The organism is Streptomyces cinnabarinus (assembly GCF_027270315.1).
GTDB lineage: Bacteria > Actinomycetota > Actinomycetes > Streptomycetales > Streptomycetaceae > Streptomyces > Streptomyces cinnabarinus.
The window spans coordinates 7,804,119-7,860,261 of the sequence record NZ_CP114413.1 but is presented as its reverse complement, the minus strand read 5'-3'; the positions used below and the strand labels follow the sequence as shown (position 1 = coordinate 7,860,261).

Here is a 56,143-nt window from a genome sequence, read left to right as displayed (position 1 = left end):
GCGCTCGAAGAACAGCGTGCGGTTGGGCAGCCCGGTGAGCGCGTCATGAGTGGCCTCGTAGCGCAGCCGGAGGTTGAGCAGCCGCCGCTCGGTGGTGTCCTCCATGAGGGCCAGCTGGTACTCGGGGTTGCCGTCGGCGTCGCGCAGCAGGGAGACGGTGAGGTTGGTCCACAGGACCGTTCCGTCGGGGCGGTAGAACGCCTTCTCCACGTGGTAGTGCTCGCGCTCGCCGCGCACCAGCTCCTCGTAGAGCTTCCAGACCTGCGGCGCGTCCTCGGGGTGCGTCCACTCCATGACGTTGCGGCCGCGCACCAGTTGCTCCGCGCCGCCGAACATGCGCACCAGGGCGCCGTTGACCTGCAGTATGTTGCCCGCCAGGTCGGCGATGCCGATTCCTATGGCGGCGCCCTCGAACACCGCGCGGAAGCGGGCCTCGCTGGCGTGCAGCGCCTGTGCCACCACGCCCTGGGCCGCCAGGGCCGCCGCGGAGATCGCCTCCTGCTCGGCCAGCGTCCGTTCGCGCAGCGCCTGGGCGAACCCGGCCGCCATGGCGTGCTGGAGCCGGCCGCTGCGGGCCCGCAGGTCCTCCTGGGCGCTGCCGTCGCCGCAGTACAGCACCAAGTAGGCGTCGACGCAGTCCAGGCTGCGGCTGAGTGCCTCCGGGTCGGTGCAGTGCGCGCCCACCAGGGCGGCGCCCACCGCGCGCGCCTCCTCCGCGTCGAAGGCCCTGGCCAGCAGGCCCTGGCTCAACCGGCGGGCGAGCGGCAGCAGTTGTTGCTCGAACTCCGGCCGGGTCGACGAGGTGGAGGTCACCGGGAACACGGCCCGGCTCCAGATCGTCGCGAACCGGCGCAGTCTGTCCTCCGGCCCGTCCGGCTCCGCGCTCACGCCGTACGCCCCACGCCCGCGAACCCGGAGAAGGCCCATGGATCCTCCTCCTCCGGTGCGGTGTCCGGCCGCCACCGCGGCATCGACACCAGTCCGGGTTCCACCATGTCGTACCCCTCGAAGAACCGCGCGATCTCCTCGCGCGAGCGCATGATCAGCGGGTTGCGAATGTCCTTGTATACGCCCACCGTGCCCTCGGCCCGCTCCGCGGGAAGCGGGATTCCCTCGTACGAGGCATGGGTGAGGATCAGCAGGCTGCCGGGCGCGAGCGCGTCGCGCAGCTCGGCCACCGCCGTATACGGGTCGTCCGCGTCTTCCACGAAGTGCAGTATGGCAACGAGCAGCAGGGCCACCGGACGGTTCAGGTCGAGAAGCCGCTCCACCTGGGGGCTCGCCAGGATCTCGTGCGGCTTGCGCAGATCGGCCGCGACGACGCCGGTGCGCTCGTCGCCGTCCAGCACCGCCTCGCTGTGCGCGACGGCGACCGGGTCGTGGTCGACGTAGACCACCCGCGCCTCGGGGCTGGCGGCCCGCGCCACCTCATGGACATTGCCGAAGGTGGGGATGCCCGAGCCGATGTCGAGGAACTGGGTGATGCCCTCGGCGGCGGCGTAGCGCACGGCGCGGCGCATGAACGCCCGGTTCGCCTGCATCACCTTGGGCAGTCCCGGCAGGAACTCCATGGCCCGGCGGGCGGCTTCCCGGTCGACCTCGAAGTTGTGCGAACCGCCCAGGTAGTAGTCGTAGATTCGCGAGACGCTCGGCACCGAGATGTCGATGCTCCGTGGGGCCCACGCGGGACGCTCCATCTACCTCTCCAAGGCTCAGGCGATCCAGTGTTCGAGCTGAGGCTACTGATCGCCCGCCAAAGGGGCGAGCCGAAACGGAAATTGACCATCCGTTCCCGGTCACTGCCTGCGGCACGTGCCGAATTCACGAGACGGGATTCCGGTTACGAAATGCATCCGAAGCATTCCACAGAGTTCCGAATCATGGGAAAGGGGGACGACGGCCGGTCCGGTCCAACACACAGGTCCACCCCCTCCGTTGCGGTGCGGAAGGGGTGGACCTGTGGTTCAGCGCGCTGACCGTTCGCCCTGCACTCGTCGAGCTCTCGCCTCCTACTCCTCTTCCGGCGCGCCGATCGGCTTTCCGTCGGGGGCCACGGCGTACCAGGTGCCGCCGACGCCCTGACCGTTCGTGTCGCCGGGGGCCTTGTCACCGGCGAAGGTGTAGATGGGCCAGCAGTTGACGGTCTGCTGCTTGGCGCCGTCGGAGCGGGTGAAGCTCATCAGGCCCTTCTTCTGCACGCCCTTGGTGTCGTTGTTCGCCACCGGCGCGACCACCGGCCACTTCTCCAGGCAGGCACCGGTGCAGTTGGAGACCGGCTCCGGCCAGGCCTCGTCCTTCATGAAGCGGTAGACCGTCATGCCGTTCTTGTCGACGACGATCTCACCGAGCTTGGGGTCCTTGCGGGTGGACAGGCCGGGCAGATCGGCGGCCGCCTTGGCCTTCTTGCCGTCGGGGGCCAGCGCGTACCAAGTGCCGCCCACACCCTGTCCCTTGGTGTCACCGGCGTTGACGTCCTTGGCATAGCGGTACGCGGGCCAGCCGCCGATGGTCAGCTGCTTGGTGCCGTCGGCGCGGGTGACCTCGCCGAGCTCCGACTCGTCAACTCCGGCGCCGGCGCTGGCGTCGTCCGCGGGAACCGGCGGCCAGGCCGTGGCGCAGTCGCCGTCACAGTTGGTCTTCGGCGGTTCCGCGGTGTCCTTGTCGAAGCGGTAGAGGGTGAGCCCGGCACTGTCGGTCAGCACCTTGCCCAGCTCGGCGTTGGTGGACACGGAAAGTTCGCCGGCCGCGGTCGCCTGGGTCCCGGCCCCGGCCCCGGCCGCACCCGCTCCGGCGGTACCGGATTCGGCGCCCGTGCCCAGGCCCGTACCGGCGGATCCGTAATCCCCGGCCGCGGCCGTCGCACCGACGTTCTGGCTGCTCGCCGGCGGGGTGGTCTCCTGACCGCACGCCGTCGTCAGCGCCAGCACGGCCACGGCGCTCACCACGAGCGAGGCGCTCCGCCACGAGGTCTTCATCTTCAACTCCCCATAATCACAAGGGTGTTGCAGCGCCCTGCTGCGCCGCCGCACAGCATTGGGTACGCAGCCGGACCATGGTCGTGTTCAATCGCGGCGCAAATTTCTTTCCAAAACCTGTGATCACTCCCGCCACTCGCACAGGTGACCGGGGCGGCGGGCGCCCGGTGGGCCGCCCATCAAACCGCCCGCCGCCGCTGTCCCTCATTCGGGGCAATCCACCCGAGCAGAAAGGATTCTGGACCGTCGGCGGACCTCAGGATCCTGAGTCGTGCATGGACCCGAATCGACCCATTCCGCCCTCGCCGCCCGGGTATTGGCACTGCTGGCCCTGAGCTGGCTGCTCGTGGGGGCACCGGCCGCCCCGGCCGCGGCCGACGCCTGCGCGTACGCCTCGACCGGGCCGGGCGGCACCGAGGCGGTGGCGGTCGCCGGGAGCGCCACCTGGCTCACTCCCCCTTCGTGCCCGCCACCGACGCCACCCCCGCCTCCCCCCACGCCCTGCCCGACCCCGACGCCCCCACCCGAACCGCCGAAGCCCACCCCGAAACCGCCCCCGAAGCCCACCCCCGAGCGGCCCAGGCCGACACCACCACCGCCCCCCACCCCGACCCCGAAACCGCCGCCCCCGGCCCCCGCGCCCGCGGCGCCCCGCCCGCAGCAGGCCCCGCCCCCCGCACCCACCCCACCGCCGCCGAGCCCCGAGCCGACCCCGACGCCGTCGGCCGAGCCCGCCCCGCGTCCTTCCGTGGCCCCGGTGCACTACCCGCGCCACCGCCCCGCGCCCAAGCGGCCGCCCAGCCGCGGTGCCACCGCGCCCCTCACCTTCGTCCTGCTCATCGCCGCGCCCGCGATCGTCGCCGTCGCCGCGCTGCGCCCGCGCTGATCCCTGGAGGCATCCCTTGCCGGAATGGCTTGTTCTCACCCTCGCGATGGTGGCCGCCTGCGTCGTGGTGATCATCATCACGTTCGTCCGTCATCGCACGGCGGCGGACGACGAGGACCCCTCCGAGACGCCGGACGTCATCGAGTACATGACGATGTGGATCGGTGTCGTCTACGCCATCGTGCTGGGCCTGGCCATCGCGGGTGTGTGGGAGGGACGCAGCGCGGCCGAGGACCACGTCCAAGCCGAGGCGATCGCCCTGCACGAGGTCTCCGAGCGGGTCCGCGTGTATCCGCCCGAGGTGCGTGACCGTATTCGGGAGGATGTCAACGCCTATGTCGGACACGTCGTCACCGTCGAGTGGAAGACAATGGCCGACCGCAGCGAGGTGACCGACCGGGGCGCCGAGCTGCTCCAGCGCGTCCGGGAGGACGTCACCGACTACGAACCGCGCACCGACTTCGAGGCCCAGGCCTACCAGCCGATCGTCGACCAGGTCGCCGCCGCCGACCAGGCACGCAACGCCCGCGCCGGCGCGACCGGGGAGACCATGCCGGGGGTGGTGTGGTTCGGGCTGATCGCCGGGGCCGTGATCACCATCGGGATGATCCTCGCCCTCCAGATCCGGCGAACACCCCGCGAGCTGATCCTCGCCGGGCTGTTCTCCGCGCTGATCGCCTTCCTGCTCTTCCTCATCTGGGACTTCGATGCGCCCTACAGCCGAGGCGTCACGGCGTCCGCGGAACCGTTCCTGAACCTCTTCCCGGACGCCAAGGGCTGACGGCGGCTCACCCGGGCGGCACGCCGGGGGCGGGGGCGACACACCGTCGCCGTCCCCCGGTCGCGGGAACACCTGTCCCCTGAGCGGCCCACACGCTTGCCCCATTCGTACGACTGCGTTCGCGCAGATGTGCGCACCTTCCTAGCGTTTCGATCATCGAGGTGCATTTCTGGCGCAAGCGGAAAAGGTCCGCAGCTGCTCCTCGGGGACCCGGAGGAACCACCATGCGCGCGATACGCGTCGCTTCGGCCGCACTGCTGGGCCTGACGGCCCTGACCTTCACCGCGCCCGCCGCCCAGGCGAAGGGCGAGGACAACATCACGCCGTTCGGCTTCAGCGTCCTGCCGTCCACCATCGCGGCGGGCGGCCAGGTCACCCTGCGGATCGAACGGGACGGCGGCTGCAAGGGACCCGCCACGGTCAACTCCGCGGTCTTCGACACGGTCACCATCCCGCCGGGCCAGTCGCACGCGACGGCCGTCGTGGACTGGGACGCCAAGCCGGGGGCGATGTACAAGGTCATGTTCACCTGTGACGGCGCCGGCGGATCCACGGATCTGACCATCGCCGGCGGCCGGCCCACCGGCCACCCGATCCCGCAGCCGCTCGTCCCGCCGCGCGGAGTGCACGCCGGTGAGGGCGGCAGCGTCGCCGGGTTCGACCTCAAGGAGATCGGTCTCGGTGCCCTGCTCATCGCGGGCTCGATCGGGGCGGCCTACCGCCTCTCCCGCAAGCGCACCTCGGAGGAGAGCAGCTGACCCCCGCCGCCGCGCGCACAGGCCTTCGCCCCGGTCCCCCCGCGAGGGGGGGCCGGGGCGAAGGCCTTCTTCGTTGACGTGCGATCCCCGAAGAGCGCCGGAATCAGCTCCGGACGGAGCGGCGGATCAGATCCGCTTCTCGGACCGGCGGCGCATCCAGAACAGCCCGCCACCGACGACCGCGGCGGCCACCAGACCGCCGCCGATGGCGATGTCGGTCGGCGTGGCCCCGGAGGTGGAGCTGCCGCCGATACCGCCCTGCACACCGCCGATGACGGTGAAGGCGGCCGGGCGGGTCAGGGTCTTGCCGTCGCAGGTGACGGTGATGTCGTGCGTGCCGGGGCGCGCGTTGGAGTTGATCGTCGCCGTGCCCTTCGAGGTCTCGTTGGCGCCGTGGATGGGCGACAGCGAGGTCGAGGGGAAGGCGTTGGAGGTCGCGGTGCCGCCGTTCCGGCAGCCGTCGACGGTGATGGTCAGCTGGCCGCCGCGGGCGATGACGCTGGGCAGGGCGACGATATTGCTGGGGGTGTCCCACGCGACGGCCGCCGGGGCGGCGAGCCCGAGGGCGGCCACCGCCGCCGCTGACACCGCCAGGGCACGAGAGTTACGCATCTGATCCTCCGCGGAAGACGCCCCGGGAACGGTCCCCGGTCGATCGGCGAGAAAGCGCCTCCCAGAAAAACCCTCAGATGCCCAGCACAGGGCCGCATTTCGAGAATGGTCCGTCCTGGTGAGCGGACACGCCGAAGGAAAACCGCACAATCGGATATTGCCGCAGGTCACGGACCGTCAGAAATTTCCTGGTCACGGCAACTCGGATGGCGCACCAAGGATTGCCGAACGGAGTCCGGGCCACCCGTTCGCAGTCGCACCCGTCGCCGGTTCCGCGCACGGCGCTTAGCGTTCCCGTATGCGCGAATGACGGGGCGACGGCCGCGTCGAGAGGGGAAAAGAATGATTGGGTCCGAGCTGGCCGAAGAGGAGGAGCGGCGGAAGAAGCGCGCTCCTTGGGGCGTGATAGCGCTTGTTCTGCTGACCGGCCTCGCGCTCATTCGGAATGGTTCGGGGGAGTTCGACGTGGGCCCGCCGCAGCCCGCGTCGGCCGCGGCGGCGGACAGCCGGTTGCCGGGCGGCACCTTCGCGAACGCCCCCGACCCGCTGCCGTACGCCGTGCCGGACCGGGTGCGGATCCCGGCGATCCAGGTGGACGCGCCGATGATGCCGGTGAGCCTGGACGCGAACGGCTGGGTCGACGCGCCGCCGCCGGAGGACCCGAACCTGGCGGGCTGGTTCACCGGTGCCGTGTCGCCCGGCGAGAAGGGCACCGCGGTCGTCGTGGGGCATGTGGACAACAGCCAGGGGCCCGCCGTGTTCTACGGGCTCGGCGCCCTGAAGAAGGGAAGTCGCGTCGAGGTGGCGCGCAAGGACGGAAAGACGGCCGTCTTCGAGATCTACGGCATCGAGGTCTTCGAGAAGAACGACTTCCCCGGCGATCGGGTCTACGCCTCCAAGGGCACCGCTGAATTGCGGGTCATCACCTGTGGCGGCGGTTTCTCCAAGCAGAGCGGCTACGCGGGCAATGTGGTCACCTTCGCCCGCCTGGTCGAGGTCCGCTGAGCGTGCCCCGGCCGGGCGGGCGAAGGGCGCCCCTCAGGTGTACTGCCGCCGCGGGACGGTGACGTGGTAGCCGGAGTCCAGCAGCTCGGGGAGATAGTCCCGCAGGGCGCGGACACTCTGGGAACGGTCCCCCCCGGCGTCGTGCGAGAGCACCACGACGCCGGGGGCGGCGCCGTTCCCGACCCGGTCGACGATGGTCCGGGTGCCGGGGGTGGTCCAGTCGAGGGTGTCGACGGTCCAGGCCAGCGGTTCCATGCCGAGTTCGGCGCCGAGCTGGAACGCGGCGCGGTTCCAGGCGCCGTAGGGCGCGCGGAACCACTGGGGGCGTTCGCCGGTGGCCTCCTCGACGACATCGCTGGTGCGTTCCATCTGGGAGCGGATCTGACGGCGGGTCAGCCGGGTGAGAAGCGGGTGGGACCAGGTGTGGTTGCCCACGACATGGCCCTCCTCCGCCATCCGGGCCAGCAGGTCCGGGCGGGCGGCCGCCATCTCCCCGCACACGAAGAACATCGCGCGTACGTCGTACTCGGCGAGGGTGTCCAGGACGGCGGGCGTATAGCGGGGGTCGGGGCCGTCGTCGAAGGTCAGCACCATGGTCCGGCCGCGGCCGGTCATCCGCAGCAGCGGGGTGTGGCGGACCGGGACCCGGCGGGGCGCCGCCCGGGGCGGGCCGTAGCCGGTGAGGGGCTGGAGTCGGTAGGCGGAGGGCTTGAACGCGCGGCGCGCCGGGGGGCCCGCGGCGGGGGCGGCGGTCCTGACCGGCTCGGCGTCGGTGCCCAGCGCGATCAGACCGGCGGTACCAGCGGCGCCGACAGCGGCGACACCGGCGAACAGGGCCCGGCGCCGGGTGAGCAGCCGGGTGAGCAACTGATCCTTCTGCATGACTCATCAGTCGCCCGGCCGGCCACCGACGCACCACGACGACACTGAACCGGCCGCACGATTCCACCCGCCCGGCCCATGACGGACCGTCAGCAAGGCGGCACCCCAGCGCATCGAGGGTGCCGTCGAGCCGCCCCTCGGCGGCGGGACCTGCGGGTTCCGATAGCCTCGGCGGCGTGACGGAACAGCACGCGCACCGGTTCGAGCGGGGTACGGACGGGCCGAAGGTCATCGTGGTCGGGGTCGACGGCTCCGACTCCTCACTGCGGGCCGCGGCCTACGCGGGCGGGCTGGCCCGGCGGCAGCACGCGCTGCTGGCCGTGGTGTACGTCCAGCCGGTGATGGCGGCGGGCGCGGCGCTGGGGGCGCCGGTCGCGGAGGTGACCGACGAGATCGCCGAGGATCTGGTGGCGCAGATCCGGGAGGCGACCGAGCGCACGAAGGGGATATTCGATGTGCGCTGGGAGTTCCACACCTTCCGCGGTGACCCCTACAACGGCCTGGTGAAGGCGGCCGACGATCTGAAGGCGGACGCGGTGGTGGTCGGCGCCTCGGAGCAGGCGGGGCACCGGATCGTGGGGTCGGTCGCGATCCGGCTGGTGAAGGCGGGCCGCTGGCCGGTGACGGTCGTGCCGTAGGACGCCGTCCCGGCACGAGCGCCGGCCGCCCGCAAGGTCCTTTCGGCCCCCATCCTGCCCCCGGGCGACTCTGGCTCGCCGAGTCCGCGCCCGGGACGATCAGGCAGACGTCTCACTGGGCAGGTTCCCTGGGAGACCGGGAGAAAGGACGGACGCCAGGGTGATCGCTGTTGTGGGACATCCCGACCTCAGCGCCTCGACGCTTGAGCTGGTGGAGGAGGAACTGCGCTCCCGGCTGGCAGGTTTCGCCAGGGCGGGCAGGGCCGGGCTGGTCCGTGCGGGGAAGGGACTGCCGGTGGCGTTCGGCCGGGCCGCCCGCAAGGCGGGGCTGGCCCTGGTGACGGTGCTGCCGTCGCACCACGACGTGCCCGCGCCGCTGCCCGAGCCCGACCGGAAGGCGGCCGGTGAGCTGCTCCTGCTGTCGGAGCAGGTCCGGCTGGTGGAGTACGACCCGGACGACCGGGGCGCCTGCGTGGCCACCGACGAGAGCCTGCTGCGCAGTTGCACGCATGTCCTGGTGGTGTGGGACGGTTCGCCGTCGAACGGACGGGACGCCACAGCCCATCTGGTGGCCTACGCCCGCAGCCACGGAATCGACGTCGAGGTGCTCTGGCCCACGGGGCCGGGAACGAACCGACGGTGGGCCCGGTCGTTGCCCGCGTAGGAGGCAGAAAAGACAGCGCTGTGCCCGCGGTTACCGGAAGCGGGCACAGCAGCCTCAGCATGTAGGGAGTTGCTAAATTTGGCAATTCAGCCTTCCCTCATACGGAGCGCAGGAAGTCCAGCAGGATCCGGTTGAACTCCTCGGGCTTCTCCAGGTTGAGGTAGTGACCGACGCCCTCGATGGTCTCGGTGCGGCCGTCGGGGACGGTACGGGCGAGGCGCTCGGCGGCGTCGAGCAGCTCGGCCGGTTCGAGGGTGCCGTTGAGGGCGAGCAGCGGTACGTCGATCTTCGGCAGCCGGGACCAGGAGTCGGTCACCCGTACGTGCCAGTCCGTCTCGCCCGGCGTGTGCTTGGTGATGGTGTGCAGGGCCATCTCCCGGAGCCGCTCCATGATCCGCGGGTCGATGTCCGCGGCGCTCCGGTGCTCGCCGGGCACCACCCGCAGGAAGGCGGCCAGCCAGCCCTCGAGGTCGCCCGCGCCCAGGGTGCGCGCGTACTCGGCCCCGATCTCCTGGGTCCAGGGGTCCTGGTACTGGAAATCGCCGGTCGCCGCACCGCAGGTGACAACGGCTCGGACGAGTTCGGGGTGTTCCAGCGCCGTGTCCGTGACGATCACGCCGCCCATCGACACACCGACGAGGACGGCGGGCCCGGTGTCGAGATGGCGGAGCAGGGCGGCGAGGTCGTCGGGCCAGCGGAACGGCTCGGTCGCGTTGGCCGAGAAGCCGTGGCCGCGTACGTCCGGGGCGATGACCCGGTAGCGGCTCGCGAGCGCCGGTATCTGGTCCGCCCAGAAGCGGTGGTCGACGAACCCGCAGTGCAGCAGGACGACCGGGTCGCCGGAGCCGGTGTCGAGGTAGGCGAGGTCACCGTCGGCGGACGGGAAGAAGCGGAGATCAGCAGCAGCAGTCATGACAACTAAGGTGTCATCTTCTTGGCGCTTTGACAACCCGGTTGTCATGATGGGTCGATGCATGATGTCCCGGTGAACGACAACGACACCCCGCTTCCGCCCGACGAACTCGGCCATCACGTCTCCGAGGTGTTCGACCTGATCGGCGCGCTCTACCGGCGCGGGCTGCGCAAGATCGAGCAGGGCGAACAGGTCGAGGGGGTCTCCGTCGGCGTGCGCTCCGTCCTGGTGCTGCTGCGCCGGTACGGGCCGATGACGGTGCCTCAGATGGGCCGGATCATGGCGCTGTCCCGGCAGTTCGTGCAGCGCATGGTCAACGACGCGGTGGCGGAGGGCTGGGCGGAGGTCACGCCCAACCCCGCCCACCAGCGGTCCTCGCTGATCCGGATCACGGCAGCGGGCGAGGCGCTGATCGACGCGATCCTCGCGCGCGAGCACGCCCTGAACCGGCAGGTCGGCGGCGGTCTGACCGACGCCGAGCTGCGGGCGTGCAAGCGGGTGCTGAAGGAGATGCTGAAGACCTTCGACGAGGAGGACGCGGGCTGACCACCGGGCGGTCCTACTCCCCCATCACCAGGCCGTCCTTCTCCGCGCCGCGGCTGAACACCACGTCCCGGATCCGGTCCCGCACCGCGGTGACGTCGGCCCCCTGCTTCAGCGCCTGGTTGAGGTCGACCACCCGCCCGGCGTCGATGTCGAACAGCTGCGGTACGAATTCGGCCTTGGTCACCTTCCAGCGGGCGCCCGCCCTGTCCGGCGGCGCGAAGGTGAAGCGGCCGATCGTGGACTGGTTGCCGCGCGGGTCGGGGCTGCCGCCGTGGTTGAACATCTGGCCGGCGATCTGGTCGCCCATGCCGTAGATCACCCAGGTGCCGTTGACCTTCTCGTAGGCCTGCGGGACATGGGCGTGGGTGCCGAGGATCAGGTCGATGTCGGGACGCTCGCCGGTGCGCGCGGCGGTGAGGGAGCGGGCCAGGGTCAGCTGCTGCCGGTCGGGCTCGTCCTGCCATTCGGTGCCCCAGTGCAGCGAGACGACGACCACGTCGGCGCCGGCCCGGCGGGCGGTGCGGGCGTCGGCGAGGATCCGGGCCTCGTCGATCAGGTTCACGGCCCAGGGCTGACCGGCCGGGAGCGGATAGCCGTTGGTGCCGTAGGTGTAGGCGAGGTGCGCCACCTGGGCCTCGCCCGCGCGCAGCACGGTGACCGTACGGGCCTCGGCCTCGGTGCGCGCGGATCCGGCGTGCCGTACGCCCGCCCGGTCGAGGGCGTCCAGGGTGCGGCGGATGCCCTCGGCGCCGTCGTCGAGGCTGTGGTTGGAGGCGGTGGAGCAGCCGTCGTAGCCGGTGGCGGCGAGGCCGGCGGCGACCTCGGGCGGGGACTTGAAGGCGGGGTAGCCGGTGTAGTCGCCGTCCGCGCCGTAGACCGTCTCCATGTGGCACAGGGCCAGATCGGCGCGGTCGACCAGGGGTTTCGCCCCGGCCAGCATGGGGCGGAAGTCATAGCCCGAGCCGCCCGCGTCGAAGCGGGCCCGGTCGATGACGGAGCTGTGCGGGAGGACGTCGCCGGAGGCGACGAGGGTGAAGCCACGGGCACCCGCGGCGGAGGGGGCGGGACGCCCCGGTGACTCGTGCCGGTCGGCCTGGCAGGCCGCGCCCGCGGCGAGGAGGGCCGTCAGGGCCAGGGCCACCTGTCGACTGCGTGCGATCATCACTCACCCCGATGTGGTCGTATTTACACATCAATAGGTAAGAATCGCGACGCATCGGTACCTGGTTCCGACACGCCCCTTAGCCCGTCCGGCCCAGCGCGAACGGTGGCCGGGACCGTTCGTCGAACCGTTCGTCGACGCGATCGACCGTCCGTCGCAGACCCGTGTGCGCGATCTGTCCACGGACGGCGCCCTGCGATGCCATACGGCCATGACGGCCGGAACCACTCTCATCAACGGGACGACGACCGCCGAGCACGAGCTCGCCGCACTGCAGCGGGAGCACGGCCGGCCTCTCTTCGCGCTGCTGCTCAGGCTCTGCGACGGGGACCGGCAGCGCGCCGAGGACCTGGTCCAGGAGACGCTCGTGCGCGCCTGGCAGCATCCCGAGGCCCTGCGCGCCGACGACTTCGACTCCGTACGGCCCTGGCTGCTCACCGTCGGCCGGCGGCTCGCGATCGACGCGCGGCGGGCCCGGCAGGCGCGGCCGCCCGAGGTCGGCGACGCGATCCTGGAGAACGCGCGGGTCTGTGCCGATCACGCCGAACGGGCGGCGGCGGCCCTCGATGTGCGCGAGGCTGTGAAGACACTCACTCCGGAGCACCGTGAAGTCCTGGTGCTGGTGTACTTCCAGGGTGCCAGTGTGGCGGAAGCGGCGCAGGCCCTCGGCATCCCGCCCGGTACCGTGAAGTCCCGCGCGTACTACGCGCTGCGCGCCCTGCGCAGGGTGCTTCCGGGATACGCGGCCGACCTGCGGTGAAACCAATGGCTGAGTCAAACCTCCGTAAAGCGCCTTGCTGAGGACCATGGTTGAGTAATCGGCTGTCTTCATCCGTGTTCCGCACTGGGAGCCCGGTGTCGGGCGACGCGTACGCACCGGAGGAAGGCAGGAAGGGATGCTGCACAGAGGCCAAGAGAGCACGGACGGCACCGGTGGCGGTGAACTGACCGTCCCCATGGCGTGGTTGTACGCCGAGTACATCGCCGACGAGCTGCTGCGCACCGGCGATCTGATGCCGCCGACGTCCTTCGAGTTCCGCGCCGGGCGGGACGCGCTGGCGTTGACGATCTTCCTGTCGGACACCGGTGGTGAACTCTCCGGCATCCGGGTCGTCTCCCAGCTCGACACCTGGCTGTCGCTGACGGCGTACGACCAGCCGTGGCAGGACTGGGTGCGCGAGCGGATGGCGAACCTCGCCGCCACGGCGATCGAGTCCGGGGGGCCCACGCCCGACCTGGACCTCGCCGAGGCCGCCTGGCGCTGGCTGGAGGAGACCGAGCTGCTCGCCCCCGACCTCAACGCGGTGCCCGGCGGCGGCGCGCCGGGCACCGAGGACGAGGGCCCGAAGGTGTGGACCCCGGCCTGGCAACTGGGTCTTCCGCTCGGGCACTTGGCGATCCACCTCTTCTAGACGGGGCCGCGCTCGGGGTCCGCGGAGGCCGTTCGGAAAATTTTTCCGCTACGGGACCAATCCGCCGCCCCGGCGGCTCCGAATCCGTTGGTTGCGATTCTGTGTGTGCCTTGAGTGATTCGGCGGTCACGTGCGTACCGGTGGGAGCAAGGAGTAACCCACCCCACACCCAACGGCACCGAGGATTCAGCATGAGGTCCCTGGAGAGGCATCGCGACGTCGCCGCGTACGCGCTCGGCGTGCTGGACGAGGCGGACGCCTTCCGCTTCGAGGATCACCTCATGGAGTGCCCCAGCTGTGCGGCACACGTGACGGAATTCGGGCCCGCCACCCGGCAGTTGATGCTGTACCGCCGGGCCACCCCGCGCGCCGTGCACCCGATGGCCAAGCCCGGCCCCCGGCTGCTGGACCGGCTGCTGGGCGAGATGGCGGGCCGGAGCCGGATGCGCCGCCGACGTCTGCTGTTCGGCCTGGCCGCCTCGGCGGCGGTGGCGCTGGCGTCCCCCGGGGTCGCCATGCTGACGGCGGACAGCGCGTCGGCGGCCCGCAAGGTCGACGCCACCGACGAACGCTCGGGGGTGTGGGCCCAGGTCACCGCCGAGAACGAGCCGTGGGGCACCCAGGTCGAGCTGAAGGTCAAGGACGGCGCCGGGCCCCGCGCCTGCCGGCTGATCGCCATCGGCACGGACGGCTCGGAGCAGATGGTCACCAGCTGGACGACCGCCCGCCACGACGCCCGCGAGAACACCATGATGGGCGCCGCCGCCTTCCACCCCGACGAGATCGCCCGCTACGAGCTGCGCACCTCGGACGGGGAGCATCTGGTGACGCTGGAGAGCAGCTGAGCCGCTACTTCAGCAGCCGCGACATCCTCCGGTCCGCCAGTGGCTTGCCGCCTGTCTGGCAGGTGGGGCAGTACTGGAGGGAGGAGTCGCTGAAGGAGACCTCGCGGATGGTGTCGCCGCAGACCGGGCAGGGTTCGCCGGTGCGGCCGTGGACGCGCAGGCCGCTCTTCTTCTCCGCCTTCAGACGTCCCGCCGCAAGGCCCCGTGAGCGGTCCACCGCTTCCGTCAGGGTCGTGCGCAGGGCCTCGTACAGGGTGCTCGTCTCCTGCGGGGTCAGCTTCGCGGCCAGTTTGAACGGGGACATCTTCGCCGCGTGCAGGATCTCGTCGCTGTAGGCGTTGCCGACGCCGGCGATCAGGGACTGGTCGCGCAGGGCGCCCTTGATCTGGCGGCGCTCGTCCTTGAGGAGGGCGGCGAGGCGGGGCTCGTCGAAGTCGTCCGCCAGCGGGTCCGGGCCCAGGCGGGCGATGCCCGGGACCTGTTGGGGGTCCTGGACCACGTAGACCGCCAGGCGCTTCTGGGTGCCCGCCTCGGTCAGGTCGAAGCCCTCGCCGGTCTCCAGGGCGACCCGCAGGGCCAGCGGGCCCTTTCCGGGTCTGGGCGGGCCGTCGGGGAGGCGGTCCTTCCAGTGGAGCCATCCGGCGCGGGCGAGATGGGTGATCAGGTGGGGGCCGCCCGCCGTCTGAAGGTCCAGGAACTTGCCGTGCCGGCGCACCGCGGTGACCTCACGGCCCTCGACCGCGGTGAGGGGTGGGTCGTACGTCTTGAGGACGCTGATCGCCATCGGCAGCACCCGGACGATCTCATGGCCGACCAGATGCTCGGTGAGGAAGTCCTTCAGCGCTTCGACCTCGGGGAGTTCCGGCATGGGTCCAGGGTGCCACTCGGGTGACGCAGGCTCTCAGTTCCGGCCCGGGACCATGAACTCGCACCACACGCACTTTCCGGTGCCGCGCGCTTCCACGCCCCATACGTCGGTGAGGAGCTCGACCAGGAGGAGGCCGCGGCCGGAGACGCCGTCGGCGCCTGCCTCGCGGCGTCGGGGCAGGGCGCTGGAGGAGTCCTCCACCTCCACCCGCAGGCGTACGTCGGCGCCGGTCAGGACTCGCAGGGTGACGATCGCGGAGCCCTCGGTGTGCATCAGGGCGTTGGTGATCAGCTCGTCGGCGACCAGCTCGATCTCGTCGGCCCGCTCGCCGGAGCCCCAGGCGCGCACGGCGGCGCGGATCATGTGCCGGGCCTGGGTGAGGGCCTCCGGGTCGCCCGGCGCCACATGCTGCTGGAGCCGGCCGCCGGTCTGCGGACTGGCCACACCCCGGCGGCGCAGCAGGAGCAGCGCCACATCGTCGTCGCCGCCGCGCTCCTCGGCCACTTCGATCAGCCGGTCGGCGAGCTTGCGCACATCGTCGGGGCCGTGGGCGACGAGGGCGGTCAGCGCGTGCATGCCCTCGTCGAGGTCGACGCCGGGCAGCTCCACCAGCCCGTCGGTGCACAGCAGCAGCGTGTGGCCGGGGTCCAGCTCCAGGGTCCGCACCGGGTACTCGAGACGCCCGAACTCGGCGGACAGACCGAGCGGCAGCCCGCCCTCCACGACCACCCGACGGCAGATTCCGTCGGGCTCCCGGACCAGGGGGTCGATGTGCCCGGCGCGCACCACCTGCACCACGCCGGTCGCCAGGTCCGCCTCCGCGTACAGGCAGGTCGCGAACCGGTCGGTGTCCAGCTCGTGGAGGAAGACGGAGGCGCGGGCCATCACCGTCGCGGGGGTGTGCCCCTCGGCCGCGTAGGCGCGCAGCACGATCCGGAGCTGGCCCATGACGGCGGCGGCGTGCGTGTCATGGCCCTGGACGTCGCCGATGACCGCGCCGACCCGGCCGCCCGGCAGCGGGATCAGGTCGTACCAGTCACCGCCGATGTCCCGGCCGAGGGTGCCCGCCGCGGTGCCGGCCCGGTAGCGGACGGCGATGTCGGCGCCGGGGACGCTCGGGATGGTGCGCGGCAGCATGGCCTGCTGGAGTCCGGTGGCCAGGTCCTTCTCCTGCTCGTAGAACATCGCCCGTTGCAGGCTCTGCGCGATGCTGCTGCCGAGGGCGACCAGGACGTTGCGCTCCTCGGGCGAGAAGCCGTGCCGGTCGCTGTAGAGCAGGCCCATGGCGCCGATCGGCCGGGCCTGGGCGATCAGCGGCAGATAGGCGGCCGAGGTGATGTCCAGGTCGGTGATGTGCGGCCACAGGACGGGGTAGCCGTCGGCGAACTCCTGCGGTGACTCGATGAACCGCGGGGCGAGGGTCCGGACGACCTCGCTCATCGGATACGGCTCCTCGATGCCGGTGATCCGGGTGCCGGGGACGAAGCTTCCGGCGGGGCCCTCGGCGATCAGCCGGATGCGGCCCGCCTCGACCAGCCCCATGACCAGGCTGGTGGCGCCCAGATGGGTGAGGCCGTGGGTGTCCTTCAGCACGTCGATGACGTCCTGGACGGTGCGGGCGTGCGCGAGCGCGGCCGTGGTCAGCTCGACCACGCTGGTCTGCCGGCGGCGGGCCTCGTCCAGCTGGGCCCGGTCACGGCGCTCCGCGCTCTCGCTCAGCTCCTGGGTGGCGTCCCGGACGATGCCGATGATGCGGCGCGGGCGGCCCGTCGTGTCGCGCCGGATGTAGCCCTGGGTGTGGGTCCAGCGCAGGGAGCCGTCGCGGCGGCGGATGCGGAAGTAGGCGCCGTAGTTCTCACTGCCGTCCTTCATCGCCTGGGCGACCATCGTGTCCAGGCGGTGGCCCTCCGTTATCGGGACCCGGACGGCGAGGCTCTCGGGGCGGCCGTCGTACTCCTCGGGGCGCAGGTCGAAGACCTCGTGGGCCTGGGCGTCCATGTGGAACAGACCGTTGTCCAGGTCCCAGTCGAAGCTGCCCATGCGGTTGAGCGCCAGGATCGGGTCCGGGTGGGCGGGCCAGTCGTCCGGGAGTGACAGGGCGCTCGCTCCCCGATCAACCATGGGCCCACCTTGCCAGGATTTGTCCGATTCTTCGACCGGTCGCCCGGCGACGACGTCCGTTCATCCGGTGAACACGTCCGTCGGGCTGCCGAAAATGCTCCCGGAGGCGGACGGGTCCTCCGGGACGTCGGGGATCAGCCCGCCCCCGTCGGGCAGGTCGGGCGTCTCGGGCACCGACTCGGGACCGATCTCGTCCGGGGAGTCGGGGAAGGTCTCGGGCTCCTCGGGCACGGTGGTGTCGAAGTCGGGCACGGTCGGCACGGTGCCGGTGTCCCCGGTGTCCTCCGGGGTGAGCGTGGGTGCGAGCGGGGTGTCCGTGGAGCCGGTGCGCTCGTCGGAGGGGTCCGTGCTCTCGTCGAAGGGATCAGTGCTCTCGTCGAAGGGCTCGGCACTCTCGTCGCTCGGGGACAGGCTGTGCTCCGGGAGCGGCGACAGGCTGGCCTCCGGCACGGGAGTCGGACTCAGCGGTTCCGGGCGCGGGACGGGCCGGTCGTGATGGACCTCGTGCCAGATCCGCCGTTCGATCCAGGCGTTGGTGACGACGTTGATGATCGTGATGTGGGCGATGATCCGGGGCGCCGGAGTCACCACGACGACCCGTTCGGGCCGGTAGCCGGACCACGCGCCGCCCTTGGCGCCCGGGTTCCCCGGCATCGCCCGCGGCGCCTCCAGCGGGTTGCCGCAGGCGCAGCGCACCCGGGGCAGGCCGTGGTTGTCGACGAGGACGGCGGTGCCGGCCTGGAGGACGGACTGGTAGGTGGAGGCCCCGCCCCCGCGGTACCCGTGATTGGTGACCCGAGTGTCGGCGCGCAGCACGACCGGGGCGAGACCGCGCAGGTAGTCCGGGATCCCGGCGCGGGAGATGCCCGCGGCCCCGGCGAAGGCGCGCCCCCTGCCCGCGTCGGCGGTGAGGTACCCGATCTGGCGGTGCACATCGCAGCTGCCGACGCGCTCCTGGCCGCCGTAGAGCCCCGGGGTGGACCCGGAGTAGGAGCGGACGCCGCCGGAGGCCGGCTGCGGCGTTCGGGTGACCGGCGGCGGGGTGGCCGTCGAGGTGGCGGTGGAGTCCGTGAAGGGGTCCGGCCCCGCGGCCGCGACGGGCTGGAGGAACAGCTCCTCGCTAGCCGCCGAGCCCCTGTCGCCGTCTCCGGCGCAGCCGGTGGCCAGGAGCGCCACGGTGAGCACGCAGGCCGTGACCAGGATTCCGGTGGGGGTTCGCACCTCGTTCTCCCGCCTCTCTTCGGGCAGTTCGTCACTATTGTCTGCTTCACCCACTTGGGTTACGCAACCGGAGCGGCCGGGCACACGGAGTGACCGGAGGCCGGAGGCTGTCGGCGGGACAATGGACGCGAGGAGCGCAGACCGTGGAGTGGTTCACCGCATCCGAGTACTGGCTGAGCCGGCTGGTCTTCCAGCGGGCCCTGGCCGCGCTGTATCTGGTCGCGTTCCTGACGGCGGCGCTCCAGTTCCGCGCGCTGATCGGCGAGCGGGGCCTGCTGCCCGTGCCGCGGTATCTGTCCCGGCTGCCGTTCAAGGTGGCGCCGAGCCTGTTCCACCTCCACTACTCGGACCGGTTCTTCGCGGTGTGCGCCTGGGCGGGCTGTGCGGTGTCGGCGGCGCTGCTCGCGGGCGTGGACGCGCTGCTTCCGTTGTGGGGCGCCATGCTGCTGTGGCTGGTGCCGTGGGCGCTGTACCTGTCGATCGTGAACGTCGGCCAGACCTGGTACTCCTTCGGCTGGGAGTCCCTGCTGCTGGAGGTGGGCTTCCTGGCCGTCCTGCTCGGCAACGACGAGGTGGCCCCGCCGATCGTGGTGCTGTTCCTGCTGCGCTGGATCCTGTTCCGCGTCGAGTTCGGGGCGGGGCTGATCAAAATGCGCGGTGACGACTGCTGGCGGAAGCTGACCTGTCTGTACCACCATCACGAGACCCAGCCGATGCCCGGCCCGCTGAGCTGGTTCTTCCACCATCTCCCCCGGCCGCTGCACCGCGTCGAGGCGGCCGCCAACCACGTCACCCAACTCGTCGTGCCATTCCTGCTGTTCACCCCGCAGCCCGTCGCCACGGCAGCCGCTTCCCTGATGATCCTCACCCAGCTGTGGCTGGTGCTGTCGGGCAACTTCTCCTGGCTGAACTGGATCACCATCGCGCTGGCCCTGTCCGCGCTCCGGCTCCCGGACACCGCGCCCTCGGTGCCGGACGCGCCTGTGTGGTACTCGGCCGTCGTGCTGACGGTCTCCGCGCTGCTGCTCGCCCTCGGCTACCGCCCGGTGCGCAACATGATCTCCCGTCGTCAGGTAATGAACCGCTCCTTCGACCCGCTCCATCTGGTCAACACCTACGGCGCGTTCGGCAGCGTCAGCCGGGTCCGCTACGAGGTGGTCATCGAGGGCACCGCCGACGACGTACCGCGTGCGGACTCCGACTGGCGGGAGTACGAGTTCAAGGGCAAGCCCGGCGATCCCCGGCGCTGGCCGCGGCAGTTCGCGCCGTATCATCTCCGGCTCGACTGGCTGATGTGGTTCGCGGCGCTGTCGCCCGCGTACGCGGGTTCCTGGTTCGGCACGCTGGTGGAGCGGCTGCTGGAGAACGACCGGGCCACGCTGAAGCTGCTGCGCAGCTCCCCCTTCCCGCCCGACGCGCCGCCCCGCTTCGTCCGCGCCCGTCTCTTCCGCTACCGCTACACCACCTGGCGGGAGTTGCGGGAGACGGGGGCCTGCTGGGAACGGACGTATGTACGGGAGTATCTGCCGCCGACCCGGCTGGCGGCGGAGCGCGTCCGTCCGTAACGCCGCGCCCCGGGTCGGCCGGCGGGACAGCGGAGTTCACACGCCGTAGACGCGGGACGCGGTGCGCGCGAGGACCGCCTCCTTCTCGCGCTCGTCGAGCCCGGCTGTCAACTCAGCCGAGATGTTGATGACTTGGTGGTATGCGGCGACCTGCGTGCACACCGGCCAGTCCGAGCCGTACATCAGCCGGTCCGGGCCGAAGACGTCGAGGGCCGTGTCGGCGTACGGGCGCAGTCCCGCGACGCTCCAGGAGCCGGGGTCGGCCTCGGTGAGCAGGCCGGAGAGCTTGGCGACGGTGTTGGGCAGCGCGGCCAGGGCGCGGAGGCCGCTCGCCCAGGGGTCGAGGGCGCCGGCGGCCACCGGGGGTTTGCCCAAGTGGTCCAGGACGAAGGTGAGTCCGGGCAGGGTCGCCGCGGCCTCGGCACAGGCGGGGAGCTGGTGGGGCAGGACCACCAGGTCGTACACGAGTCCCGCGTCGGCCACGGCCGCCAGCCCTCGCTGGACGTCCGGCCGCAGCAGCCACCGCGGGTCCGGCTCGCCCTGGACCTGGTGGCGGATGCCCTTCAGGCGGTGCCCGCCGGGGAGTTCGCGCAGCCGGGCGAGTTCCTCGGCGACGCCGGGCGCGGTCAGGTCGGTCCAGCCCACCACCCCGGCGATGAGGTCGTGGGCGGCGGCCAGGGCCAGGAACTCCGGGGTCTCCTCGCGAACGGTGACGGTCTGGACGAGGATCACCCGGTCGACGCCTGCCGCGCGGGCCTCGGGCTCAAGGTCGGCGACCGTGAAGTCCCGCCGGATCGGGCTGCCTTGGGCGATCCAGTCCTGGTCCCGCACGGACAGGTCCCACACGTGCACATGCGCGTCGACCGTCATGGCAGCTCCCAGACGACGGGCAGCCCGGCGTCCGCGCCCGTGCCGGAGTAGTCGTGCACGACGTCCAGCAGCTCGGCCATGCGTGCCTGCCAGGCCACGTTGACGGGGAGTCGCTCCAGCTCGGCGAGGAGCCGGGCGTAGTCCGCGCACTCCAGGACGTGGAACAGGTCGCTGCCGCTGCGCCAGATCGTCCAGGAAGTGGCGCCCGCGGCCCGGATGGCGGCCGTGAGCTCGGCCGGGACCTCACGATGCGCTGCCTCGTAGTCGGCGACGCGGTCGGCGCGGACCCTGGTGTGCAGAGCGACTCTCATGACGGCTCCTCGGGGAGGTCGCGCAGCTCCTGCCAGAAGGCTTCGGGTACCGGTGTCGCGAACTGCTCGGCGCAGTCGCGCACTTCCTCGGCCGAACGGGCGCCGACCAACACGCCGGTGACCGCCGGATGGGCCGCGCAGAAGGCCAGGGCGGCGGCGCGCAGAGTGACGCCGTGGCGCTCGGCGAGCTTCTTGAGGCGCAGGGCGCGGTCGATCAACGCGGCCGGTGCCTGGGTGTAGTTGTACGTCGCTCCCGGTCTCGGATCCGCCAGCAGACCTGAGTTGAAGGGGCCGCCGATCACCACGTCCACGTCCCGCTCCTGGGCGGCGGGCAGCAGTTCCGCGAGCGCGGTCCGGTCGAGGAGGGTGTAGCGGCCCGCGCAGAGGACCGCGTCGACGTCGGTGTCGCGGACGAAGCGGGTCAGCATCTCCGCCTGGTTCATCCCGGCGCCTATCGCGCCGACCACGCCCTCGGCGCGCAGCCGCTCCAGCGCCGGGTAGCCCGCGCGGAACGCTTCCTCGGCGTGGTCGTCGGGGTCGTGGAGGTAGACGATGTCCACGCGGTCGAGGCCGAGCCGTTCCAGGCTGGCGTCCAGGGCGCGTCGTATGCCGTCGGCGGTGAAGTCCCAGACCCTGTGGTGGGTGGCGGGTACGGCGAAGCCGTGCGCCAGGTCGTCGCCGCCCAGGTCGGACGGCTCCAGGCGGCGGCCCACCTTCGTCGAGATCCGGTATTCCTCGCGGGGCCGTTCCCGCAGGGCCGCGCCCAGGCGGCGCTCGGAGAGGCCGAGGCCGTAGTGCGGGGCCGTGTCAAAGTAGCGGATGCCGTGCTCCCAGGCGGCGTCGACCGCCGCGTGCGCCTGTTCCTCGGTGACCTCGGTGTAGAGGTTGCCGAGGGCGGCGGCGCCGAGGCCGAGGGCGGTCATTGGCTCACCGGCCGAAGGCGCAAGCCCTGCATACCGCCGTCGACCGCGAGGGCGGTGCCGGTGGTGGCGCCGGACAGCGGACTCGCCAAATAGGCGATGGCACCCGCGACTTCGGCGGCGGAGACCAGTCGGCCGGTGGGCTGGCGGGCCTCCAGGGCGGCGCGTTCGGCGGCCGGGTCGGGGGCCTTGGAGAGCAGACGGCCGATCCACGGGGTGTCCGCCGTACCGGGGTTGACGCAGTTCACGCGGATGCCCTCGCGGACGTGGTCGGCGGCCATCGCGAGGGTGAGGGAGTACACGGCGCCCTTGGTCGCGCTGTACAGGGCGCGCTGCGGGAGCCCGGCGGTGGCGGCGATGGAGCAGGTGTTGACGATCGCCGCGTGCCGCGACCGGCGCAGGTGCGGAAGGGCGGCGCGGGCCGTGCGGACCATGCCGACGACGTTGACGTCGAGGACGCGGTGCCATTCGTCGTCGTCGTTGTCCTCGACGGTGCCCTGGGCGCCGATGCCCGCGTTGTTGATCAGTGCGTCCAGTCCGCCGAGGTCGGCGACGGCGGCGGCGACCGCCTCCCGGACGGATGTGTCGTCGCTGACGTCGGCGCGGTATGCGAGGAGCGGCTTGCCAACGGAGGCGGAGGCCGGGTCGAGGTCGAGCACGGCGACCCGGGCGCCGCGCGCCGCCAGGAGTTCCGCCGTGGCCCGGCCGATGCCTGAGGCGCCTCCTGTCACCAGCGCGCTGAGTCCCTCGAAGTCGCTCATGCCGCGTGCCCCTTCTGCTGCGCCTTGAGGTCGGCGGCCCAGAAGGCGCCGTCCGGGAAGGTGTACCGCGCGATCGACTCGGGGCGCATGGCCGCCGAGAAGCCCGGCGCGGTGGGTGCCGTGTAGTGACCCTCGCGGATCACCACCGGGTCGAGGAAGTGGTCGTGCAGATGATCGACGTACTCGATGACCCGGTTCTCGGTGGTGCCGGTGACCGCCACGTAGTCGAACATCGACAGGTGCTGGACGAGTTCGCACAGGCCGACCCCGCCGGCGTGCGGGCAGACCGGGACGCCGAACCTGGCCGCGAGCAGCAGGATGGCGAGGTTCTCGTTGACGCCGCCGACACGGGCCGCGTCGATCTGGACGATGTCGAGGGCGCCCGCCTGGAGCAGTTGCTTGAACACGACGCGGTTGTGGACGTGTTCACCGGTGGCGACCCTCACCGGGGCGACGGCCTTGCGGATGGCCGCGTGGCCGAGGACGTCGTCGGGGCTGGTGGGCTCCTCGATCCAGTACGGGTCGAACTCGGCGAGTGCGGTGGTCCAGCGGATCGCCTCGGGGACGTCCCAGCGCTGGTTGGCGTCGATGGCGAGCCGGATGTCGGGGCCGACGACCGAGCGGGCGACCCGACAGCGCCGGATGTCGTCGTCGAGGTCGGCGCCGACCTTGAGCTTGATCTGCCGGAAGCCGGCGGCGACGGCCTCGGCGGCGAGCCGGGCGAGCTTGACGTCGTCGTAGCCGAGCCAGCCGGCGGAGGTGGTGTAGGCGGGGTAGCCGCGTTCTTTCAGGCGGGCGTGTCTTCCGGTGGCGCCCTCGCGTCCCCGGCGAAGGATCTCCAGGGCCTCCTCAGGCGTCAGCGCGTCGGTGAGATACCGGAAGTCGATCTGGCGGACGATCCACTCCGGTTCGGCGTCGGCGAGCAGTTGCCACAGCGGCTTCCCGGCGCGCTTGGCGGCCAGGTCCCAAACGGCGTTGACGACCGCGCCTATCGCCATGTGCATCACGCCCTTCTCGGGGCCCAGCCAGCGCAGTTGGCTGTCCCCGATCAGGTCGCGGTTCAACGTCCCCGGATCGGCGCACAGTTCATGGACGTCCCGTCCCACGACATGCCCGCGCAGCGCTGCGATCGCGGCGACCTGGACCTCGTTGCCCCGCCCGATGGTGAAGGTGAACCCGTGCCCCTCGTGTCCGTCGGCCGCGTCGGTGCGCAGCACCACATAGGCGGCCGAGTAGTCGGGGTCCGGGTTCATCGCGTCGGAGCCGTCGAGCTCGCGCGAGGTGGGGAAGCGGATGTCATAGGTGTCTATCGCCGTGACGCGGGCAGGGCTTGGGGACACGGAGTGCCTTTCACTCGGTTGCGGGGGGTCAGTCCTGTGCGCGGCCCGTGGTCAGCCGGGCGATCATGAGGGCGAGCAGGATGATTCCGCCGTAGATGGCCTGGATCCAGTACGGCTGCACCTGGGCGAGGGTGAGCATGTTGTCGACGGTGCCGAGCAGCAGTACGCCGGTCAGGGCGCCGAACATGGTCCCCTTGCCGCCGTCGAGGCTGATCCCGCCGATCACCGCGGCCGCGAACACCGTGAAGATCATGTTCTGGCCCTGGTTGGCATTGATGGCGCCGACGTAGCCGGTCTTCATGATGCCGCCGACCGCCGCGAGCAGACCGGCGGTGACGAACACCCCGAGCATCACGCGGTCCACCCGGATGCCGGCCGCGCGGGCGGCGTCGGGGTTGCCGCCGATGGCGTAGAGGGAGCGGCCGAGGCGGTGGTAGCGGAGGAAGGTGCCCACCACGGCGAAGGAGAGCCCGGCCACCCAGGCCGAGAGCGGGACGCGCAGGAAGGTGGTGGTGGCCAGGGAGAAGAACGCGTCCGGCATGTCGAAGAGCGTCTTGCCCTTGGTCGCGCCGACCAGGACGCCGCGCAGGATGATCAGCATCGCGAGGGTGACGATGAAGGCGTTGAGCTTCAGCTTCACCACCAGCAGCCCGTTGAACAGGCCGATCGCGGCACCGACCAGCACGATCGCCACCATGGCCAGGCCCGTGGGCAGTTCGGTGCCGAAGCCCGCCTGCGCCGCCGGGAGGACCAGCAGCGCGCCGATCGCGGGGGCGATGCCGACGACGGACTCCAGGGACAGGTCGAACTTGCCGGTGATCAGGACCAGTGCCTCGGCCAGGACCACCATCGCCAGCGCGGCCGAGGAGCCGAGGATGGAGATGATGTTGTTCTCGGTGAGGAACGAGTCGTTGACGAAGGCGCCGATCACGACGACGACCAACAGGGCGGGCAGCAGGGCGAGTTCGCGGGCCCGGCGGAGCAGAACGGTGCGTGCGGAGCGGGTGTCGGGCGGCACGGTCACCGGCTCCTTCATGGGCACGGCTTTCGTGTCAGCCATGGGCCACTCCTTCGATGGAGGCGATCAGGTCACGGTCCTGCCAGCCCGCCGGGTGCTCGGCGACCACCCGGCCGTGGAAGAGGACCAGGACCCGGTCGCAGCGGCGCAGGTCGTCGAGTTCGTCGGAGACGACGAGTACGGCGGTTCCGTCGTCGCGGGCGGTGTCGACGCGGGCGAGCAGGGACTGCTTCGACTTCACGTCGACGCCCGCGGTGGGGTTGATCAGGACCAGCAGACGGGGCTCGGAGGCGAGGGCGCGGGCCATCACGACCTTCTGCGCGTTGCCGCCGGACAGATCGGAGACGGGCTGGTCGGGGCCCTCGGTGTGGATGTCGAGGCGTTCGATCAGCCCGGCGGCGAAGTCGCGTCTGCGGTCGGTGCGGACGAAGCCGAAGCGGCCGAGCCGATCCAGAACGCTCAGCGTGGCGTTGTCGCCGATGGTCATGCCGAAGACCAGCCCCTGGGCGTGCCGGTCGCGCGGCACGAACCCGACCCCGGCCTCCAGGGCCGCCCGTACGTCACCGAACGGGAGCTGCCTTCCGTCCAGTTGAGCCGTGCCGCTGGTGGGGGTGTGCAGTCCCGTGAGCGACTCGGCCAGCTCGGTCTTGCCGCTGCCGCTGATCCCGGCGAGGCCGACGACCTCGCCGCGGCGGACGGTGAGCTCGACGTCCCGGTAGGCGTCGGAGGTGAGGCCGCGCACGTCGAGCAGGACCGGCGCGGAGTCGTTGGACTCCCTTGCGTGGACGGCCTGTTCGGCGACGGTCTCTCCGGCCATGGCCTCGACCAGGGCCGCGCGCGGCATGTCGGCGACGGGAGCGGTGACGATCCAGCGGGCGTCCCTGAGCACGGTGACGGTCTGGCACACCTCGTACACCTCCTGGAGGTGGTGCGAGATGAACAGGAAGGTGACACCGGACTGTTGGAGCGCCCGCATGCGGGTGAAGAGCCGCTCGATCTCCCGTTTGTCGAGCTGCGCGGTGGGCTCGTCGAGGACGATGAAGCGGGCGCCGAAGCTCAACGCGCGCGCGATCTCCACCATTTGACGGTCCTCGACCTTGAGGTCGCCGGTGCGGGCCTCGGGGTCGACGCGCACGTCCCAGGTGTCCAGGAGCGAGGCGGCCTCGGCACGCAGCCGGCGCCAGCTGATCAGGCCGTGGTGGAGGGGCTGCCGGTTGATGAACAGGTTCTCGGCGACGGTCAGTTCGGGGACGACGGTGGGCTTCTGGTAGACGCAGGCCACCTTGCGGCGCCAGGCGTCACGGTCGGCGAGGGCGGGGGCGGGTTCGCCGTCGAAGCGGACCCCGCCCTGGTCGGCGGCCTGGAGTCCGGTGAGGACGGTGACCAGGGTGGACTTTCCGGCGCCGTTGCGGCCGACCAGGGCGTGGGACTCGCCGGGCAGGACGGTGAGGCGGCCGTCGGCGAGGGCGGTGGTGGGGCCGTAGCGTTTGACGATGCCCCGGGCCTCGACAAGTGGGGTGTTCATCCGACCGTGTTGCCCCACAGCTCGGGGTCGTCGACGTTCTCCTTGGTGACCAGCGGCGCGGGCAGCTGGTCCTCCAGGTTGCCGCCCGGCAGTTCGACGATGGTGGAGTCGTGGTCGGTGGGGCCGGGCTTGAACGTCTTCCCCTGCATCGCGGCCTTGATGTAGTACATGCCGTACTTGGCGTAGAGGTCGGCGGGCTGGGAGACGGTGGCGTCGATCTCGCCCTTGCGGATGGCGTCGTACTCCTGCGGGATGCCGTCGTTGGAGACGATGGTGATGTGGCCCGCCTGGCCGGCCTTCTTCAGCAGGCCCTTGGACTTCAGGGTCTGGAGGGTGGGCGCGAGATAGACGCCGCCGGCCTGCATGTAGATGCCCTTGACGTCGGGGTTGGCGTTCAGCAGGGTGTCGAGCTTCGCTGCGGCGGTGTCCGACTCCCACTTGGCGGGGATCTCCAGCACCTGCAGCTTCGGGAAGTTCTGCTTCACGCAGGCGCGGAACGCCTCCGAGCGGTCACGGCCGTTGACCGAGGCCAGATCGCCCATGATCTGCACGACCTTGCCGGACGGTATCTGCTCGCCGAGGTACCGGCAGGCCTTCTCCCCGTACGACACGTTGTTGGCCCGCACCACCATGGCGACCTTGCCCTGGTCGGGGGCGACATCCACGGCGACGACCGGAACACCCTTGCGTTCCGCCTGGTCGAGGCCCGCCTCGATGGCGGCGCTGTCCAGCGGGGCGACGACGAGGCCCTTCACGCCCTGGTTCAGGGTGTTGTTGATGTCGGTGATCTGCTGGGAGGGGTCACTGTTGGAGTTGACGGTCTTCATCGCGTCGACGTCCTCGGACTTCGCCATCTTCGGCACGTAGTCGTTGTACGACTGCCAGAACGGCGAGGTGAGCAGCGGGAGGATCACGCCGACCTTGCCGGTCCCGTCCCCACCACCACCTCCGCCGGCGGATCCGGCGCTGTCCTGGGTGCTGCCACAGGCGGCCAGCGCGAGCGAGGTGCTCAGCGCCAGGCCAATCATCCGGATTCTGTTCCGCTTGCGCACTGTCCTGCCGGGCATCGGGCGGCTCCTCGTTGAGGGTGTACGAGCAGATGTCGGCATACTTATCAGACCACTTACACGGCGGAACACCCTTCGACAGCGGATTTCCTTGAAATCTCCCCGAGTGGTCGGACCACTTCGGTGGTTACACTTCGGCTCATCCGGCGAGTGGAGGAAGCGCGTGGACGAGGGGACGGCCCCGCAGAAGGGCACCGTGACGCAGCGCGCGATCGAGCGGATCAAGGCGCTGATCGGCGAGGGAAGTCTGGAGCCGGGGCAGCGGCTGCCGACCGAGCGTGATCTCGCGGCGCAGCTCGGTATCTCCCGCAGTTCGATGCGCGAGGCGATCCGGGCGCTCACCGTGATGGGGGTGCTGGAGGCCCGGCACGGCAGCGGCATCTACGTCACACGGCTGGAGGCGGGCGACCTCCTGGAGACCTTCGGGGTGGTCGCGGACCTGTCCCGGGGGCCGGGCCTGGTGGAGCTGCTGGAGGTGCGCCGGATCCTGGAGTCGACGGCGACGGCACTGGCCGCGGCGCGCATCACACCCGACCAACTCGCCGAGGTCGAACGGCACTTGAAGGCCATGAACGCCACCGACGACCCCGAGCAGATCCTCGCCCACGACCTCGCCTTCCACCGGGAGATCGCGGCGGCAGCGGGCAACGACACGATGGCCGCGATCCTGGAGGGCCTGTCCTCACGCACCTTCCGGGCCCGGGTCTGGCGCGGCTACCAGGAGGAGGGCGCCTTCACCCGCACGCGCCGCGAACACGCCGCGATTCACCGGGCGTTGGTCGCCCGTGATCCGGAGGCGGCGCGGGCTGCGGCGGCGGCGCATGTGGGGGAGGTCGAGGAGTGGTTGCGGGCGCAGTTGGAGGGGTGAGCGGTGGCGCAATCGGCCAGTAGCTGCACCGCTTATCCGGCCAGCACCCTCACCTCACCCTCCGGCAGCTTCTTCCACCAGTGGCCGTACCGGCTGTAGACCCGCGGCTCCCGTTCGGCGAGCAGCTCCACCAGGGCCGCGGCCTCCTCCGCCAGCCCTTCCCACGCCTCGGGCGGCAGCTCGTGGAAGGCCGTCGCCTCGATTCCGCCCGCCTCCGCCGGGCGCCATACCCCGGCGACCTGTCCGTCGACCAGAAGCGTCGGCAGGACGTCGCCGTTGACGCGGGTCACCAGCGGGCGGTAGTCCGGCGGGACCACGCGGCTGCGGTCGGCGTGGGCGAGCAGCACGCTGTCCCACATGGCCATCAGGCGGGGCGGGGCCGGGGTGTCCTCGGGCGGGCGGGGGGCGCCCGGGACGTCGTACAGGACCGTGCCGTCGGGGCCCGTCAGCTCCTCCAGGGAGTCACCGAGCGCGCCCACCGCCGTACGGACGCGGGCCCGCTGAACGGTGGCGAACTGGGCCACGTCGGTCACCGAGGCGGGCCCGAACGCCGCCAGATAGCGCGGGATCAGCGCCCGCAGCGCCTCGTCGGGCCCGCCCTCGAACCGGTCCCCGGGCCCGGCGACGTACGCGGGCGAGTTGCCGAACGACCAGGGCCCACCCGTCACCGAGTGCACCAGCGGTGCCCAGGCCCGCAGCCCCCACCACGCCCCGTCCTTCCTCTCCTCGCCGACCCGTTCCGCGAGCCACGCCGTCATGTCGCCGTTCGACCGCGGCTCCCCCGCGAACTCCAGCAGGCCCGGCTCCAGTTCGGCCGCGTCCGACGGAGTCAGCCCCGCGGCGGCGAAGCGGTGGCCCAGCCGGGTGGCGTGCAGCGTGGGCCGCATCGCCTCCCGGACCAGCGGGTAGTCCTCGCCGTGCACAGCGTGCAGGGTGATCCGCAGCAGGGTCGCCTTGAGCAGCGTGCGGTCGGCGAAGGCGGCGTCGAGATCGGCCGGACGGAAGCCGTCGAGCCGGTTCCACAGCGCGAGATACGGCGACGCCGGCTGCTGCGCCTGGAGCGCCAGGATCCGCCGTACGGCATCGGCGACGCCCAACGGTTCCCGGCGCAGCAGCAGTTGACGGCCGAGAGTGGCCCGGTTCAGTTCCCGCGCGTTGATCTTCACAGCACGGATTCTGCCCTCCTGAACCGCAAGGTCACCAGCTCGAACGGCCGCAGTCGTACGGCGACACCGTTGCCGTCGCGCTCCACCGGGCTGTCGGCGAGCGGGCGCTCCAGCAGGTCGGTGGCGACGACCTCCGCGACCTCGAAGCCGACTGCGAGCGTCGCGCGGCAGCGGCCGCCGTGCGCCTCGTGGAACCGGACGACGACGTCCCCGCTGCCGTCGTCGGCGAGCTTGACCGCGGTGACGACGACCGCGTCCCGGTCGACGCCGACCAGCGGGGCGACCTCCCCGGCGCCGGTGAGCCGCCGCTCGGGCAGATTGACCCGCCAGCCCTCCCGGACCGCGTCGCCGATGCCCGCGCCCGGCACCAGGGCGTGGCGGAAGCGGTGCACGCCCTGGTCGGTCTCCGGATCCGGGAAGCGGGGGGCCCGGAGCAGGGAGACGCGGACCGTCGTGGTCGTGCCGAGGTCGCCGTCGGTGCGGACCGTGCGGGTCACGTCATGGCCGTACGTCGAGTCATTGACGATCGCGACGCCCCAGCCCGGCTCCTCCAGGTGCACGAACCGGTGGTTGCAGGCCTCGAACTTCGCCGCCTCCCAGGAGGTGTTGGTGTGCGTGGGCCGGTGGAAGTGCCCGAACTGGGTCTCGGACGCGTACCGTTCGGCGTGCACGTCGAGCGGGAAGGCGAGCTTGAGGAACTTCTCCGTCTCGTGCCAGTCCACCTCCGTGTCGATCAGCAGCCGGCGCTCCCCCGGTGCGAGGGAGAGCAGTTGGGTGACGCGGGAGCCGCCGAAGGACCGGGTGACGCGCACCCCGTCGCCCTCGGGGACGATGTCGTCCACGTCGGTGAGGTCGGTGACCGTGTTCCGGTAGAACTCATCGACGTCCCAGGCGTCCCACATGTTCGGGAAGTCCGGGTGGAGTTGGAGGAGGTTCCCGGCACGGCCGGGGGCGATGGTCTCGCGGTCGGCGTCGTGGTCGTGGGCGGAGACGACCAGGCCCCGGGCGTCGATCTCGACCCTGAGCAGTCCGTTGTCGAGGACGTGTCCGCCGTCGCGGCGCCCGGAGACGGTGGTCCGGCCCTCGCTGACCGGCGTCCGCGCACCGCCCGCCGGAACTCCTTCGCGGATGTGCGGGGCGGAGTTGAAGACCAGCGGGGTCGAGCCGTCGCCGGCGAGGGCACGCTGGGCCGCGTCGATGATCGCCGTCAGCTCACCCGCCAGCCGCTCGTAAGTCGCCCGCGCCTCCCGGTGCACCCACGCGATGGACGAGCCCGGCAGGATGTCGTGGAACTGATGGAGCAGCACCGTCTTCCAGATCCGGTCCAACTCCTCGTACGGATAAGGGAATCCGGTCCGTACGGCCGCCGTCGCGGCCCAGAGTTCGGCCTCGCGCAGGAGGTGTTCGCTGAGCCGGTTGCCCTGCTTGGTCCTCGCCTGGCTGGTGAGGGTGGCGCGGTGGAGTTCGAGGTAGAGCTCGCCGACCCAGACCGGTGGGTTCGGGTACTCGGCCTCGGCCTTGGCGAAGAACTCCGCCGGGGTCTCCCACACCACGGTCGCCGAGCCTTCGAGGTCGCGCAGCCGGGCCGCCTTGGCGACCATCTCGCGCGTGGTGCCGCCGCCTCCGTCGCCCCAGCCGGTGGGCGCGAGCGAATGCCGGGCGACGCCCTTGTCCTTGAAGTTCCGGGCAGCGTGGGCGATCTCGCTGCCCTTCATGGAGCAGTTGTAGGTGTCGACGGGCGGGAAGTGGGTGAAGATCCGGGTGCCGTCGATGCCTTCCCAGGTGAAGGTGTGGTGGGGGAACTTGTTCGTCTGCGACCAGGAGATCTTCTGCGTCAGCAGCCACTTGGCACCGGCCGCCTTGATGATCTGCGGGAGTCCGGCGGCGAAGCCGAAGGTGTCGGGCAGCCACGCCTCGTCGTTCTCGATGCCGAACTCGTCGAGGAAGAACCGCTTGCCGTGCACGAACTGCCGGGCCATCGCCTCCGAGCCCGGCATGTTGGTGTCCGACTCCACCCACATCCCGCCGGCCGGCACGAACCGCCCGTCCGCGACCGCCTTCTTCACCCGGGCCCACACCTCGGGCCGGTGCTCCTTCACCCAAGCCCACTGCTGTGCCTGGGACATGGTGAACACGAACTCGGGCTCGTCCTCCAGCAGTGCGGTCATGTTGGCGGTGGTGCGGGCCACCTTGCGGACCGTCTCGCGCAGCGGCCACAGCCACGCCGAGTCGATGTGCGCATGCCCGACGGCGCTGATCCGGTGGGCGGAGGGCACGGCCGGCTCGGACAGCACCGTCTCCAGACGTGCCCGCGCCTGCGCCGCCGTGCCGTTCACGTCCTGGAGGTCGATGGCGTCCAGCGCCTTCTCCACCGCCCGCAGGATCTGCCAGCGGCGCGCGGAGTCCGCGGGCAGCTCGGCCATCAGCTCGCCGAGCACCTCCAGGTCGAGCACCAGCTCCCACACCGTCTCGTCGAACACGGCGAGATCCATCCGGACGAGCCGGTACTGCGGCTCGCTTCCCGCGGTCTTCTTGTCGCCCAACTGGGTTGGCAGGAAGGGGCGGTAGTCGAGGATGACCGGGTTGGATGCGGCCTCGATGTGCAGCCGTACCTCCTCGCCGCCCTCGACGGGCGCGCCGATCCGCACCCACTGGTTGCGCGGGTTGAGGCCCTTCACCGGGGTGCCGTCGGGCCGGTAGACCAGGCCCTCGCACTGGAAGCCGGGCATGTTCTCGTCGAAGCCGAGGTCGAGCAGCGCCTCGACGGTCCGCCCGGCCCAGGCCTCGGGGACGGTTCCGGTGACCCGGAACCAGCTGGTGCCCCACGGAGCACCCCAGCGGGCGCCCACCTCGATCGGCTCGGGCTCGGCCGCGAGTCCCTCGGCGACCGGCACAGGCTCGCCGGGCGCGTGCCACACCGCCACCTCCAGCGGTACGGACTCGGGGTACACGGCAGGTCGGACACGTTCGTCGAGAACGCGCTTGAGGCGGGCTTCGACCAGGCTGCGGTCGTCATGCATGCGGGGTGCTCCGTAGGTCGTCCGGGTGCGGGGTGGTTACCAGGAGTGGGTCACGGTCGCGGGGGCTGATGTGGTGTACAGCTCCCCTACCGCGCGCACTTCGAACCGCGCGGCCGTCTCTCCCTGCTCGGGCCGCAGTCCCGCCACGAAGTAGGCGCGCTGGCAGGTGCCGCCGAGGAAGCGCCGGGTGCCGTCGGGGAGGACGCGGTGCAGGGTGTAGTGGCGTATGTCGCCGGGCGCCGGGTTCCAGACGAGGCGCAGATCGCCGCCGCTCGCGCCGGTGACGCGCAGTCCGGAGGGAGTGGCGGGCGCCGTGGCCGCCCCGGACCGCACGGCGAGCCCGCCGAGCCGCCAGCGCACCGGGCCGGCGCTGCCACCGGCCGGGGTGAGCCGGACCCCGATCGCCCGTATCGTGCCAGTCAGCCCTGTGAGCCGTACGGTCGCCGTCTCCCAGCTGTTGACCGAGTTCACAGGGAAATAGGTGTACGGCGGTGTCGACCCCGGAGTGCCGGGCTCGGCGGTGGCGACGGCCAGCTCGACGTTCACAGCGCCCGCGTCGGCCCCGTCGGTCCGGTGGGTCAGCTCGACAACCGTGTCAACACCCACCGGCAGCCGGGTCGCGTACACATCGAGCACGGTCGGCGCGGTCAGTTCACCGTCGACAAGCACACTGCTGCCGCCACACCAGGCGTCCGCGAAGTCGAAGTTCACAGCGGGCCGGGTGCCGGAGGTGTGCACGACCCAGCGCCGCGAGGGCAGCCGGTCCTGCAACCCGAGATGATTCCATGGCGTCGACGAAGTCACCGCCCCACGCTCGTACCACCTGAGCCCGTGCCCCGTGTTGAACACGCTCGCGAACGGCAGCGACGTCGCCGTCGACCGGTCGGCCACCGACACGGCCGGCGCCCGCCAGCTGTCCGTGGCGTCCGGCCGGGCCGGATCCAGCGAACGCCCGCTCCAGAACCGGTCGTCGGCGGCGTGGAACTGTCCCGGAGTGCGGTCCGCCGGGAGGTGGTTGCGGGTCCACTCGGGCCGGTAGAACCCGACGGACACGACATGGGCCCGGTCCCTGGGCACCATCGCGTCCCAGTTCACGGACTTGTTCCAGCCGCTCGCCTCCACATCGACGCCCGCCCACAGCTCGTACCGGTCGCGCCTGATCTGCTCGGCCCGCTGCCCCGAGGACGCCAGACCGCTCGCGGTCCACCGGAAGTCCACGAACATGTCGTCGGCTCGCTCGAAGAAGGGCTGGTTCTGCGCGTTGAGCGCCCCCTGCCAGCTCACCGTGCCGTTCACGGTCATCGAGTCGTACCAGGTCACCCGCTGTCCGGCAGCCGCAGCCCGGGACTTCAGCTCGCGCAGGAAGCCGAGCATGTCGGTGGCGAGGGCGGCGTTGCCGCCGCCGGTCTCGGCGTTGACGAACCAGCCGTCGAAGCCGTACGCCCGTGCCACGGCGACGAGTTGAGCGGCCAGCGGGTAGCGCCCGGCGGAGTCCTTCTGCACCAGGTCCCGGGTCCACTGCAACTGCCCGCCGTAGGCCACCGGCGGCAGGAACACATTGCCGAGCACGGGCACGCCGTGGCGGTGGGCGGCGTCCACGATCGGGGCGTTGGGCGCGAGGATCAGCCCCTCGCCCGAGGAGCCGCCCCAGAACACCAGCTCGTCTATGTAGGACCAGTGGGTGAGGGCGTAGTAGTCGGCGGTGGCCGAGCCCTGCGAGGGATTGCTCGCCGTGGGCCCGAAGGAGACCAGGGACTGGATACGGGCCTGGCCCGAGCGGGCGGTCGGGTTCACCGGCGCTGGGGTGAACCGGGCGGTGAGCGGGACGGACGCGGCATTGAAGGCGAGGTCGGCGTCGTCGGCCGCCCGCCACGCCTTGAGGCTGCGCCAGGTGATACCGGTGCCGGGGGTGCCGGAGGGCAGCGAGTCCGGGTACCAGTAGGAGGCGTACGGCGGGGTGGCGGCTGCCTTGCGCGCCGCCGCGGCCGGGAGTGTGGGCGTGAGGGCTGCCGCGGCCCCGGCGATCAGGACCGTGCGTCTGCTGGGTTTCACGAGCGGGTGCCTCCTTGGGGGGTGGGGAGTACCTGGTCGGGAGTGACCACTTCGGTGATGCCGCGCGCCGCGAGATGGTCCTGGTCGTGGGCGCGGGTGTCGAGAACGGTGGTGGGCCGGACGCCGTCGGCGACCAGGCGGAAGTACGCGTCGAAGACCGGGCCGCCGGGCGCGCACCGGGACCGGGCGAAGGGATCGGCGGGAACGACCAGCGCGGTGGTGCGCGCGGCGGCCGGACCCGGCTTGCCTGCCGCCGCGTCCGCCAGCACCCGGGCCGTGTCCTTCGGCACCCGCTCGCTGGTCAACAGCCCCAGCCCGTACTCCAGTTCCGGGAAGTCCGCGAGCTGCCGGGACACGTCGTGGGAGCACCACCAGGTGATGCCCCACAGGTCGGGGCAGTCCAGGGCGTGCGCGACGGTCGCCTCGGTGAAGGCGGCGGCGTGCTCGGGCGGGATCAGCGGCGCGGGCGCGCCGACCTCCTGGAGCCAGACCGGCCGTCGTGGATCGTCCGCCCATGCCTTGCTCAGCTCGACGAGATACGCGGCGTGGTGCTCGGTGGGCACGGACGAGCGGCCGTGTCGCTGGGCGGTGCCGTTGAACACCCAGGAGTGCACGGCGGTGACCGCGCCCCGGCGGGCGGCCTGGGCCGGGGTGAAGGGCTGGTCGTCCTGGTACCAGGTGGCGTCGTACTCGGCGTGCAGATGGAGCCGTCCGGGGGCGCCCTCCTCGCAGGCGGCGAGCATCCGTTCCAGCCAGGCGTCGATCTGCGCGCCGGTCGCCCGGTCGGGGTCGGGGTGCGGGCCGGCGGCGAACTGGTTGACCTCGTTGCCGAGGGTCATACCGATGAAGTTGGGCCGGTCGGCGAGGGCCGCGGCGAGGGTGCGCAGATAGGCGGCCTGGCCGTCGAGGACGTCGGGGTCGGTGAAGAGGTTGCGCCGGTGCCAGGTGCGGGTCCAGGCGGGCAGGAAGTCGAAGCTGCTCAAGTGGCCCTGCAGACCGTCGACGTTGACGTCGAGCCCGCGTTCGGCGGCGGCGTCGGCGAGCCGTACGAGATCGGCGACGGCCCGCTCGCGGATCAGGGCGCGGTTGGGCTGGAAGTAGGGCCACAGCGGGAACACCCGGACGTGGTCCAGGCCCAGCGCGGCGATCGAGTCGAGGTCGGCGCGCACGGCGTCCAGGTCGAAGTCGAGCCAGTGGTGGAACCACCCGACGCTCGGGGTGTAGTTGACGCCGAAGCGCACGGCAGCAGGCATGCAGTGTCCTTGTCACACACGGGAGGTCACACACGGGATGGGGCGTCAGCCCTTCACCGCTCCCTCGCCGACCCCCCGGAAGAAGTACCGCTGGAGACAGGCGAAGAGGGCGATCAGTGGGGCGACGGCGATGACCGTGCCCGCGGCCACGAGCCGTTCGTCGTTGGCGAAGGTGCCGTGCAGATAGTTGAGGCCGATGGTGAGCGTGAACTTCGACGGGTCGCTCAGCACGATGAGCGGCCACAGGAAGTCGTCCCAGGCGCCCATGAAGGCGAAGATCGCCACGACGGCCAGGGTGCCCTTCACGGCCGGCAGCGCGATCCGTACGAACCGCTGCCACACATTGGCGCCGTCGACGAAGGCCGCCTCCTCGATCTCGTAGGGCAGGTTGAGGAAGGCGTTGCGCATCAGCAGTACGTTCAGCGCGCTGATGGAGCCAGGGAGCACCACGCCGACGAGGGTGTTGTTGAGGCCGAGTTCCCGCATGGTGGTGAACTGGGCGATGATGATGCCCTCCACGGGGACCAGCATCGCGAGGATGAAGGCGAGCGTGGCGGCGCGGCGGCCCCGGTAGCGCAGGCGGGCCAGCGCGTAGCCCGCGAGGGCCGCGCCGACGCAGTTGGTCACGACGTTGGCGGTGGCGACCTTGAGCGAGTTGAGGGCGTAGTCCCAGACCGGGATGGTGTCGGCGACGCGCTCGTAGTTGTGCAGGTTGGGGTCGCCCGGCAGGAACTTGGGCGGGGAGGTGTAGATGTCCTCGGTGGGGCCCTTCAACGAGGTGGACAGCTGCCAGAGGAACGGGCCGATGGTGAGGGCGAGGACCGCGAGCAACAGGGCGTAGCGCAGGGCGAGTTCCCAGACGCGCACCCGCTTGCCGTGTTCGTCGGTGACCCGGGGTTCGGGTTGCGCGAGCTGTGGCCGTGCCTTCTCGATGACGCTCATCCGTCCTCCTTGCGGTCGGCGCGCAGGACGAGCAGCATCAGCGCGACGGTGACGACGAAGACGACGACGGAGATCGCGGAGGCGTAGCCGACGCGGCCGGTCAGACCGGTGCCGGTGCGCTGGACGAGCATCACGAGCGTGGTGTCCTCACCGGCGGGGCCGCCGCTCGGCCCGGCCATCAGATAGACCTCCGAGAAGACCTTGAAGGCGGCCACCGAGGACAGCGCCCCGACCAGCACCATGGTCGACCGGACCGCGGGGACGGTGACCGTGAGGAAGCGCCGTACGGCACCCGCGCCGTCGACCGCGGCGGCCTCGTGGAGTTCGCGGGGGACGTTGGCGAGGGCCGCCAGATAAATGATCATGTAGTAGCCGAGGCCCTTCCAGACCGTGACGGCCATGGCGCTGACCAGCAGCAGCCACTGGTCGCTGAGGAATCCGACCCGGCCGACGCCGATCGTCTCCAGCAGCGAGTTCACCAGGCCGCGTTCGTCGAGCAGCCACACCCAGATCAGGCCCACGACGACGATCGAGGCGACGACCGGGGTGTAGAAGGCGGAGCGGAAGAAGGCGATGCCGGGGATGTTCTTCTGCACGAGCATGGCCAGCAGCAGCGGCAGGATCACCAGCGCCGGGACCACACCGAGGACGTACAGCGTGCTGTTGCGCAGCCCGATCCAGAACATGTCGTCGTGCAGCAGCTCGCGGAAGTTGTCGAGGCCGATGAACTCGCCCTCGATCAGCGTGCGTCGGTCGGTGAAGGCGTTGACCAGGGTGGAGAGGAACGGATAGAGGATGAAGGCGCCGATGACCAGCAGGCCGGGGGCGGCGAACAGCCAGGGGCTCAGCGGCAGTTGACGCCGCACCCGGGACACGGTGGACATCGCTACCCCTGCTGCTGGAGGAGCCGGTCGCAGGCCTCGACAGCGTTGTCAAGAGCTTCCTTCGGGCTCTCCTTGCCCTGGAGCGCCTTGGCGACCTCGTTGCGCAGCTCGGTCTTCATCTGCTCGCTGAACAGCACCGGCGTGTAATTGACCGCGTTCTTCAGCGACTTGGCGGCGGCGATCCGCACCCGTGTCTCGTCGGTCCCGTCCTCCTTCGTGAAGTACGGGTCGTCCAGCGACCCTGCCGTGCTCGGGAAGATCGCGACCTTCTTGGCGAAGGACATCTGGTGCTCGGCGTCGGTGACGTAGTGCGCGAAGGCGACGGCGGCGGGCTTCCGCTCGGTCTGCGCGTTGACCATCACGCCCATCACGTACATGTTCACGTGCCCGGTGCTGGTGATCTGGTCGGTGATCCCGATGTTCTTGTACAGGTTCGGCGCCTGCTTCTTGAAGTTGCCGAGGTCCAGGGCGCTGCCGGGGTTCATGGCGACGGCCTCGGTGAGGAACTTCTTCCCGGACGACTCCGGGGTGGCGGTCAGCGCCTGCGGGTCGAGCGCCTTGGCGTCGTACAACTCCTTGTACTTGGTGAGGAGTTCGACCCCCTTGGCGTCGTTGAAGGCGAAGGCCGTCCCCTCGGCGTTCATCAGCGGGACGCCGTAGCGGCCGAAGTCCTCCACGGTCGGGACGTTGGCGAGGGTGGCGACCCTGCCGTCGGTCTTCTCCGCGATGGTCAGGGCGTTGGCGAAGAGTTCGTCGTACGTCGTCGGCGGCCGGTCGGCGTCGAGCCCGGCCTCCTCGAACAGGGACTTGTTGTAGAACAGCGGGCCGGTGTTGAGGTACCAGGGGAAGGCGTACGTGCCGTCCATGCCCGGTATCCGGTGGCTGGCCCAGGCGCCGTCCAGGTACTCCTTCTTGTACTGGGCGGCGTCCTTGTCCAGGTCCAGGGCGAGGCCCGCCTTGGCGAGCGGGGCGACCAGGTCGGGCGAGACGTTGACGACGTCGGGGAGGGTGCCGCCGGCCGCGTCCGCGCTGATCTTGTCGGCGTAGCCCTCGGCGGGCTGGTCGACCCATTTCACGTTGGTCCCCGGGTACTCCTTCTCGAAGTCGGCGATCAGCCCTTCGAAGTAGTCCTTGAAGTTCGCTCTCAGGTTCCAGGTCTGGAAAGTGATGTCGCCCTCGATCTTGCCGGAGGCGTCGGACGAGCCCCCTCCGTCGTCCCCGGAGCCGCAGGCACTGAGCGGCAGGACGACACAGACGGCGAGAGCGGCAGCGAGGTTTCTGCGGGAAACGGGCACCGTGAACCGGCCTCCTTCGGGGTGGATTCGGTCGACGACGACAGACCTTGCACGGCGCCGCACGGGCCCGTCAATGCATCGCGCACCGCTAATTGCATTAGTGACTAATACGCATTAGGTTGACGCAGCTGAACCGCATTAGTGCACACTGGTGGCCGGAATGTGTCGGAGGAATGGAGGAACCCCGTGACAGGCAGGCGGTCACCGGCCCGGCGGCCCACGATGAAGGACATCGCGCGGCATGCCGGGGTCTCGCAGAGCGCGGTGTCGTTCGCGCTCAACGGGCGGGCCGGGGTCTCGGAGGAGACCCGGGAGCGGGTGCGCCAGGTGGCCGAGGAGCTGGGCTGGCGGCCGAGCACGGCGGCGCGGGCGCTGTCCGGCGAGGGCGCGGCGACGGTCGGCTTCGTGCTGGCGCGGCCCGCGGACACGCTCGGCGTGGACTCCTTCTTCCTCCAACTGGTCTCCGGCATACAGGAGGTGCTGGCCGAGCGTCACCTCGGGCTGCTCTTCCAGGTGGTGGAGGACGTCGCCGACGAGTGCGCGGTGTACCGGCGTTGGTGGGCCGAGCACCGGGTGGACGGGGTGCTGGTGGTCGACCCCCGCACCGACGACCCCCGGCCCGACCTCCTCGACGAACTGGGCCTGCCCGCCGTGGTGATCGGCGGCGCGCCCGAGGAACGCCATCCGGGTCTCTCCACGGTGTGGGCGGACGACGCGGGCGCGATGGCGTCGGTGGTGGACGGGCTGCACGCCCTGGGCCACCGCCGGATCGTGCACATCGCGGGCCTGTCCGGTCTCGCGCACACCGAGCGCCGGATCCGCACGCTGGCCGCCGAGGCCGCGCGGCGCGGTCTCACCGAGGTGCAGTCGGTGACCACGGACTACTCCGACGCGGCGGCAGCGGCGGTGACCCGGCGGGTCCTGCGGGCCGACGCTCCCCCTACCGCGCTGATCTACGACAACGACGTGATGGCCGTCGCCGGTGTCGCCGCAGCCACCGAGCTGGGCTTCTCGGTGCCGGCCGAGGTGTCGGTGGTGGCCTGGGAGGACTCGGCGCTGTGCCGCATGGTCAAGCCCTGGCTGTCCGCCCTGTCCCGGGACAGCGTGGAGTTCGGCCGCACGGCGGCCCGCGAGCTGACAGCACTGCTGGACGGGGGCCCGGCGCGGACGGTACGGGTGCCGGTGCCGCGGTTGATCGAGCGGGACAGCACGGGGGTAGCCCGAAGGAGCTGAACTGCTCCCGCCGCGCTCGTACCCGGGGGACAATGGCCGTATGCGGCTGCGGGGACTGGCCAGTGCCGCCGCCGGGCTGTCGCTGCTGCTGGCGACGGGCTGCACCGGCGGTGGGGAGGAAAGCGCGCCCGAAAGCCCCACCCCCCGTGCGACGGCGACGTCCCCCTCTCCCACCCCCACCCCCACACCCGTGGACCCCGTCTCGATCCAGGCCCTGATCCAGCGCGACCACACCGGCTCCGGCCTCCGCCTCGGCACCGTCCTGGCCCGCACCGACGCCTACACCTCGTACGCGGTGACCTACGAGAGCGACGGTCTGACGATCTCGGGGCTGATGAACATCCCTCGTGGCAAGGGGCCGTTCCCGGCGCTGGTGCTCGCGCACGGCTACATCGACCCCGCCGTCTACACCACCGGCCGGGGCCTGGCCCGCGAGCAGGACCTGCTCGCCCGCGAGGGCTATGTCGTCCTGCACTCCGACTACCGCAACCACGCCCGCTCCGACGACGACCCCGACAACAACGTGAACCTGCGCCTCGGCTACACCTCGGACGTCATCGGCGCCGTCCTGGCCCTGCGCGGTTCGGCTCGGCCGGAGATCGACACCGACCGGATCGGGCTGCTCGGGCGCTCGATGGGCGGCGGGGTCGTGTACAACACCCTGGTCGTCGCGCCCGGTCTGGTCGACGCGGCGGTGGTCTTCGCGCCGGTCAGCGGCCGACCGCAGGACAACATCGACCGGTTCCAGCGCGGTGAGGGCGACCCGATCGCCGCGGAGATCGACGCCGCGCACGGTACGCCGGAGGAGAACCCAGAGTTCTGGCGGAACGTCTCACCGCTGACCTTCGTGAACCGGGTCACCGAGCCCCTGCTCATCCACCACGGCACCGCCGACGACACCTGCCCGCTCGCCTGGTCGAAGCGGACGGTCGCGGCGTTCGAGGCGGCCGGGAAGGACGTGGAACTGCGCGAGTACCCGGGCGAGGGCCACACCTTCGGCCCGCAGTGGCCGCGGTCGATGGCGGCGACGACGGCGTTCTTCGAGCGGCATCTGCGCTGATCCGCACTCTCGACGCGGGGCTTGGCGGCAGGCAGAGTTCTCCTCGACGTACCCGCGAGTAACGCCTGTTCGCACCCCTGCGCAGCACCGAAGGAGCCCCCCATGACCACCTGGGTCGGCCGTACCGCCGTCGAGATCGCCGCTGCCGTGCGGGAGAAGCGGGTCACGCCTCGGGAGGTGGTGGCGGAGCATCTCGCGCGGATCGGACGCCTGGACGGGCGGGTCGGGGCGTTCCGCAAGGTGCGTGGGGAGGCGGCGCTCGCCGAGGCCGAGGCGCTGGGTGCTCGCGGTGATCTGGACGAACTGCCGCTGGCGGGCGTGCCGGTGGCGGTGAAGGACAATCTCGCGGTGACGGGTGAGTCCCTGCGCGTGGGGTCCGCCGCGACCTCGGAGGCTCCGTGCCCCGGCGACCACGTCACCGTCGAGCGGCTGCGTGCGGCGGGCGCCGTGGTGGTGGGGCTGACCAATGTGCCGGAGCTGTGTGTCTTCGGCACCACGGACGGCGTGCACGGCATCGCCCGCAACCCGTGGGACACCTCGCGCTCCGCGGGCGGTTCGTCTGGCGGCAGCGCGGCGGCGGTCGCCGCGGGCCTGGTGCCGGTCGCCCTCGGCAACGACGGCATGGGTTCGCTGCGCATACCCGCGGCCAACTGCGGTCTGGTCACCCTCAAGCCGGGCCAGGGGCTGGTACCGGCGGGCATCGGTGAGGGCGACTGGTTCGGCATGTCGGAGAACGGGCCGCTGGCGACGACCGTCGAGGACGCCCGCCTGATGCTGTCGGTACTGGCCGGCGCGGAACTCCCGCCGGGGCCGGAGCCGACGGCGCGCCGGATCGCGGTGTCGCTGCGCAGCCCGATCGCCGGGATCGCGGTGAGCGCCCCCTACCGCGCGGCCGCCCGGGAGACGGCGGGCCTGCTGATCAAGGCGGGCCACCAGGTGCGCCGCGCCGATCCCCCGTACCCGCTCTCGCTGAGCCTCACCTCGCTCGCCCACTGGACGGCGGGCACCTCGGTCGACGCGCAGAGCCTGGACCGACGCCTGCTGACCCGCCGTACCCGGGTCCACGCGGCGATCGGGCGCCGCTTCGTGGGCCGGGTCCGCGACGGCGAGAGCCGCCAGGAGCTGCGCCGACGCCTCGAACCGTTCTTCGAGCAGTACGACGTCCTGCTCACCCCGGCGCTGGCCCGCCGCTCCCCGCAGGCCGCGCCCTGGCACGAGCGGGGCTGGCTGCGCAATGTCCTGGCGAACACCAACTACTCGCCGTTCACCCCGCCTTGGAACCTCACGGGCTGGCCCGCCCTGGTCCTCCCCGCCGGCACCCTGCCCTCCGGCGCCCCCGGCGCCGTACAGCTCGTGGGGCGTCCGGGCTCGGAGACCGATCTGCTGGAGCTGGCGGCCCAGTTGGAGCGGCTGCGTCCATGGCCGCGGACGGCGCCACTGGAGGACTGAGACTCCGTCGGAATTGTTGTTCCGCGATCCGGATCTTTGGTGTTTCCGCCAGTACGGACGCTCCCCGTGATGTGGAGAGACTGCCAAGGTCATGACCGAGGCAGCGGAAGGACACGACGGTGAGCGTGCAGCAGTACGACAAGATCGGTGAGGCGTTCGAGGGCTTCAAGTCCCTGCCGCTCACGCGGTATGCGGAGGTGCCGGGCTTCCTTGGCCTGGTCGGGGACGTGCGCGGCAAGTCGGTTCTGGATCTCGCCTCCGGCACCGGTTTCTACAGCCGGGAGTTCAAGCGGCGCGGCGCCACGGATGTGCTCGGCATCGACATCTCGGGGGAGATGGTCGCCGCGGCGCGGAAGCTGGAGGACCTGGATCCGCTGGGCGTGCGCTACGAGGTGGGCGACGTCGCCGAACTGGCCGCCTCGGAGCGGCGCTTCGACATCGCCACCGGCGTCCAGCTGCTCAACTACGCGCCGGACATCGCCACTCTGGAGCGGATGTGCCGACGTGTGCACCAAAGCCTGGTGCCCGGGGGCGAGTTCTTCGTGCTCTGCCAGTCGCCCGACTACCGGCCCGACCCGGCGGTCCTTCAGAAGTACGGCTTCCGCTGCGAGCCGACCGGCGAGGAGACCGAGACCGGACCGCGCTTCAGGGTCACGGCGCTGCTGGACCCGCCGATCGGGATCGAGGTCGCGGCCCCGCGCCGCGAGGTTTATGAAGCGGCCCTGACGGCGGCCGGGTTCGGTGAGCTGACTTGGGTGTCCCTGGAGGTGTCCGAGGCCGGGGTGCGCGAGTTCGGCGCGGCCTTCTGGGCGGACCACGCCGCCAACCCCCCGCTGGAAATGCTGCGCTGCCGGGCCCTCACAGGGCCTTGTGCATGATGTGCAGCCCCACCAGCCCGTGCCGGGGATGGTCGAAGGCCTCCGGGACCGTGCCGAGGATCGTGAAGCCCAGCGACGTCCACAGGCCCACGGCCGGGTTGGTCTCGACGACGGAGTTGAACACCATCGCGCGGTAGCCCTGCGCCTTGGCGGCCGTCAGGACGTGCCCCGCCAGGAGGCGGCCGATGCCACGGCCCGCGTGGTCCGGGTCCACCATGAAGCCCGCGTTGGCGACATGGGCGGCCGGGCGGCCGTAGTTGGGGGTGAGGTAGGCGGAGGCGACGATCGCGCCGGTCTCGTCCTCGACGACGTAGACCCGCTTGGGCGGATTCATCCACAGGACCCGGGCAGCCTCTTCGGAGGTGTCCGGGTCCCAGGAGTACGTCTCGCCGGCGGAGACGACGCGATGCCAGAAAGGCCAGATCCGCGGCCAGTCCTCGGCCACGGCTTCTCTGATCAGCATGGGCGCCAGTCTCGCACGCCCATGCGATCGTCACCTTCGGATGGATCCTGCTCGGCGCCTTCAGTCCACGCTGGGCAGGATGTGAGGTTCGGCGAGGTCGTCCTCGTAACCCGCGAGGCGGATCGGGGCGGACCGGGCCCACACGTCCAGGCTGCCGAGTTCTCCGGGCCGGCGGCCCGCTCGTTCCGGACGCTCCTTGGGGCGTTGATCGTGCTGCGTCTTCTCCGGTGTCACCGCGCACTCCTTATGTGTCGGGTCACCCTCGGGACCACCTGCGCCGGGCCGCTGCGCCCGGCGTCTGGAGCCCGCTCGGGTATGAGTCGATGCGATTCGGACGCGGTGGCGCCGGTTTCTCGTTCGGAGCAGGCCGATGTGAACCAGCGTGTCCCGGGACGGACCATGGGTGTTGGGTGGGACCCAGTGCTGCTGTCCGTCCGCTACAGAGTAACCAAATGAGCGGATGCCCGCTCGATAGCGCTGAAAACTCGGGGTTACTGTCTGAAGTCGTCCTGTTTTCTCCCCTCCCCCCGTCACTCGCGTCGCCCCGCACCCCATCGACCGCGCAGTTCAGGTCCCGTTGGCCGTATCGCAAGCCGCCCATGATCTGCTGACGGACGGCAACGGCTTGTCCGGCGGAAGGACTGGCGCATGGAGCTGCGCGGTGTCGAAGAGCTGATGGATCTGCTGTACGCCTGCCGGGGCACACGGTCCGCCCCCGGCCGCGGGGGCGCCGATCCGCACCTGCACGCGCTGCGCACCGCCGCACTGCTGCGCCGCAGCCGCCCCGCCGACAAGGAACTCCAGGTGGCGGGCCTGGTCCAGGCGATCGGCCCGCTACTCAGACCCGGCGACCGATCCGCCCAGCCGGACTGCGCGGCGGACGCCGTACGCCCGCTGCTCGGCGAGCGCGTGGCCCACCTCGTCCGCGCCGGCGGCCACCCCGCCGCCCCCTTGGACGAGGACCTGCTACGGCTGCGGCAGGCGAGTGAGGAGGGCCGCGACGCCGCCTTCGACGCCGGTGTCCTGGAGGACTGGCGCACGGTGCTGGAACTCCTCGCGGCCCGTAACTCCCGCCTGGGGGCTGTCGACTGACGGACCGTCATGAGACGGTACGGCGATGACGACGCCGTACGGACTCAAGGGCAGGGCCGCCGTCGTCACCGGCGCGACCCGGGGTATCGGCCTGGCCGTCGCCCGTGCGCTGACGGAGGCGGGGGCGCGGGTGTGCGTGACGGCGAGGAACGTGGCGGAAGTGGAGCGCACGGCTGCGGACCTGGGCGGCAGGGGCCTGTCCGGTGACGTGTCCGACCCGGCCCACCTCCACGCCCTGACCGACCTGTGCGTAGCCGAATTCGGCCGCCTGGACATAGTCGTCAACAACGCGGCGACCAACCGGCCCTACGGCCCGCTGATGACCGTCGACCCCCTCGACTGGCGCACCGCGTTCACGGTGAACGTCGAGGCACCCCTGCGCCTGGCCCAGCACGCCTGGCGGGCCTGGATGGGCGACCACGGCGGTGCGATCGTCAACATCTGCACCGAGGGCGCCGGCCACGTGGGCCCGAACGTCGGCGCCTACGGCACGAGCAAGTCGGCCCTGCTCCACCTCACCCGCCAGCTCGCGGGCGAACTGGCCCCGAAGGTCCGCGTCAACTCGGTCTCCCCCGGCCTGATCCGCACCGAGATGGCCCGGTTCGTCTGGGAGGACGCCGAGCGGCGGATCGCCGACTCCCTGCCCATGGGCCGGATCGGCGAGCCGGAGGACATCGCCCGAGCCGTCGTCTGGCTCACCTCGGACGCGGCCCGGTGGGTGACGGGCGCCGATCTGGTGGTGGACGGGGGGACGCGGGTGCGGGCGGCCTGGGCCGGTCAGGGGAGCGCCGTGCACGAGGCGCTCCGGGCGCGCACGCCGGGAGCGGACCCCGGCTGACCTACCACTTGCCCGGCGCGTAGTCCTTCATGAAGACGCCGTACAGGTCCTCGCCCGCTTCGCCGCGGACGACTGGGTCGTAGACCCGGGCCGCGCCGTCGACCAGGTCGAGGGGGGCGTGGAAGCCCTCCTCGGCGAGGCGGAGCTTGTCGTAGTGGGGGCGTTCGTCGGTGATCCAGCCGGTGTCCACCGAGGTCATGAGGATGCCGTCGGACTGGAACATCTCCTGGGCGCTGGTCCGGGTCACCATGTTCATGGCCGCCTTGGCGGCGTTGGTGTTCGGATGCCCCGCGCCCTTGTAGCCGCGGCCGAACACACCCTCCATCGCGGACACGTTGACGATGTACGCGCGCCCGGAGACCGCCTTGGCCGCCGCCTCGGCCATCACCGGGCGGAGCTTGCTGATCAGGATGAACGGCGCCGTGTAGTTGCACAGCTGGGTTTCGAGCAGCTCCACCGGGGAGATCTGCTCGATGGTCTGCACCCAGGTGTTGGTGTCGACGACGTCGGGGACGAGGCCGCCCGCGTCGATGGCGGTGCCGTCGCGGTGCCGCTCCACGCTGGCGTTGCCGGCGACCAGCGCGAGGTCGGCCACCTTCTGCGCGTCCAGACCGGAGCCTCCGAGCGGCAGCGCGGTCAGGCCGTCGACCGCGCCGGAGTTGAAGGCGCCGATGACCTGGTGGGCGGGGAGCTCACCGGCGGGCAGCGGGGCGGACTCGCCCTCCACCAGCGCGCCGTAGGCCGACGGCAGCCGCCGTACCGTCTGGGTCGCGTTGTTGATCAGGATGTCCAGCGGGCCGGCCTCGGTCATCCGGTCGGCGAGCGCGACGGCCTGGGCCGGGTCGCGCAGGTCGATGCCGACGACCTCCAGGCGGTGGATCCAGTCCGCGGAGTCGTCCATGGCCTTGAAGCGGCGGATGGCGTCCTTCGGGAAGCGCGTGGTGATGGTGGTGTGCGCGCCGTCGCGCAGCAGCCGCAGCGCGATGTACATGCCGATCTTGGCGCGGCCGCCGGTGAGCAGGGCCCGCTTGCCGCTGAGGTCGGCGCGGACGTCCCGCTTGGTGCGATTCAGGGCGGCGCATTCCGGACAGAGCTGGTGGTAGAAGTAATCGACTTCCACGTACCGGGTCTTGCAGGTGTAGCAGGAGCGCGGGCGCTGGAGTATCCCCGCGATCCTCCCCGCCTCGGTGACCGACGACGGCAGGATGCCCTCGGTCTCGTCGTCGATGCGCTGGGCGGAGCCGGTCGCCGTGGCCTCGGTGACCGACTTGTCGTGGGCGGTCTTGGCGGCCCGGCGTTCCTGGCGGCGGCGCTGCTTGACCGTGCGGTAGATGCCCGCGGTGGCCCGGCGCACGGCGATCGCGTCGGGGTGGTCGACCTCCAGCCGGTCGAGCTCGTCCAGCACGCCGAGGCACACGGCCAGCCGCTCGGGGTCGATGCCGGGGCCGTACACGACCTCTTCCGTGGTCGCCGTGCCTTCCTCTGTCACCGTCATCGCCGCTGCCGTTTCCCTGCTCACCCGTGCGGCGCTCCGACCGCGTCCGCTTTCGAACGGGGAATTCTACGGAGCGCCGGGCGTAAGGACCAAAAAGCGGTCAGGTCAAGGGTCGCAGGCGGTGATCAGCGTCTCCACCTCGGCGGAGAGCGCCGCGGCGAGCAGGTCGAGGTCCGGTACCGCCTCCGCGTCGGCCACCAGGCCGTAGTGGACGGCCCCGCGGTACGTCGACACGGCGACCGCCAGGGACTGGCCGCGGGCCAGGGGCGCGTAGGGGAAGACCGCGGTGACCGGGTTGCCGCCGAGCTTCAGGCCGAGGCTGGGCAGCGGGACGCTGGTGACCAGGATGTCGAACCAGAGCCGGGCCGCCTGGCTGACCAGCGGGCCGCCGAGCCGGTGGCCGAGCGCCGGGACGTGGTCGGCGAGCAGCGCCACGGCACCCGCCCCGCGGCCCGGGCCCGCGTCCTTGTTGCGGTCCATGGCCGCGCGGACGGTGCCCAGGCGGCGCACCGGGTCGGGGTCGTCGACGGGCAGCCGCATCAGGTAACCGGAGAGCCGGTTGCCCTGCGGGTGCGCGGTGCGCGGGCGGCGCTTGGACACCGGGATGAGGGCGCGCGGCGTGACGCCCTCGCTGCCGTCCCCGCGCTCGTCGAGCCAGCGCCGCAGCGCGCCGGCGACGACCGCGATCAGCACGTCGTTGACGGTGCCGCCGACGGCCTTGCGCACCCGGTGCACATCGTCGAGGTCGATCACGACTCCGGCGGTGCGCCGGGTGCCGCTGCCCTCGGCGGTGAGGGCCGCGGTGGTGCGCGCTCCCAGGGTCGATACGGCGACGGAGGCGCCGATGTCCAGGGCCCGGCCCACGTCGGACAGGGCGCCGCGGACCAGGCCGGGCAGCTTGCGCACGTCCGGCAGCAACCCGCGAGCGGGCTCGGCGGGGCGGGGCCGGGGCTCGGGCAGGTCCATCGGGTCGAGGACGGCCGCGGCGAGGGTCAGCGCGCGCAGCCCGTCGGCCAGGGCGTGGTGGAACTTGAAGAGCACCGCGAAGGAGGCCCCGTCCGCGCCGGGCAGCACATGCGCCTCCCAGGGCGGCCGGCCGCGCTCCAGCGGGCGCTGCATGAGGCGTCCGGCGACCTCCTGGAAGTCGTCGGCCGGGGCGTGCAGCCGTACGTGGTCGAGCGGGTCGAAGTCCGGGGCGGGTTCCCGGGCGGCGCCGCCGAAGGCGAGCGGCTGCCGGAAGCCCGGGGGCTGCCACACGTCCCGGATCCGCATCCGCAGTCCGGGGACCGCCGCGGCGCGGGCCGCGAGCAGGTCGGCGGCGTGGGCCCCGGCCGTGGGCGAGTGCGCGGAGAAGACCCCGAGGGCGCCGAGGTGCATCGGGTGCCGCTCGGACTCGATGTTCCAGAACGCCAGGTCGAGAGGTGCCAGCAGGTCAGAAGTCAAGGGCTTGCCTCGCGTCGACGACGGGTGGGCAAGCAGTCAATCGCCCTTGAGCGATTACGGTCAAGTACGATCAAGCTACGCACAGTTAACAGCAGATTAAGTCCAACCCCTTGGGTGCATCTCCCGCCTCTTCCCTCACAGAAGCAACAGGGATCACGCCGAGCGCGAGGTCAGGACACCTGCTGACCCTTCCCCAGCGCGATGACCCCGGCCTTGGAGACCGTGTACAGCTCGGCGTCCCGCTCCGGGTTGACGCCGATCGTCGCGCCCGGCGGTACCTCCACGTTCTTGTCCAGGACCGCCCCGCGCACCACCGCGCCCCGGCCTATGCGCACGTTGTCGTGCAGCACCGAGCCCTGGACCACCGCCCCGGGATCGACCATCACACCCGGCGAGAGCACGGACCGGGTGACCTGGCCGCGGATCAGACAGCCCGCGCTGATGATCGACTCCCCCGCGATACCGCCCGCGCCGAACCTGGCCGGGGAGAGCTGGCCCGAGTGGGTGTAGATCGGCCACTGCCGGTTGTAGAGGTTGAAGGCGGGCCGCTCGGCGATCAGGTCCATATGGGCGTCGTAGTACGCGTCCAGCGTGCCGACGTCCCGCCAGTACCCCCGGTCCCGGCTCGTCTCGCCGGGCACGTGGTTGGCGCTGAAGTCGTACAGCTGGGCCTCACCCCGGTCGGTGAGCTGGGGCAGGATCGAGCCGCCCATGTCGTGCACGGAGGATTCGTCCTCGGCGTCCCGCTGGAGCGCCTCGACGAGGGCCTTGGTGGTGAAGATGTAGTTGCCCATCGAGGCGAACACGGACTCGGGGTCGTCCGCGAGGCCGGGCGGGTCGGCGGGCTTCTCCAGGAACCGCTCCACCGTCTGCCCGTCGGAGCCGGGGCTGATCACCCCGAAGGAGGAGGACTCGGCGCGCGGGACGCGGATCCCGGCCACGGTCACCCCCGCCCCGGACTCGATGTGCTGGGCGAGCATCTGCCGAGGATCCATGCGGTACACGTGATCGGCGCCGAACACCGCGACGTACTCCGGGCGTTCGTCGTGGATCAGGTTCAGCGACTGGAGGATCGCGTCCGCGCTGCCCAGGTACCAGCGCGGGCCGAGGCGCTGCTGGGCCGGGACCGGCGTGACGTAGTTGCCCAGCAGGCTGGACATCCGCCAGGTGGTGGTGATGTGGCGGTCCAGCGAGTGCGACTTGTACTGCGTGAGCACGCAGATGCGCAGGATGTCGCCGTTGACGAGGTTGGACAGGACGAAGTCGACGAGTCGGTAGGTGCCGCCGAAGGTGACCGCGGGTTTCGCGCGGTCCGTGGTCAGGGGCATCAGGCGTTTGCCTTCTCCGCCCGCCAGCACGATTCCGAGCACCGAAGGTCCGCCACGACGCATGGCCGCTCCCCTCACCGTGGTTGATCCATGCCTGCCCCCGCGCACGGTCCCCTACGCCTGTTCGAGGATCTCCTCGTAGAGGCGGGCCGTACGGCGTGCCACCGCGTCCCAGCCGAACTCCCCCACCGCGCGCTCCCGTCCGGCCTCGCCCATCGACCGGGCACCCTCCGGATCGCCGAGGACGGAGTCCAGGGCGCGGGCGAGGGAGCCCTCGAAGTCGTCGTCCACCGGCACCAGAAGCCCCGTCTTGCCGTCCTCGACGACCTCGGGGATCCCGCCGACATGGGAGGCCACCACGGGAGTTCCGCAGGCCATCGCCTCCAGGTTGACGATGCCGAGCGGTTCGTACACCGAGGGGCAGACGAACACGGCGGCATGGGTGAGGAGTTGGATCACCTCGGGGCGCGGCAGCATCTGCGGGATCCAGTGCACGCCCGCGCGGACCCGGCTCAGCTCCTCGTACAGCTCGCGGAACTCCCGGTCGATCTCCGGGGTGTCCGGCGCACCGGCGCACAGCACCACCTGGGCGGCGGGGTCGATGTCCCGTACCGCGCGCAGCAGATGGGGCACACCCTTCTGGCGGGTGATCCGGCCGACGAAGAGGACGTACGGACGGCTCCGGTCCAGGCCGACCCGGTCCAGGACGTCCGTGCCGTGATCGGGTCGGTAGAGGCCGGTGTCGATGCCGTTGTGCACCACCCGCACCCGCGCCGGGTCGAGACCCGGATAACAGGCCAGGATGTCCTCGCGCATGGCGCCCGACACGGCGATCACCGCGTCCGCGGCCTCGATCGCGGTGCGCTCGGCCCAGCTGGACAGGGCGTATCCGCCGCCGAGTTGCTCCGCCTTCCAGGGGCGCAGCGGCTCCAGGGAGTGCGCGGTCATCACATGCGGGACGCCGTACAGCAGCTTGGCCAGGTGGCCGCCGAGGTTGGCGTACCAGGTGTGGGTGTGGACGACTTCGCTGCCCTCCAGGGCGGCGGCCATCGCGAGGTCGACGGAGAAGGTGCGCAGCGCGTCGTTGGCGGTGTCGAGGGCGGTCCAGGGCCGGTGGCGCAGCACGCCCTCGGCGCGGCCCTCGCCCCAGCAGTGCACCTCCAGATCGACCAGGGACCTCAACTCCCGGGCGAGGAACTCCACATGCACACCAGCGCCGCCGTACACATCCGGCGGGTACTCCCGGGTCAGCAGTCCCACTCGCACCCGCAACCCCCTGTCTCGGCCGGTTCCCTCATGGTCACCCAGATGCGGCGCGCGGGGAAGAGCCAGGGGGCCGTGTGAAGCAGCAGTCACCGCACACACCGCCGCCGGGCACCCGGTAGTAGAGGCAGCAGCTGCGCCGCCGCCCGTTCGCGTCGAGGGTGCCCGCGAGGCGGGGATGGGCGAGGAGGGCGGTGGTCAGGGCCCGGGAGCGTACGGCGTCCTCGGTCCGGCCCTGCGCCAGGGCCCACCGCTCCAGCTGCCGGGCGGCCCCGGCGAGCGCGGAACCGGCGTTGCCCCACAGCAGTCCCTCGGCGACCCGGTGGCGCTCGTGCACCAGCGCCGTCAGCGGTTCCAGGTGACCGTGGATCACGGCGTCCACGGGGTCCGCGGCCGAGGGGCGCACCTCGGTCAGCCACAGGTCGTCCGGGGCGCTGCCGTCAGGGTCCCAGCGCAGCAGATCAGGGTCGAGGTCGGGGAGACCGCCGTAGCGCAGCGCGCAGCCGAGCGCCACCGACCAGAGCCGGGCGGCGAGGCCCTGCTGGGCCACCGAGGCGGCGATCCGCAGCTCGGGTGTGTGCAGGGATTCGGCCACCTTCCGGACGCGGAAAGTCATAGAATTTTCGTAAACGTCCGATGATGCGCCGCCGTAGGTCTCCGCCAGGGTCGGCAGGTCCCTGGCCGGAGCTCCGGAGGTGCGTAGGAGGAAGAAGCCGCCGAGAGGGCGGAGCGCGATGAGTTCGGGGTCGAGGTCCACGAAGAGCAGTAGTACCAAGGCCGGTCGTACGGGCCTCAGGGGGTGCCACCCACCCTGGGGAGGACGGAGGGCGTTTTGTACTCCATCGGCAGTAGGAGGCATTGCCTGCTCAGGTACGACGACGGGAAGAACTTTTAAGGGCATCGTGTTGGCTATGGAAGCCGACCGTTCGCCGCGCGGGACCAAGAGCCCCCGCCTCACGCAGAGGAGCAGCTCATGAGCGCCCTCGCGTTGTCCGTGCTGCTGTCGCTCGTCTCCGCCGTCGCCTACGCGGGCGGAGCGATCGTGCAGGAGCACGTCGCGGTGTCCACGACCGGACAGCAGCAGTACGCACCGCTGCGCCGGCCGTCCTGGTGGGCCGCGGTGGCGCTCAACGGCCTCGGCGGTCTGCTGCACGTGGTGGCCCTCGCCTTCGGACCGCTGAGCCTGGTCCAGCCGCTGGGCGCCCTCACCATCGTCTTCGCGCTGCCCATGGCGGCCCTCTTCGTCGGCCGCAAGGCCGGGTCGACCGCCTGGCGCGGCGCCATCATGGCGACCGTCGGTCTGGCCGGTCTGCTCTCCCTGGTCGGCGCGTCCGAGTCGCAGTCCCTCGACACCGCGCAGCGGACCGGCGTGGCCCTGGTCACCGCGGGTGCCGTGGTGACCCTGATGATCGCGGGCCGGGCGGCCCACCGGCACCCGGTCGTGCGCAGCGTGCTGCTGGCGACCGCGTCCGGTATCGCCTTCGGTATGTCCTCGGTGTTCACGAAGATCGTCGCGGTCGACTGGAACGGCGGGGTGACGGCGGGCGACCTGCCGTCGCTGGCCACCATCGGCGTGTTCGCCACGGCCGGACTGCTGCTGTCGCAGGCCGCCTACCGCGGCGCCGGACTCGCCGCCCCGCTGGCGGTGCTGACCGTCGTGAACCCGGTGATCGCGGCCGCGGTCGGCATCACGATGTTCGGCGAGACCTTCCGCTACGGCACCACCGGCACCGCGCTCGCGCTGAGCTGTGGCGTGGTCGCGGCGGGCGGTCTGATCCTGCTGACGACGGAGCGCATCGAGCGCACCGAGCGGACCCGTCCGAAGCCGGAACTCCCCGCCGCACCGGTCCCGGCCGCGGAACCGGTCCCGGCCGAGGAGCTGCGGATCGTGCTCCCGGAACAGCCGAGCGCCCGCATCCCGGCACCCGGCCAGCAGGACCAGGCACTGACCCCGACCAGCTCCTCACCGCACCTGTACGGCCCGTTCTACGGCGGACCGTACATCCCGATGCCGGTACCGGACCGGCACCGGACCCGCGTCAAATCCTGACCCCGCCTGCCCTCAGGTAGGCCACCGGGTCGATGTCCGACCCGAAGCCGGGCCCGCTCCGCACCTCGAAGTGCAGATGCGGGCCCGTACTGTTGCCCGTGGAACCGGAGCGGCCGATCCGCTGCCCCGCGCCGACCTGCTGGCCGCTCTTCACGGAGATCGCCGACAGATGGGCGTACTGCGAGTAGCGGCCGTCCGCGTGCCGGATGACCACCTGGTAGCCGAAGGAGCCCTCCCAGCCCGCGTTCACCACCGTGCCGTCGGCCACCGAGAGCACGGAGGTGCCGGTGGCGACGGGGAAGTCCACGCCGGTGTGATAGCCCTGCGACCAGGAGGAGCCCGCCTTGTGGTACGGCGTGCCGGTGGGCGCGCTGACCGGGGAGACCATGGTCTTCTTCGCGGACTGCTTCTCGGGCTTCTTCTCGGGCTTCTGCTTCTCGGGAGTGGACTTCTCCTGGGAAGTGGCCCGCTCCGGCTTCGACTTGGCGGCCGTCGGGGTCGCCTTCGTGGCGGACTTGCCACCGAGTGCCAGCCGCTGGCCGGGCAGGATCAGGTCCGGATCCCCTCCGACGGTCTGCCGGTTGGCGTCGTACAGCCGCTGCCAGCCGCCCCGGACGTCCTGCTCGTCGGCGATCGTGGACAGCGTGTCGCCGCGCACGACCGTGTACATCTCGGCCTTGCCGGCCCGGGACTGCGGAGTGGTCTGCGGCCGCACGTCGGGGGCGGACGTCTTCACCTCGGGTGTGTCGCCGCCCCGGGTGAGCCCGGCCCGTACCGAGCAGACCGGCCAGGCGCCGGGGCCCTGTCCGTCGAGGACCTTCTCCGCCACCGCGATCTGCTGGTCCTTGGTGGCCAGGTCGGCGCGCGGGGCGTACCGGGTGCCGCCGTACTCCTCCCAGGTGGACTGGGCGAACTGGAGCCCGCCGTAGTAGCCGTTGCCGGTGTTGATGTTCCAGTCGTCGGTCGACTCGCACGCGGCGACCTTGTCCCAGGTCTCCACGTCCGCCGCCTGCGCGGTGCCGGTGCCGATGAGCGGGATCGCCATCCCGGCACCGCCCGCGGTGACGGTGAGCGAGGCGCGGTTGATCCTGTTCGGCTGATACCGGCGGTGCCGGCCGCGTACGGCCATATCGGTGCCCCCTCGACATGCGTCAGGAGGGCCAAAAGTATGCGTCCGTAACAGGCCATGACAAGACGGCAATCGGTCGTGCTGTGGCTCGAGAGGCAGGGCTGGAAATCCGGTTGAAAATCGCCTGAGGCAGCACGGCCCTGTCCTGCGTATCTGCTTGCGGAACACTGAACCACCCGGAAGTGCGGTCGAAGTACCGGCACGTCAAGATGGTCACTGCGGCAATACTGGCGGGCACGACGGCACCACCGATACCGGATTCCTTAGGAGCCAACCGTATGAGCACTACAGCCCAGATCGGCGTCACGGGACTGGCGGTCATGGGCCGCAATCTCGCCCGCAACTTCGCCCGCAACGGCTACACGGTCGCGGTGCACAACCGGACGTCTGCGCGTACGCACGCGTTGGTGGCGGAGTTCGGTGACGAGGGCGAGTTCATCGCGGCCGAGACCGCCAAGGACTTCGTGGCGGCGCTGGAGCGGCCCCGCCGCCTGGTCGTCATGGTGAAGGCGGGCGAGCCCACCGACGCGGTGATCCAGGAGTTCGCCCCGCTGCTGGAGCCCGGCGACATGATCATCGACGGCGGCAACGCGCACTTCGCCGACACCCGGCGCCGCGAGCGCGAACTGCGCGAGCAGGGCATCCACTTCGTCGGCATGGGCGTCTCCGGCGGCGAGGAGGGCGCGCTGCTCGGCCCGAGCATCATGCCGGGCGGCCCGAAGGAGTCCTACGACTCGCTCGGCCCGATGCTGGAGAAGATCTCGGCGAAGGCAGCGGACGGGGCGCCCTGTGTGACCCATGTCGGTCCGGACGGCGCCGGGCATTTCGTGAAGATGGTGCACAACGGCATCGAGTACGCCGACATGCAGCTGATCGGTGAGGCGTACCAGTTGCTGCGCGAGGTCGCGGGCTACTCCCCCGCGCGGATCGCGGAGATCTTCCGGACCTGGAACACCGGGCGTCTCGACTCCTATCTGATCGAGATCACCGCCGAGGTGCTGGCGCACGTGGACGCGGCCACCGGGAAGCCGTTCGTGGACGTGGTGGTGGACCAGGCCGAGCAGAAGGGCACGGGACGCTGGACCGTGCAGATCGCGCTGGACCTCGGGGTGCCGGTGTCCGGTATCGCGGAGGCGGTCTTCGCGCGGTCCCTGTCCGGGCACGCGGACCTGCGCGCGGCCTCGCGGGGTCTCGCCGGTCCCAAGGCGTCCCCGCTGAGCGAGTCGGAGGCGGCCGCGTTCGCCGACCGGGTCGAGCAGGCGCTGTACGCCTCGAA

53 protein-coding genes (2 of these 53 only partly in view) are annotated in these 56,143 nt (G+C 71.3%); 20 read left to right on the top strand and 33 right to left on the bottom strand.

Annotated features, from left to right (window positions below; translation table 11 throughout):
- The 3 genes from STRCI_RS35470 to STRCI_RS35460 all read right to left on the bottom strand — a co-directional run.
- A protein-coding gene (locus STRCI_RS35470; protein WP_269663072.1) for a putative bifunctional diguanylate cyclase/phosphodiesterase crosses the window boundary here: on the bottom strand, positions 1-888 show its 5' portion. Its footprint begins 1,248 nt before the window's first position; 888 of the gene's 2,136 nt are visible here — the first part of the coding sequence; its start codon is at positions 886-888; its stop codon lies off the left edge, out of view.
- Positions 885-1,697: an SAM-dependent methyltransferase gene (locus STRCI_RS35465; protein WP_269663071.1), complete on the bottom strand. Its 813-nt coding sequence runs from the start codon at positions 1,695-1,697 to the stop codon at positions 885-887. Before STRCI_RS35465 ends, STRCI_RS35470 begins: the two co-directional genes overlap by 4 nt.
- Positions 1,698-2,009: 312 nt before the next feature.
- Positions 2,010-2,975 (bottom strand): SCO0930 family lipoprotein, encoded by a 966-nt coding sequence (locus STRCI_RS35460; protein ID WP_269663070.1) that lies wholly within the window; start codon positions 2,973-2,975, stop codon positions 2,010-2,012.
- Between the two features lie 271 nt (positions 2,976-3,246).
- Here STRCI_RS35460 and STRCI_RS35455 point away from each other — a divergent pair, with 271 nt between their 5' ends.
- The 3 genes from STRCI_RS35455 (at position 3,247) to STRCI_RS35445 (ending at position 5,400) form a co-directional block, all read left to right on the top strand.
- Positions 3,247-3,861: a hypothetical protein gene (locus STRCI_RS35455; protein WP_269663069.1), complete on the top strand. Its 615-nt coding sequence runs from the start codon at positions 3,247-3,249 to the stop codon at positions 3,859-3,861.
- A gap of 16 nt (positions 3,862-3,877) precedes the next feature.
- Complete coding sequence (locus tag STRCI_RS35450) at positions 3,878-4,642, top strand: bestrophin-like domain (RefSeq protein ID WP_269663068.1); 765 nt, start codon at positions 3,878-3,880, stop codon at positions 4,640-4,642.
- A 224-nt stretch (positions 4,643-4,866) separates the two neighbouring features.
- Positions 4,867-5,400, top strand: coding sequence for a hypothetical protein (locus tag STRCI_RS35445; protein ID WP_269663067.1), 534 nt, complete (start codon positions 4,867-4,869; stop codon positions 5,398-5,400).
- A gap of 126 nt (positions 5,401-5,526) precedes the next feature.
- Here STRCI_RS35445 and STRCI_RS35440 read toward each other — a convergent pair whose 3' ends face one another.
- Positions 5,527-6,012 (bottom strand): hypothetical protein, encoded by a 486-nt coding sequence (locus STRCI_RS35440; protein WP_269663066.1) that lies wholly within the window; start codon positions 6,010-6,012, stop codon positions 5,527-5,529.
- Between the two features lie 342 nt (positions 6,013-6,354).
- On the opposite strand from STRCI_RS35440, the gene STRCI_RS35435 reads away from it, so the two are divergent.
- Positions 6,355-7,017, top strand: coding sequence for a class F sortase (locus STRCI_RS35435; protein WP_269663065.1), 663 nt, complete (start codon positions 6,355-6,357; stop codon positions 7,015-7,017).
- Positions 7,018-7,050: 33 nt separating this feature from the next.
- On the opposite strand, the gene STRCI_RS35430 is transcribed toward STRCI_RS35435, so the two are convergent.
- Positions 7,051-7,899 (bottom strand): polysaccharide deacetylase family protein, encoded by an 849-nt coding sequence (locus STRCI_RS35430; RefSeq protein WP_269663064.1) that lies wholly within the window; start codon positions 7,897-7,899, stop codon positions 7,051-7,053.
- Positions 7,900-8,075: 176 nt separating this feature from the next.
- Between STRCI_RS35430 and STRCI_RS35425 the strand changes: the two genes are divergently transcribed.
- Together STRCI_RS35425 and STRCI_RS35420 are read left to right on the top strand one after the other, a co-directional pair.
- Positions 8,076-8,537, top strand: coding sequence for a universal stress protein (locus tag STRCI_RS35425; protein WP_269663063.1), 462 nt, complete (start codon positions 8,076-8,078; stop codon positions 8,535-8,537).
- A gap of 160 nt (positions 8,538-8,697) precedes the next feature.
- Positions 8,698-9,201: a hypothetical protein gene (locus STRCI_RS35420; protein WP_269663062.1), complete on the top strand. Its 504-nt coding sequence runs from the start codon at positions 8,698-8,700 to the stop codon at positions 9,199-9,201.
- A 97-nt stretch (positions 9,202-9,298) separates the two neighbouring features.
- On the opposite strand, the gene STRCI_RS35415 is transcribed toward STRCI_RS35420, so the two are convergent.
- Positions 9,299-10,114, bottom strand: a complete 816-nt coding sequence (locus tag STRCI_RS35415; protein WP_269663061.1) for an alpha/beta fold hydrolase — start codon at positions 10,112-10,114, stop codon at positions 9,299-9,301.
- A 72-nt stretch (positions 10,115-10,186) separates the two neighbouring features.
- On the opposite strand from STRCI_RS35415, the gene STRCI_RS35410 reads away from it, so the two are divergent.
- Positions 10,187-10,660: a MarR family winged helix-turn-helix transcriptional regulator gene (locus tag STRCI_RS35410; RefSeq protein ID WP_269663060.1), complete on the top strand. Its 474-nt coding sequence runs from the start codon at positions 10,187-10,189 to the stop codon at positions 10,658-10,660.
- 13 nt (positions 10,661-10,673) lie between these two features.
- On the opposite strand, the gene STRCI_RS35405 is transcribed toward STRCI_RS35410, so the two are convergent.
- Positions 10,674-11,822: a CapA family protein gene (locus STRCI_RS35405; RefSeq protein ID WP_269663059.1), complete on the bottom strand. Its 1,149-nt coding sequence runs from the start codon at positions 11,820-11,822 to the stop codon at positions 10,674-10,676.
- A gap of 211 nt (positions 11,823-12,033) precedes the next feature.
- Between STRCI_RS35405 and STRCI_RS35400 the strand changes: the two genes are divergently transcribed.
- The 3 genes from STRCI_RS35400 to STRCI_RS35390 all read left to right on the top strand — a co-directional run bounded on the left by STRCI_RS35400 (position 12,034) and on the right by STRCI_RS35390 (position 14,079).
- Entirely contained in the window at positions 12,034-12,582 is a 549-nt protein-coding gene (locus tag STRCI_RS35400; RefSeq protein ID WP_269663058.1) for a sigma-70 family RNA polymerase sigma factor, read from the top strand.
- 136 nt (positions 12,583-12,718) lie between these two features.
- Entirely contained in the window at positions 12,719-13,234 is a 516-nt protein-coding gene (locus tag STRCI_RS35395) for a hypothetical protein (RefSeq protein WP_269663057.1), read from the top strand.
- A gap of 191 nt (positions 13,235-13,425) precedes the next feature.
- Positions 13,426-14,079, top strand: a complete 654-nt coding sequence (locus STRCI_RS35390; protein ID WP_269663056.1) for a zf-HC2 domain-containing protein — start codon at positions 13,426-13,428, stop codon at positions 14,077-14,079.
- 4 nt (positions 14,080-14,083) lie between these two features.
- On the opposite strand, the gene STRCI_RS35385 is transcribed toward STRCI_RS35390, so the two are convergent.
- The 3 genes from STRCI_RS35385 to STRCI_RS35375 are packed head-to-tail and all read right to left on the bottom strand — an operon-like array spanning position 14,084 to position 18,289.
- Complete coding sequence (locus STRCI_RS35385) at positions 14,084-14,947, bottom strand: Fpg/Nei family DNA glycosylase (RefSeq protein WP_269663055.1); 864 nt, start codon at positions 14,945-14,947, stop codon at positions 14,084-14,086.
- A 33-nt stretch (positions 14,948-14,980) separates the two neighbouring features.
- Positions 14,981-17,068, bottom strand: a complete 2,088-nt coding sequence (locus tag STRCI_RS35380; RefSeq protein WP_269663054.1) for a SpoIIE family protein phosphatase — start codon at positions 17,066-17,068, stop codon at positions 14,981-14,983.
- Between the two features lie 60 nt (positions 17,069-17,128).
- A complete protein-coding gene (locus STRCI_RS35375; protein WP_269663053.1) occupies positions 17,129-18,289 on the bottom strand; it encodes a DUF6777 domain-containing protein in 1,161 nt (386 codons plus the stop codon).
- 143 nt (positions 18,290-18,432) lie between these two features.
- Between STRCI_RS35375 and STRCI_RS35370 the strand changes: the two genes are divergently transcribed.
- Entirely contained in the window at positions 18,433-19,854 is a 1,422-nt protein-coding gene (locus STRCI_RS35370) for a lipase maturation factor family protein (protein WP_269663052.1), read from the top strand.
- A gap of 36 nt (positions 19,855-19,890) precedes the next feature.
- Here STRCI_RS35370 and STRCI_RS35365 read toward each other — a convergent pair whose 3' ends face one another.
- The 8 genes from STRCI_RS35365 to STRCI_RS35330 are packed head-to-tail and all read right to left on the bottom strand — an operon-like array spanning position 19,891 to position 27,666.
- On the bottom strand, positions 19,891-20,724 hold the full coding sequence (locus STRCI_RS35365; protein ID WP_269663051.1) for an amidohydrolase family protein: 834 nt from the start codon (positions 20,722-20,724) through the stop codon (positions 19,891-19,893).
- A complete protein-coding gene (locus STRCI_RS35360; RefSeq protein ID WP_269663050.1) occupies positions 20,721-21,035 on the bottom strand; it encodes an L-rhamnose mutarotase in 315 nt (104 codons plus the stop codon). The genes STRCI_RS35365 and STRCI_RS35360 overlap by 4 nt, the downstream gene beginning before the upstream one ends.
- Positions 21,032-21,958, bottom strand: coding sequence for an aldo/keto reductase (locus tag STRCI_RS35355; protein WP_269663049.1), 927 nt, complete (start codon positions 21,956-21,958; stop codon positions 21,032-21,034). The genes STRCI_RS35360 and STRCI_RS35355 overlap by 4 nt, the downstream gene beginning before the upstream one ends.
- Positions 21,955-22,716, bottom strand: a complete 762-nt coding sequence (locus STRCI_RS35350) for an SDR family NAD(P)-dependent oxidoreductase (RefSeq protein ID WP_269663048.1) — start codon at positions 22,714-22,716, stop codon at positions 21,955-21,957. The genes STRCI_RS35355 and STRCI_RS35350 overlap by 4 nt, the downstream gene beginning before the upstream one ends.
- Positions 22,713-24,056 carry an L-fuconate dehydratase gene (locus tag STRCI_RS35345; protein WP_269663047.1) on the bottom strand — a complete coding sequence of 448 codons (1,344 nt, stop codon included), beginning with the start codon at positions 24,054-24,056 and terminating at the stop codon, positions 22,713-22,715. The genes STRCI_RS35350 and STRCI_RS35345 overlap by 4 nt, the downstream gene beginning before the upstream one ends.
- A 28-nt stretch (positions 24,057-24,084) precedes the next feature.
- Positions 24,085-25,116: an ABC transporter permease gene (locus tag STRCI_RS35340; protein ID WP_269663046.1), complete on the bottom strand. Its 1,032-nt coding sequence runs from the start codon at positions 25,114-25,116 to the stop codon at positions 24,085-24,087.
- Positions 25,109-26,599, bottom strand: a complete 1,491-nt coding sequence (locus tag STRCI_RS35335; RefSeq protein ID WP_269663045.1) for a sugar ABC transporter ATP-binding protein — start codon at positions 26,597-26,599, stop codon at positions 25,109-25,111. Before STRCI_RS35335 ends, STRCI_RS35340 begins: the two co-directional genes overlap by 8 nt.
- A complete protein-coding gene (locus tag STRCI_RS35330; RefSeq protein WP_269663044.1) occupies positions 26,596-27,666 on the bottom strand; it encodes a sugar ABC transporter substrate-binding protein in 1,071 nt (356 codons plus the stop codon). Before STRCI_RS35330 ends, STRCI_RS35335 begins: the two co-directional genes overlap by 4 nt.
- A gap of 163 nt (positions 27,667-27,829) precedes the next feature.
- Between STRCI_RS35330 and STRCI_RS35325 the strand changes: the two genes are divergently transcribed.
- Positions 27,830-28,534, top strand: coding sequence for a FadR/GntR family transcriptional regulator (locus tag STRCI_RS35325; protein WP_269663043.1), 705 nt, complete (start codon positions 27,830-27,832; stop codon positions 28,532-28,534).
- A 32-nt stretch (positions 28,535-28,566) separates the two neighbouring features.
- Here the strand turns inward: STRCI_RS35325 and STRCI_RS35320 are convergent, their stop codons facing one another.
- From STRCI_RS35320 to STRCI_RS35290, 7 genes are read right to left on the bottom strand one after another with little or no spacing between them, the layout of a single operon-like run.
- On the bottom strand, positions 28,567-29,700 hold the full coding sequence (locus tag STRCI_RS35320) for a winged helix DNA-binding domain-containing protein (protein WP_269663042.1): 1,134 nt from the start codon (positions 29,698-29,700) through the stop codon (positions 28,567-28,569).
- Positions 29,697-32,720: an alpha-mannosidase gene (locus STRCI_RS35315; RefSeq protein WP_269663041.1), complete on the bottom strand. Its 3,024-nt coding sequence runs from the start codon at positions 32,718-32,720 to the stop codon at positions 29,697-29,699. Before STRCI_RS35315 ends, STRCI_RS35320 begins: the two co-directional genes overlap by 4 nt.
- 36 nt (positions 32,721-32,756) lie before the next feature.
- Positions 32,757-34,772: an endo-beta-N-acetylglucosaminidase gene (locus STRCI_RS35310; protein ID WP_269663040.1), complete on the bottom strand. Its 2,016-nt coding sequence runs from the start codon at positions 34,770-34,772 to the stop codon at positions 32,757-32,759.
- The gene (locus STRCI_RS35305; protein WP_269663039.1) at positions 34,769-36,025 is read right to left on the bottom strand and encodes a glycoside hydrolase 5 family protein; all 1,257 of its coding nucleotides are present in this window, start codon (positions 36,023-36,025) and stop codon (positions 34,769-34,771) included. The genes STRCI_RS35310 and STRCI_RS35305 overlap by 4 nt, the downstream gene beginning before the upstream one ends.
- A gap of 45 nt (positions 36,026-36,070) precedes the next feature.
- Positions 36,071-36,967, bottom strand: coding sequence for a carbohydrate ABC transporter permease (locus STRCI_RS35300; RefSeq protein WP_269663038.1), 897 nt, complete (start codon positions 36,965-36,967; stop codon positions 36,071-36,073).
- Entirely contained in the window at positions 36,964-37,851 is an 888-nt protein-coding gene (locus tag STRCI_RS35295) for a carbohydrate ABC transporter permease (RefSeq protein ID WP_269663037.1), read from the bottom strand. The genes STRCI_RS35300 and STRCI_RS35295 overlap by 4 nt, the downstream gene beginning before the upstream one ends.
- A 2-nt stretch (positions 37,852-37,853) precedes the next feature.
- Entirely contained in the window at positions 37,854-39,146 is a 1,293-nt protein-coding gene (locus tag STRCI_RS35290; protein WP_269663036.1) for an ABC transporter substrate-binding protein, read from the bottom strand.
- A 222-nt stretch (positions 39,147-39,368) separates the two neighbouring features.
- Here STRCI_RS35290 and STRCI_RS35285 point away from each other — a divergent pair, with 222 nt between their 5' ends.
- From STRCI_RS35285 to STRCI_RS35270, 4 genes are all read left to right on the top strand, one after another.
- A complete protein-coding gene (locus tag STRCI_RS35285; RefSeq protein WP_269664730.1) occupies positions 39,369-40,379 on the top strand; it encodes a LacI family DNA-binding transcriptional regulator in 1,011 nt (336 codons plus the stop codon).
- Positions 40,380-40,419: 40 nt separating this feature from the next.
- A complete protein-coding gene (locus tag STRCI_RS35280) occupies positions 40,420-41,439 on the top strand; it encodes an alpha/beta hydrolase family protein (protein ID WP_269663035.1) in 1,020 nt (339 codons plus the stop codon).
- 102 nt (positions 41,440-41,541) lie between these two features.
- A complete protein-coding gene (locus STRCI_RS35275; RefSeq protein ID WP_269663034.1) occupies positions 41,542-42,888 on the top strand; it encodes an amidase in 1,347 nt (448 codons plus the stop codon).
- Positions 42,889-43,007: 119 nt separating this feature from the next.
- Entirely contained in the window at positions 43,008-43,766 is a 759-nt protein-coding gene (locus STRCI_RS35270) for a class I SAM-dependent methyltransferase (protein WP_269663033.1), read from the top strand.
- Here the strand turns inward: STRCI_RS35270 and STRCI_RS35265 are convergent.
- Positions 43,747-44,229, bottom strand: a complete 483-nt coding sequence (locus STRCI_RS35265; protein WP_269663032.1) for a GNAT family N-acetyltransferase — start codon at positions 44,227-44,229, stop codon at positions 43,747-43,749. The genes STRCI_RS35270 and STRCI_RS35265 overlap by 20 nt on opposite strands.
- Positions 44,230-44,289: 60 nt before the next feature.
- The gene (locus tag STRCI_RS35260; RefSeq protein ID WP_269663031.1) at positions 44,290-44,463 is read right to left on the bottom strand and encodes a hypothetical protein; all 174 of its coding nucleotides are present in this window, start codon (positions 44,461-44,463) and stop codon (positions 44,290-44,292) included.
- Positions 44,464-44,877: 414 nt separating this feature from the next.
- Between STRCI_RS35260 and STRCI_RS35255 the strand changes: the two genes are divergently transcribed.
- Both STRCI_RS35255 and STRCI_RS35250 read left to right on the top strand, forming a co-directional pair.
- Entirely contained in the window at positions 44,878-45,321 is a 444-nt protein-coding gene (locus tag STRCI_RS35255) for a hypothetical protein (protein ID WP_269663030.1), read from the top strand.
- Between the two features lie 25 nt (positions 45,322-45,346).
- Positions 45,347-46,159 (top strand): SDR family oxidoreductase, encoded by an 813-nt coding sequence (locus tag STRCI_RS35250; protein ID WP_269663029.1) that lies wholly within the window; start codon positions 45,347-45,349, stop codon positions 46,157-46,159.
- A 1-nt stretch (position 46,160) separates the two neighbouring features.
- Here STRCI_RS35250 and STRCI_RS35245 read toward each other — a convergent pair whose 3' ends face one another.
- The 5 genes from STRCI_RS35245 to STRCI_RS35225 all read right to left on the bottom strand — a co-directional run bounded on the left by STRCI_RS35245 (position 46,161) and on the right by STRCI_RS35225 (position 52,463).
- Complete coding sequence (locus STRCI_RS35245; RefSeq protein WP_269663028.1) at positions 46,161-47,654, bottom strand: SDR family NAD(P)-dependent oxidoreductase; 1,494 nt, start codon at positions 47,652-47,654, stop codon at positions 46,161-46,163.
- Positions 47,655-47,759: 105 nt separating this feature from the next.
- Complete coding sequence (locus tag STRCI_RS35240) at positions 47,760-49,097, bottom strand: wax ester/triacylglycerol synthase family O-acyltransferase (RefSeq protein WP_269663027.1); 1,338 nt, start codon at positions 49,095-49,097, stop codon at positions 47,760-47,762.
- A gap of 170 nt (positions 49,098-49,267) precedes the next feature.
- On the bottom strand, positions 49,268-50,488 hold the full coding sequence (glgC, locus tag STRCI_RS35235; protein WP_269663026.1) for a glucose-1-phosphate adenylyltransferase: 1,221 nt from the start codon (positions 50,486-50,488) through the stop codon (positions 49,268-49,270).
- 51 nt (positions 50,489-50,539) lie between these two features.
- Positions 50,540-51,691 carry a glycogen synthase gene (glgA, locus tag STRCI_RS35230; protein ID WP_269663025.1) on the bottom strand — a complete coding sequence of 384 codons (1,152 nt, stop codon included), beginning with the start codon at positions 51,689-51,691 and terminating at the stop codon, positions 50,540-50,542.
- A 34-nt stretch (positions 51,692-51,725) separates the two neighbouring features.
- Positions 51,726-52,463 (bottom strand): (2Fe-2S)-binding protein, encoded by a 738-nt coding sequence (locus STRCI_RS35225; protein ID WP_269663024.1) that lies wholly within the window; start codon positions 52,461-52,463, stop codon positions 51,726-51,728.
- A 198-nt stretch (positions 52,464-52,661) separates the two neighbouring features.
- Here STRCI_RS35225 and STRCI_RS35220 point away from each other — a divergent pair, with 198 nt between their 5' ends.
- Positions 52,662-53,738, top strand: coding sequence for a DMT family transporter (locus STRCI_RS35220; protein ID WP_269663023.1), 1,077 nt, complete (start codon positions 52,662-52,664; stop codon positions 53,736-53,738).
- Here STRCI_RS35220 and STRCI_RS35215 read toward each other — a convergent pair.
- Positions 53,728-54,867, bottom strand: coding sequence for a transglycosylase family protein (locus tag STRCI_RS35215; RefSeq protein ID WP_269663022.1), 1,140 nt, complete (start codon positions 54,865-54,867; stop codon positions 53,728-53,730). The two genes, STRCI_RS35220 and STRCI_RS35215, sit on opposite strands and share 11 nt — an antisense overlap.
- 278 nt (positions 54,868-55,145) lie before the next feature.
- On the opposite strand from STRCI_RS35215, the gene gndA reads away from it, so the two are divergent.
- Positions 55,146-56,143 carry the 5' portion of an NADP-dependent phosphogluconate dehydrogenase gene (gene gndA / locus STRCI_RS35210; RefSeq protein ID WP_269663021.1) on the top strand. It continues 442 nt past the right edge of the window, so only the first 998 of its 1,440 coding nucleotides appear in the window; its start codon is at positions 55,146-55,148; its stop codon lies beyond the right edge, outside the window.

Coding starts and splice junctions, on each gene's coding strand:
- STRCI_RS35465 (WP_269663071.1), bottom strand. CDS start 1,697: ATGGAGCGTCCCGCGTGGGCCCCACGGAGCATCGACATCTCGGTGCCG.
- STRCI_RS35460 (WP_269663070.1), bottom strand. CDS start 2,975: ATGAAGACCTCGTGGCGGAGCGCCTCGCTCGTGGTGAGCGCCGTGGCC.
- STRCI_RS35445 (WP_269663067.1), top strand. CDS start 4,867: ATGCGCGCGATACGCGTCGCTTCGGCCGCACTGCTGGGCCTGACGGCC.
- STRCI_RS35440 (WP_269663066.1), bottom strand. CDS start 6,012: ATGCGTAACTCTCGTGCCCTGGCGGTGTCAGCGGCGGCGGTGGCCGCC.
- STRCI_RS35435 (WP_269663065.1), top strand. CDS start 6,355: ATGATTGGGTCCGAGCTGGCCGAAGAGGAGGAGCGGCGGAAGAAGCGC.
- STRCI_RS35430 (WP_269663064.1), bottom strand. CDS start 7,899: ATGCAGAAGGATCAGTTGCTCACCCGGCTGCTCACCCGGCGCCGGGCC.
- STRCI_RS35415 (WP_269663061.1), bottom strand. CDS start 10,114: ATGACTGCTGCTGCTGATCTCCGCTTCTTCCCGTCCGCCGACGGTGAC.
- STRCI_RS35405 (WP_269663059.1), bottom strand. CDS start 11,822: ATGATCGCACGCAGTCGACAGGTGGCCCTGGCCCTGACGGCCCTCCTC.
- STRCI_RS35400 (WP_269663058.1), top strand. CDS start 12,034: ATGACGGCCGGAACCACTCTCATCAACGGGACGACGACCGCCGAGCAC.
- STRCI_RS35395 (WP_269663057.1), top strand. CDS start 12,719: ATGCTGCACAGAGGCCAAGAGAGCACGGACGGCACCGGTGGCGGTGAA.
- STRCI_RS35390 (WP_269663056.1), top strand. CDS start 13,426: ATGAGGTCCCTGGAGAGGCATCGCGACGTCGCCGCGTACGCGCTCGGC.
- STRCI_RS35385 (WP_269663055.1), bottom strand. CDS start 14,947: ATGCCGGAACTCCCCGAGGTCGAAGCGCTGAAGGACTTCCTCACCGAG.
- STRCI_RS35380 (WP_269663054.1), bottom strand. CDS start 17,068: ATGGTTGATCGGGGAGCGAGCGCCCTGTCACTCCCGGACGACTGGCCC.
- STRCI_RS35365 (WP_269663051.1), bottom strand. CDS start 20,724: ATGACGGTCGACGCGCATGTGCACGTGTGGGACCTGTCCGTGCGGGAC.
- STRCI_RS35360 (WP_269663050.1), bottom strand. CDS start 21,035: ATGAGAGTCGCTCTGCACACCAGGGTCCGCGCCGACCGCGTCGCCGAC.
- STRCI_RS35355 (WP_269663049.1), bottom strand. CDS start 21,958: ATGACCGCCCTCGGCCTCGGCGCCGCCGCCCTCGGCAACCTCTACACC.
- STRCI_RS35350 (WP_269663048.1), bottom strand. CDS start 22,716: ATGAGCGACTTCGAGGGACTCAGCGCGCTGGTGACAGGAGGCGCCTCA.
- STRCI_RS35340 (WP_269663046.1), bottom strand. CDS start 25,116: ATGGCTGACACGAAAGCCGTGCCCATGAAGGAGCCGGTGACCGTGCCG.
- STRCI_RS35335 (WP_269663045.1), bottom strand. CDS start 26,599: ATGAACACCCCACTTGTCGAGGCCCGGGGCATCGTCAAACGCTACGGC.
- STRCI_RS35330 (WP_269663044.1), bottom strand. CDS start 27,666: ATGCCCGGCAGGACAGTGCGCAAGCGGAACAGAATCCGGATGATTGGC.
- STRCI_RS35315 (WP_269663041.1), bottom strand. CDS start 32,720: ATGCATGACGACCGCAGCCTGGTCGAAGCCCGCCTCAAGCGCGTTCTC.
- STRCI_RS35305 (WP_269663039.1), bottom strand. CDS start 36,025: ATGCCTGCTGCCGTGCGCTTCGGCGTCAACTACACCCCGAGCGTCGGG.
- STRCI_RS35300 (WP_269663038.1), bottom strand. CDS start 36,967: ATGAGCGTCATCGAGAAGGCACGGCCACAGCTCGCGCAACCCGAACCC.
- STRCI_RS35295 (WP_269663037.1), bottom strand. CDS start 37,851: ATGTCCACCGTGTCCCGGGTGCGGCGTCAACTGCCGCTGAGCCCCTGG.
- STRCI_RS35285 (WP_269664730.1), top strand. CDS start 39,369: ATGAAGGACATCGCGCGGCATGCCGGGGTCTCGCAGAGCGCGGTGTCG.
- STRCI_RS35280 (WP_269663035.1), top strand. CDS start 40,420: ATGCGGCTGCGGGGACTGGCCAGTGCCGCCGCCGGGCTGTCGCTGCTG.
- STRCI_RS35275 (WP_269663034.1), top strand. CDS start 41,542: ATGACCACCTGGGTCGGCCGTACCGCCGTCGAGATCGCCGCTGCCGTG.
- STRCI_RS35265 (WP_269663032.1), bottom strand. CDS start 44,229: ATGCTGATCAGAGAAGCCGTGGCCGAGGACTGGCCGCGGATCTGGCCT.
- STRCI_RS35255 (WP_269663030.1), top strand. CDS start 44,878: ATGGAGCTGCGCGGTGTCGAAGAGCTGATGGATCTGCTGTACGCCTGC.
- STRCI_RS35250 (WP_269663029.1), top strand. CDS start 45,347: ATGACGACGCCGTACGGACTCAAGGGCAGGGCCGCCGTCGTCACCGGC.
- STRCI_RS35245 (WP_269663028.1), bottom strand. CDS start 47,654: ATGACGGTGACAGAGGAAGGCACGGCGACCACGGAAGAGGTCGTGTAC.
- glgC (WP_269663026.1), bottom strand. CDS start 50,488: ATGCGTCGTGGCGGACCTTCGGTGCTCGGAATCGTGCTGGCGGGCGGA.
- STRCI_RS35220 (WP_269663023.1), top strand. CDS start 52,662: ATGAGCGCCCTCGCGTTGTCCGTGCTGCTGTCGCTCGTCTCCGCCGTC.
- STRCI_RS35215 (WP_269663022.1), bottom strand. CDS start 54,867: ATGGCCGTACGCGGCCGGCACCGCCGGTATCAGCCGAACAGGATCAAC.